Below are 57,671 nucleotides of genomic sequence, written 5' to 3' on the forward strand. Positions count from 1 at the left end.
GCGACAACGTCGGCGCACAAATACCATGCCATCGCGCTGGAGTTTGCCCGGCGCGGATTTGCCGCGCTGATCGTGCTGCGACGCGGCTATGGCACTTCGCCCGGCGACCGGGTCGACAGCCTTGGCCCCTGCGCCCGTGCCGCCTATCTGCCGGCCACCGCGGTTGCCGTCGCCGACCTGCGCGCCGCGATCGATGCGATGGCGCGACGGAGCGACGTCACGACGGCCGGCATGATCGCGGTCGGCCATTCCGCGGGCGGGCTTGCCACGGTGGCGCTGACCGCGCAGGCACCGCCCGGGCTCGTCGGCGCGATCAACTTTGCCGGCGGCCGCGGCTCGTCCAGCGACAATTTCGTCTGCAATGCGGATGACCTCGTGCAGGCCTTCGCGACCTTCGGCAAGACCTCGCGCGTGCCGATGCTGTGGGTCTATGCCGCAAATGACCTGTTCTTCGCGCCAGTGCTGGCGCATCGCTTCTACGACGCGTTCCGCGGCGGCGGCGGCAATGCCAAGTTCGTCGATGCGCCCGCCTATGGCGATGACGGCCACTATCTCTATTCCGCCGTGACGCGCCCGCTGTGGACGCCGCTGGTCGACGCATTCTTGCGCGAGCGCGGGCTGGGCAGCCGCGAGACGTTGAGCCCGCCGGATCCGCTGCCGGCGCCCGGGCAGGTCTCAGGTTCGGGCAAGGACGAGTTTTCGCGCTATCTCGCCAGCATCAATCCGCACAAGGCGTTCGCGGTCGCATCCAAAGGCGCCTTCGGCTGGCGCTCCGGCCGCGCCACGACCGACGACGCGCAGCGCGATGCGCTCGCGGCCTGCGGCAAATGGGCGACCGATTGCAGCCTCTATGCCGTCGACGACCGGCTCGCGGGCGGCCAGGCGGCATCCGCGCGCTGACGCTTCTAAAGCGCGATGAGATCGGATCAATCGTCATCGCGCTTTGGATTCTTGTTTGAGCATGATCTCCGCGCAAACGCGTTCCGCAATTGTCGCGAGGGAAAACCGCTTGGCACTTTGCGCTAACGCGGCCCTTCGGGTCCGGATCATGCTCTAGCGTCCACCGACGAGTGCACCGAGCCGTGCCAGGAATTCGGCGGCCTGGGCGCATAGCGTCGTGTTGGCCATGCCATGGGTGACGGCGTCGTGAAGCAGATCGGCCATCTCGGCAGCATCGCTCCTGCGGCTCGCCTGCATCAGCGCGACGTCGAGCAGGAAGGGTGCGAGCGCGGCCTGCTCGTCCGCCTGCAGGCGCTCGAACACCTCTTCCCAATGCGCGCCGGTCTTCGGAATGCGCGCGTAGAGATCTGCCGCGCGCGTATCCGGATAGCACGGGCCGGCGATCGCGAATGGCGAGGCCATGCCGGTCTTGAGCGCAACCGCGCACAGCATGCCCATGACATAGGCCGTGTGATAGGACGTCGCGAGCGCGCATCTGGTCTTGTCGTGACCGCTCAGGCGCAAAAGCTGGCTCGCCGCCGACCGTCCCGCCGGCAGGAAGCCGACCTTGTCCTCGAGCGAGGCCACGACGCGGAAGCCGAACGCGGCGGCAGGACTCCAGGCCGACGAGAGCAGCGGCCAGGCCATCAGCGCTTCGGCCGCAAGATCGTAATCCTCGACCACCAGCGCGCGGGCAAGCACGGCCGCCGACTCATCGAGGAATTCTTCACGCGGCCGCGGCAGTCTGGGCTGCCAGTTGCCGAAATCGGTAAAATACATCACCGCATGGGTATGCGCGTAGGCGTCCTCGCGCGTGCAGTTGAGCAGATCGATTGCGTTGCCGAGCGCGGTCTTGCGCGCGACCTGCGCGAAGTCGGGTCCGGGTGGATCGTCGAGCCACAGCGACAACAACCAGCCGATCTCGAGCTCGCGATAGGGCACCACCTCGTGGCCCGGCCGCGCGGACGCCGACCAGCTTTGCGCGAGCAGCGTGTCGAAGGCGTCGTCGGGATGACCGAACGTGCTCAGGATGATGTGCGGGGTCGCGAGCTGAAGACAGACCGATGGATAGCGCGCAACGTCCCAGTGCATTTGCTGCGAGCGGGCGTGGGGCAAGAGTTCGGCGAGCAGCGCGTCGATTGCGTGGCGAATGCCGGGATGCGAGGCATGCCGGCCTGCGATGTGGAGCAGCATGGCCGTTTCCGCGAGCGGCTTCTCTGCGGCGAAATTGCCCTCCGGCAGATCCGAGCCGTCAAAGCCGTCCTCGCCGAGGAACTGGACCGTGCGCGCGGCGATCCGTATCGCCAGCCGCAAACGTCGTCGCAGGTCCGGTCGAAAGTCCAGATCCTGAGCGAGGTCGACGTCGCGCCTGTGATCCAGCGCGACCTTGCTTTCCTGTGGGTGCTGCATGTCCGCCTCCCGGTGGGTGATCGCGGAGCTGACGCGCCGCGGTGGACTCCAAAGCTGCGCTAGGCGATCAGGCCTGCGTCAGCGGCGGGTGACTTCGTTGCGGAGAACGGCCGGATCGATCTCTTCGGTCACCTCCGCCTGGGGCGGAATGCAGTAGCGGATGACGCGGTGACCGATGACGAAGCCGAATTCGCCGTCGCGGCCGCTGGCAGGGCTCGCGCCGTTCTCGGCGACGAACTTTCCGAACGCGACGAAGTCGAACGCTCGCGATGCCAGGAATTTGCGGACGATATCTTCCTTGTCTGCAGCGTGGCTCAATGTTGCCTCCATGGGCTGGTGGATCGACGCCGCGGCAAAGCCTGCTGCCATCGACGCTGCAAACGATGGCCCGATCTGCCGGCCCGGGGTGTGAGCCACCTTACATTTCAAGAACTGTTGAGGACAACCGCGCCGCCGGTTCCATGGCTCGCTTGCGTGCACAAGCAAGCGCTCAACGGCACGGCGCCGGCTCTGGCCACAAAACGGATGGGCTAGCGTTGCAGCCGCCTGGTCCGCCTAGAGTCGCTCGCTAATCGCGAGTTTGTAGCCGACGCCGGTGACGGTTGCGATCACCGGCGTTCCGCTGCCGATCAGCTTGCGGCGCAGCCGCGCCACCAGCGCATCGACCGTACGCACGTCGACGTCGGTCTGACGGTTGCTGACGACCTCGATGAGATAGTCGCGGCTGAGCGCCCGGCCGTCGGCGCCGACGAGGGCGGCGAGCAGATCGAACTCGGCGCGGGTCAGCGCGACCGGCTTGCTGTCGCCGTCCATCAGCTCGCGGCGCATCAGATCGATGATCCAATCACCAAAAGCAATCGAGTTGTGGTTACGCGCCGCCTTGCGATCGATCGAACGCCGCCGCAGCACGCTGCGCGCCCGCGCAAGCAGGTCGCGCAGGTTGATCGGCTTGGTCACGTAATGATCGCCGGCGATCTCGAGCCCGAGGATGCGGTCGACGTCGGTGTCGCGGCGCGTGACGAAGATGATACCGGCATTGCTGAGCGCCTGGATCTCCTTGGCAAGCTCAAAACCGTCGCCGTCGGGCAGCTGGACGTCGAGCAAGACGAGATCGGTACGGACGCGTAGCGCCTGGCGGCATTCCGCGCAGGAGCCGGCGCCGACCACATCGAAATTGCTCTCGCTGAAATAGCCAACCAGCATGGCGCGGGTCACCGGATCGTCCTCGACGACGACGATGCGGTCCGGGCGACGCGCGTCTTGCGATCGCAAGTCCTGGGATACGGAGCCGGCCATGGCGTCAGCCTTTCCCTGAACGTTCGACGTCATCGAAATGGTGAACGCAGCCAGCCGCGCAAATGCGCTCGCAACGCAATGCGTCGCGATGTGAACCCTCGTTCACAATGCATTCGAAAGCCCCAGCGAACATGGCGCGATAGTACGCGCCTCGGCGCGCGCAAACAATATCAGCGGTGAGAGAACACCGCACGAATGCCTAGCACGTGCGAAGCCGCGCGGCCGCTGAAGCCTCGGCCTGCTACATGGTCCCAACCCGGATCCGGAACGACAGCGTCTCCTCCGCGCCGGGCGCGATATGCATCACGCCCGGCTTCTCATCGAACGCACCATCGAAGTCCACAGGGCTCGCAGTGCCGCGCCACGGCTCGATGCAGAGAAACGGCGCGCCCGTTGGCTTGGACCAGACGCCGAGCTCGCGGAAGCCGCTCCAGGACATCTCCACCCAAGATGCCCGAGATGCTCCCTGCCCGGCAGCGTAGCGGACCGAGGTGCTGTTCGGGCGGTCGAAGATCACCGCGTCTGCGGCGAACAGGGATTCGGACAGGCCGAGCACCTTGTCGCGGACCGGGCTCGGCTCCGTCGCGTCACGCAGCAGTCCACCTTCGAGCCGGCGGATGGGATACGGCTCGTCCTGCGCGAAGGTGAGCGCATAGCTCTCCTTCGACATATCGGGCGCGAGCGGCCAGTTGAACGCGGGATGGCCGCCGAGCGAGGCCGGCAAGGTGTCCTCGCCGGTATTGGTGATCGTGAAGGCGAGGTCGAGACCGGCTTCATCAAGCGTGCAGGTCGCAGTCAGGCGGAACGCGAAGGGATAGAGCGCGCGCGTCGCCGCGTCGTCAGTGAGCTCGAGCACGCAACGCGATGCCGATCGCTCGAGCCAGGTGAACCGCCGGTCGCGCGCAAAGCCATGCTGGGTCAGCCGATAGGTCTTGCCGCCATGGTGCAGCTCGTCGTTCTTGAGCCGGCCGACGATCGGAAACAGCAGCGGCGCATGGCGCGGCCATTCCGGCCCCGCCTGCCAGATGAACTCGACGCCCGTCTCGTGCTTCAGCGAGCACAGCTCGGCGCCTTGCGCCTTGATGGTCGCCGTCAGCGCGCCGCTTCGGATTGTGTGAGTATTGTCGGTCATGGCCATTCATCCCAGAGAAGCTCTGGCCTTGAGACTAGCGCGAACTTGCGTGCCAGCGCCATGACAGGGCGCAACCGCGCGCACAGACTGTCTGCGCAAGATTGATCGATGCGACCTGGACAAGCCAGACCTGGTACACCGCTGGCTGCAGGTGTCGCAGCAAGCTCCTTCAGGACGATGCAACGGGCTTGGACTCCACGTGATCGCGACCGGGTACCCGGGCGCCAGCAAGCTCGTCGGCCTTTGAGCTGCGCAACAAGAACAAGGCCCTCCAATCGCGCTGACGGCCAAACTCGATATAGCGATAGCTAAGAGCACATGGCGGAACCTGGAGATTGTAACAACAAGATCGGCGCTCTCGGCATTTCGTGGTTTTGCTACTTAACGACGCCAGCCAGGTTGGAGTGTCTGTCGATCGACAGCGCCGGCACATCAGCCACGATTTCAAGACGAGCGCAGCCCAACACAGACACGGCAAACAACGTGCCTTCAAATAGTCAATTACAGGAAATAGACGACAGCAGGCTGGCTTTGGGGCAGAATCGTGAGAGCGCGTTTAGCTGATGGTAGGGCTCCTTATCATATTTGTTCTGCTCGCGATTGGCTTTGCTGCCGGCTACGGCACGCGCGAGCTGATCTCCCGCAAACGACACACCGAATACCTGAAATTCCAACCCTACATTTCGCCTATGCTCAAACCCAAGCGGTCGCCGGATGAAAGCACGAGCGCGCGACATGCTGCGCCTGAACCGCCAATGTCAACAAGGCGGCGGACGAACCACGACATCACGCGCTCGTTTCAGGACATTTCCATTCGCGAGCCGAAGCCGGCGAAACCCGCAAGGCCTTCCGCCGTAAACTTGCACCTGGTCCAAACTCCTCGGCCTGAGCCGGATGCTGGATCTTTGCAGGTTCCAAACCTCGAAGAGAGCCTCCAGGAGCTGGTCGCACTCCTCCAGCACCATCGCAGGCAGGAGAGCTAGGTGCGAGCTTTCAATGGTTTTGCCCATCCGGCTCGGGTCGGGGAAGCTGAAGTTGTCGAAGCTTTAGCACGAGAGGAACCGGAACATCCATGAGAATGCCCGGCTTACGCGCCTCGGCGTGCGAAAGGATCGGCCAGTGAGACGCCATTCCCTGGTAACAGGGAATTCTGCAGGGAAATGGCCTCTGAACATCGCCGAGGGCGCCTGCGAAAATGCAAAAAAACGCCTGCAAATCCCGGCTCTTGCGGCCAACCAATGCGCGAAGCCATATCAGGGAAACTTTCGGATGTGATCAGGGAATCAGTGCGCCCTGAACAGGGAATCCGGTAAACGTCCAATTCTTCGCACCTTGTATCGCGAGCGCGCATGGCATCCCTGCAGATTGGCGCGCGCTCCGCATTGCCCCAAGTTGAACGTTTACGTTAATTTCGAACTCGAATAGACGCTGATAGAGCCTCGATCATAGCATCGCCGGGTTGGGCGGTGATGATCGATATCGCGGTCGCAACTTCAATGTTCGACGCGAGCCGCCGGGCTTTCTGGCAACCGCATGATGGGGGCCCAATCTATTTTGAAGATTGGTACCATGTGAATTTTGAACAAAGATCTTTCAGTGCTTTTGGCGTCTGCTTCGTTTGGTGGAGCGATCGCCCCTGTCCGCCACCTCGTGAGATGCAAATCGACGTCGGCGTCCTATCGAGCTAACGCCTGGACGCAGCGGCATGGTCACGTCACGCGGGGCACGTCTATTCAGCCCCCCCGAAAGCCAAGGCTCATCGTTCCTTGAGCGGCTTGTTGCGATTGGTGCGGACGATCCCGGAAAGATATTGTTGCCGACGTCGGACGACGCTGCCTGGGTGTATACAGAGAATACCGAGCTTCTGGCTCGGTATTTTTGCTTCCTCGTGGCTCGGAGCGGCGGGTAGAGCGGCCATCTCAATAGCAACAACGACGGATACCGAGAAGTTCCATCGATGGTTGCGCTTCAAGATTGGCAAGAGCGCCCGGCGCCTCAGCGGCATTCGACGCTGCGGCCCGCCGGTCAAGAACGAGTTTGTGAAGCATCTATTCAGTCCCGCGGCAGAACTAAAGTTACGTGCGGTTTGTAGCAACCCCTCCACCAGAATGTTGAGACAGTAATAAGAGGGATACCTTGTGCAGGCACGAGCCGGGTCTTAAGCTTCGATTGCTGCCATTGAAAACAAGAGGAGACGAAAATGCGCGCTTTCGCTGCCTCGTTCTTCGCATTGGCTTCGCTAGTCCAGGCTCATGCCCAAGGCACAACCGAGACACCCAGAAGGTCAGATGCGGGCCTCAACAATGTCTGCATGTACACGATACGTGGGTATCCGCGGGAGGTGCCGGCAGGCGTGAATATCTGTTGGCGAGTCGCATATCCGTATTTGTCGGAGTATGCGCTATTGCACTGTGACCCGAAAAACAACTTCCAGGAGATCACTACGGTGAGGCATGGCGATCCCCGATGTGAGCGATACGAGGATCGGCAATAGCCCGGGCCATCTGCGTGTCGACGTAAACGAAGACTGTCACCGGACAACCCTATAAGCCTTTGCTTTCTTGCGACGTGATCCTGAACGGGCAGTGGCTTCCTGCGGTTCAAAGCTCGCATGATGCCGATCCAGGCGAACATCGTTGGGCCGCCTCGCTCCGCCATCAGGATCAACGCTTCCATCGCAACTTGCCATTCGGGGGCGTCGTGCACGTTCTTCGGCAGGGCGGCGATGTGCTCGCCGGCATCGCGCAGCGTCATGAGCTCGCCGCCAGGCACTTTGATCGGTTCGTCAAATGGGCGGCCCAGCCCCGATCTGTCATTCGTTGCGTTTAGCGTTAGGGGGCTTTGTTGTCTACAGTATGGAGCCGGACATAGGTCCCGCTTTCGTGCAGCTCGAGCCATCCGCCCTCGACCGCGTGCTTGATCCGTGCGCCGAACTCCGGGCCGCTGCCCTTCAGCGTGTAGAGGAAGAGCGCATTGATTCTCTCGATGTGGATCCGGCCGTCCTGAACGGCTTCGATGCCGGTGGCGAGCTCGATGAGCTTGTGCGTTGCGGTTTCCGGGTTGGCGAAGGGACGATCGGCGGTGAGCTTCATGAACCAGCCCTAGCGCGGTTCGTTCTCGGGAAGATGCTCATCATGATCGACCCACTGCCGCCCCTCAGAATCGCACTACACTTGCTGCAAGCTTTGGCAGATGACCCGCGGCTACAGTTGTTCCGCTCCCGATCCGTGGATGTTCGCCATTTGGAACGCTTGCTACCCCAACAGGAGGATGTGTGTTCGGGTATGTTCCACTTGACGTATGCCTAAACGCGCCCGCGCGACCTTTCGGATTTGCGCTCGCGGGGCAGTCGGAGCTGCTCTAACCCTTGCTCTATTACGCGCAAGTCCTCCTCAACCTGCTTCAGAGCCGGACGCGGATTGATGCCGGGCGCGGCTTGTAGGCCTCCGAGCAACTGGCGCCGAAGTTCACGCATGTCCTCCAATGCTCGGCGGTTCTTCAAACGTACATAAGCGGAAACGATCAATTCAATGGTGTTCGGTGGCATGGGTGCTCCGTAAATACGCATCCTGAAAAAGGCGCTGTCGAGCTGGAAATACAGGTCCCGGCAGCGCGGTATTTTCTAACTAGGCACTGAAATCCCAGTTGATTTCGACTAGGCAATGGTCATACCACAGGTTTGTGACAGGCCCGTCCTCGCGGGCAATGAAGAGGCCCCAGCTCAGGGCGAAAGCTGGGGCCATCATCAACGCAGACATGTACCTGACTGTCAGGATCAGGCACCGAACCGGCAACCTGCTTCCGAAGCCTTCGTTCCAAAATGCGAAGGCGCTGTGTGCGGTTGAACCTTCGCGTGGTTCATTCAGCATCGGGATTATGCATCATCCCATCCGGGGCTGGAACGCTGCCGTCCGCGATAGATTTAAGCGGGCGGCGTTTTTGCTTTTGTCTCGAAGGGAGCGGCCCCGGCGCTCGGGGCTGGCAGAAACGCCGGAGCCGTCCACACGCCCGCCGCCGCAGCGCTGGACCGAAATCATTATATCGGCAAGGGTAAGCAGGGACGAGACAGCGCCAATGTCGCAATCCGCTTCCGCGCATTTAAGCCGCAGGGCGCTTTTACCGCAACCGGTTGCAGGCGAGCGAGAACTGACACGTTCCGTTCTCTTACAACCGACAAAGCACAGTCAGGTTGTGTGGCTGAGAACCAAAGAAGATCGAAGCGAGGGAGGTCCTCAAAGTTTTGGCCCCAGCTCGAGGCGACTCAGAGCTGAGGCCAATTTTCCCGGGCCGACCGTAACATCAGCCCAGGCAGACAACATGCCTCACGGGCGCCGCGTATGCGATTGGGCAATCGGTCTACCTCGAATTTGCCGCATTAGCGTTGATCCTCAATCCAAGCCTGCGGGCCAGTTGGATGAGCTGACGAATGGCGTCCGAGCGCGAGCCACCCTGACTTTTTCGCAACGGCTTGATGGCCTTGATCCGCGAGGCGGGCATTCGTAGCATCACCTGTTCGCTCGCAACAACCATCAGCGCTATCCTCCAAAATGGCCCGCCGGCGCGAAGCACTCAGGCGAGTGGATCTCCTGGCGGGTCCGCGCCCGGATCATCAAATCCGGCGTGGGACATATCACGCCAGGTATTCGTCGACCGCGCACCAGACCCCGCTTTTACGATGAACGGTTTACGTTAATTTCGAACTCGAATAGACGTTGATAAAGGTTGGATCATAGCATCGCCGGGTTGGAGCGGCGCTGATCGATACTGCGGCCGCAACTTCAATGTTCGACGCGAGCCGCCGGGCGTTCTGGCAACCGCATGTTGGGGGCCCAATCTATTTTGAAGATTGGTACAATGTGTATTTTGAACAATGATCTTTCTGTGCTTTTAGCGTCTGCTTCGTTTGGTGGAACGATCGCCGCTGTCCGCCATCTCGCGAGATGCAATATCGACGTCGGCGTCGTATCGAGCCAACGCCTGGACGCAGCGGCATGGTCACGTCATGCGACACACGTCTATTCCGCACCACCGGAAAGCCAAGGCTCATCGTTTCTTGAACGGCTTGTTGCGATTGGTGCGGCCGATCCCGGTAAAATTTTGCTACCGACGTCGGACGAAACTGCCTGGATGTATACGGAAAACACCGAGCTTCTGGCTCGGTATTTTTGTATGTATCAACCGTCCATTGCGACCTTGCAGCGCATTCTTGAAAAGAAGCTTCTTGCGGATGCTGCAATCAACGCCGGCCTCACTGTGTTGCCGAGCTGGGGCCCACGAACCATCGATGATGTCGCGAAGTTAGCGCCAAACCTACCTTATCCGATTCTTATAAAGCCGCGAACGCATGTTCACCGCCTAAGGAGCGACAAGGGGATAGTGGCCTATTCGAGCAATGAGCTCTTGAACAAATACCAGCTGTTTGTTGATCGCGAGCGGGCGGCTGACAAGCCGCTTTTGACTGATGCCCGCTTGCCTATTCTGCAACAATTTGTCCGAGTAGGACGCGAGGGTGTGCATTCGGTGACGGGCTTCATCGATCGGACGGGAGAGCTGTTTGTTAGCCGTAGCGCAACCAAAGTGTTGCAGCGATCCCAACCCATGGGGGTTGGGCTTTGTTTTGAATCGCTGCCGGCAGCCCCGGCACTTTCAGAGGCAGTTCGCCGCCTTTGTCGCGAACTAGAATATTTTGGCATTTTCGAAGTTGAATTTGTTTTGTTTGATGGGCGTTGGGCGGTTATCGACTTTAACCCGCGCCTGTTCAATCAGATCGGCATGGATATCCGCCGAGGTATGCCGCTTCCTTTCCTTGCGTGCCTTGACGCTGTTGGCGACACCACATTCTTGCGCGAAGCGGTGGCGAAGGCGCAGGCTCAGGATAATGAGCGAGTTGTCTTTTGCGATAGCTTTGCCCTGCGGGCGTTCCTTTTTGCTCAGGCTCTCACAAGGCGAATGTCGCCCAAGGATCGCGCATATTGGCGTGCCTGGCTTAGGAAGCACGCGGACGATGCGGTCGATTACGCTGCAGACGGCAACGATTCAATTCCTGGCATCATCCATTCGCTCTCGCAGCTACATCTGGGCGTCAAAGCTTTGCCGCGATTCATGCGCCTGTCGGCGCTCGACGCCGCTTGGACGCCACGGGCAGTCATACAGGAATTGTCATGAGCCGGGTCGCCGTCGCGATCGTCGGAGCCGGTCCGTATGGACTTTCCCTCGCCGCCCATCTTTCGGCGCGTAAGGTCGAAAATCGCATTTTCGGGCAGCCGATGCGATTCTGGTCTGATATTGCCGAGGCCGGCGGCGAGCGCTATCTCAAATCCTTCTGTTTTGGAACCAATCTCTCTACGCCGGCACCGGGCTATTCCTTCGCTGATTATAACGAGCCGCGCGGTCTTGAGACTTTCGAGCCGTGCTCGATCGCGAATTTCACGGAATACGGGCGTTGGTTCCAGCAACACAATGTGCCTTGGGCCGAGCCCGTCGAGGTTGAGCATATCGATCGGCAGGGGAGCGGTTTTGCTATCCTTCTGTCTGATGGAGAACGACTCGTCGCAGACCGGGTCGTCATTGCGACGGGCTTGTCGGGCTTTGCGCATGTCCCGCCAGTGCTGGCATCCTTGCCACCGGATCTTGCGGTCCATACGTCCAGGGTGACCAGCTTCGCTGCATTCAGAGGGCGCGATGTCGCGGTGATTGGGGCGGGTCAGTCAGCTCTCGAGGCGGCTGCCTTACTGTGTGAAGCCGGCGCTCGGCCGCTGCTTCTCGTACGGGAGAGCGCGGTTCGCTGGCATGGTCGCTCCTCACGCGAACCTGGTCTCTGGGAGCGCGTGCGCTGGCCCATCTCGGGGCTCGGCAGCGGGCTAAAAGCCAAGGCGCTGACCCAATTTCCGGGCGCGCTGCATCGAGTGCCCGTCAACTGGCGAACGCGGTTCGTCAACAGCCACCTGCCAGCGGAGGGGGCATGGTGGCTCCGCGACCGCGTTGAAACTCGGTTGCCGATCCATCTCGGAGTAACTGTCGTCAAGGCGCGCGAAGTGTCCGGGCGCGTGGCGCTGGAGCTGCGGCTTGCAAATGAAGCAGGTGAACGTCGGCTGATGGTTGACCATGTCATCGCCGGCAGCGGTTATGAAATCGATGTTGGACGTCTGATGTTCATCTCTCAGGATCTGCGAACTGCGATCAAACGCCTTGGGCGCGCGCCGCAACTGAACGCCAACTTCGAAGCGTCGGTACCGGGACTTCACTTCGTCGGTCCCTCCTCTGCGATGAGCTTTGGGCCGCTCTTTCGCTTCGTGATCGGCGCCGAATACAGCGCGCGAATGGTTTCGCGCCGCCTGTCAGCGCGGGCCAGCCTTCTTGCTGCCCAACAATCGACGTACTGGCGCCCGGCGCGCGCGTCCCGCCCCGAGTGATCGTCAACGGCCGCATCGGAGAGGTTGCTGCTTTGTGGGCGGATGGGTCTGCTCATGCGGCCATCAAAGCGGCAGCCTCACGCACTCCGCAACTATTGTTTCCTCGCGGCTCGGAACGGCGGCCAACTCCTGCGCGTCGTAAAAATCGATGAATCAGACAAGCACGAAACCCACCGAGCGCGGGGCCTCGGTGCCGAAGATCGCAACCGGCATACCGTTCGAAGACCAGGAAGACCTATCACCCCGAGAGAGGGGACAAATAGTCCTGGTGCAGGCACGTTGGTCTCGCGCCGCCATCAAACAGCACCGTGATCCCGGTGGTACGAAGGCTGACTTCGACGACCGTACCGGTCTTGTTCGCCAGATCGGGGCACCGAACGGCACCAAACTCGCTTATCTTAAAGCGGGTGCCGACCACAAAGCTGTCGGTCCGAGCAATCATTTCATCAATCCGAATTAATGCATATCCGTGGTTCGTAATAGAGACAGAATAGACTCAAATCCGGCAATTTGCAACTAGCGGGTCAATTGAGTCGACAGCACCCGCTTTCCGCGTACGAAATCACCGCACCCTGACTTGCCTTTGAGTTGCGGTGACAACGCTTGGCGGCTGTCGCTACGCCACCTCTGGGGCGCCAATCTCATCATCATTGACGATCCCCACAAGGCGGAAGTTCGGTGCGTCGCCCGCGATGAGCTTTGGGCCGCTCTTTCGCTTTGTGATCGGCGCCGAATACAGCGCGCGGGTGGTTTCCCGCCGCCTGTCGGCGCGAACCGGCCTTCTTGCTGGCCAACAATGGGCTTACTGGCGCCCGGCGCATGCATCCCGCCATAATCGTGCAGAACAAGTACTACCTCTTGCAAAGGTCTCCTCCAAGGATCGACGGTATTTTATCGCGGGGCCTACCTTGCGGCGGTGAACCTGATTTGGCCCGATCGGGGCCGCGCAGTACCAGCAGGCCCCCTCCCGGCCGGCGAGCAACAGGCCAAATTTGCCGGCGGGCGCGTCTGGTTGCCGCGCCCTGCGTTTACCTCGCAGACCTTGAGACGAAGCTGCTAACCTTCCCGCAAGGGCGCCACGACGATCCAGTCGACATCATCACCCATGCGCTTGCGTATGACGACAATGGCTACGACTATACGATGAGTTGACTGTGATTCACAACTGGGCGGCATGAGGAGGAGCTTTGCTGCATCACGGCGGCACTTTAACCTTGCAAACTTGTAACGACGCGAACACCAAGCCGCCGCGAGCTCGGCCAAATGCTGGCGAAATGTGACGGCTTACAAGCAGCAGACCCTCGGCTCCACAGAAACCACTCCGATGTTATGTCAAGCCGCGATTGTTTGCCTGATCGTACTCAGCATTGGCATTCTCGTCGCCCATGCGGTCGATGCTCTGAGGACGTAGCGAGCCTGCCGGCTAGTAGAGCCTCGAGCCCGCTACCCCAACGCCAGATTGACACCAAATTGTCCCTCGACCGACAACGGTTGCAGCGAGATCGTACGATGGGATCCGCGATGACATCGACGACGGGCCCACGCTGTCGGATCCTCTGGTCAAGTTCGTCGACGTTGTGCCAGCCCCTGCGGTGTTGTGGGGCCGGCGGGGTTCCTGAAACGCCTTGAGTGGTACCGCGAAATGCTCGCCGACACTCTGGCGGCAGGCGTGCCAACCTGGGAACCGCAGCGGCACCTCTATGGACTGGTGAAGGATTTCATCGACCGGTCGGGCAAAGGCTTGCGGCCCGCGCTATGCATCGCGACGGCGCGCGCGCTTGGTGGCCGCGCCGAAGACGCGTTCCCCCTGGCGGCTGGGTTGGAAGTGCTGCACAACGCCTTTCTCGTCCATGACGACATTGAAGACGGCAGCGATTCACGACGGGTTCTGCTCACGCACGCCCTCGGCCAGGCGAATTCCACTGACCTGCGTGGATTAGCAACTTTCTGGCGCGGCCCCGCGAGCGACGTCTGCCGCGCGAAGTGCTGAGGCTGCATCAGATCATCGCGGACGGCGGGAGCATCCAGTGGGCGCAGCGCGCGGCAGCCGAATTTGCAGAGGCTGCGACGCGTGAGTTCCACAACTCGGCATTCGCCAGTGTGCCGGCCAGCCCCGACCTCGAATGGCTGCGCGCTTGCATAGACTTCCTGATCCAGCGCGACGCGTAATCGGGTTCAGGTTGGAATGCCTTGGGACATCGCAGCCAATTGCTTTTGGATCCCTTGATTGTAGTCCCGTCGGGAAAGCTGTGTCTGCGTGTCGGGCGTTACCTAAGCCGTTATCCTCGCGAACACGAGTACGCCGGGCGCTTTGATCCAGTATTGGAAGGTACCCTGCGGACGCGCTGTTCTTGTCCAAACTTACACGTCGCCACTCGCAGCGGGCTAATCGCCGCGAGGTAGTATGTCGTGACGACCGTATACGGCGCATCCATGCCAAGCGGGAAGCCTATCCGGGCGAGCTGTTGCGTCCATGGTGCTCTTGCAACGGACAAGGCCGGCCCCGCGATGGCACCCACCCGATCGAGCTTGCAATCGACGCTCGGATCAACGGCGGAATGCCGGATTTCGCACCCCACATTCCGGACATAACACAGTGCGTCCGGCGACCTCAGCGCCGCAGCTTCGGCAATAACTTTGTTATCAATTTGCCCTCTCAAACGTATGCCTCCGGTGGCGACCGGTGGCGGCCGCCTTGTTCGGTTCGACGAGCCACCTGTGGATGTAACCTTAAGTCTAGGTTCGCCTCGTCGAGGTGGCGTGATGCCAAGGAGGAATTCGCAACTGCGAGTCCAGCACAGTCCTGAAGCATAAATGTACGAGTTCGCCGCCGGGTTTGAGACGCAAGCGACTAATGATATTAAAGCGCCCTTCGAATCAACGGAGAGTGCGAGTGGCAAAGAAAACGAAGACCGTTAAGCCAGCCAGAAAGCCCTATACGGCGGCGGACATTAAGTTACTGAAGGCGCATTCGAAAGCACGTACGCCAGTGTCGAAACTATCGAAGCTGATGAAGCGTAGTGAAGGTTCGCTGCGCCAGAAGGCATTATCGCTCGGGATCGGACTGGGGCATCAACGGTAGAGGCGTCACTGATTGCAGGGCGGCGATAGGCCGAGCTTCCGCAACAGTGGATCGAGTTCTCGCGGTGATTTCGGGAATCGCGAGCTATTCTTCAATCGACCTATAGCATCGGCCGAGCAAGAGCCGCGCTCCCCTGCGGCTCCCGTCAACGAAGGGATGCTTAGCAATAGTCCACATCTCAAACGCCAAACGTACCACCGGCTCTTAGAAAATTGGCCCCAACGCCGAAGAGGATTTTTGCGACACAATCCTCTGAAATGCGGAAGTCGTTGCAGTCTTGGCAATCTTCGGCTCAGGGACCAGAAGACGACAGACAACAACGTGAGCGTACCAAGTCCGGCCGCACGAGGTGACGTCCTAATTCCTAACGGCGAAGCTTTTTCGGCTTGAGCCATGCCGTCGGCGCCCTCACCTGGGCGTGGACATCGCGTAGGCCGTTGGGCGATGCCGATGCAACCGGCGTCTCACCTGTGGCCTGTTCGCCGCCGACCTCGCGGCGCGGCCAGGTAAAATCGTCCGCGCGACCGGCCGGCGCCGTCAAAGGCTCACCTTTGACCAAGACCCGCGCTGCAAGGGGATCGACCGGTGCAGGGCGCGACCCGGGCCCGCCGAGCAGTTGATCTGATGCAATGGAGGCGGCGACCAGTGGCACGATCGGTCCCGCCAGCGGCCGCGGCGCCGGCTGGCCGGGCACGGCATTCGCGTCCGGTGTTGCCGGCTCGCTCGGCAGCGCGATCGATACCGAAGGCCCCGCCAGGAGACGCGTGATCTCGCGCTCGACATAATGCGCGAGCTTGCGCGCGCCGGCCTTGGTGAAATAGACGCCGTCAGAGGTGCGGAGCTGGCGGATCTGGCCTTCGAAGTCCGGGCCCTTCTGCAGGAAGAGGCCGGCCTCGTCGACAAAGCCGTCCCAGACGTCGACATAGGTGATGCCGGCCTTGGCGGCCCGTTCCCGGTACAGCGCATCCAGGAACAACATGTCCGAGGTGCCCTTCTGGCCGCGGATCGCGGGCAGCCCGACCCACAGCACCGGCACGCCCTTGCTCTTCAGCACGCCGATCAGCTCCTCGATTTTCTTGTTGTAGAGCTCGATCCAACGTTGGTCGCGGAATTCATAGAGGCCGTTCGCCGAACGCGCGCTCTTCTCGGGCGCTGAGGCCGGTGGCGCGTCATGGTCGGCGTCGTCCGGCGACGCTTCAGTATCGACGGACTTGTCGTCTGCCTTGGCCGCGCCAGCGTTGCCGAGTTTGGTGTCACGCTTGGCGCCAGCGTCTTTCTTGTCGCCTTTCTTCTCAGCCTTCTTGTCGTCCTTCTCGGTGACGGGCTCGCGGATCGCGACGCGGTCGTTGAGGCCGAGCATAACGACGATCGCGTCTGCCTTCTCGGTGGCAAGAATCCCCTTGGCGGCCGCAGCCCAGTCAGCCGGCTCCCCCTTGGGCTGGTATTTGATGAGGCCTGAGACCGTCTTGTGCTTGCGGATCACGCCCATGTCGGGCTGCTCGGAGTAGGCGTCCTCAAGCCCATAGGCGAGCCAGTCGGCCATGGCGTCGCCGAGCACCAGCACATTGCGCTCCGGTACAGTGTCGCGCTTTGCCGGCGACGGTGCTCTGGAAAAATCCTCGCGCACGATCGGTGGGGTTTGCCGTCTATCCCAACGAGGCGCGCGCTGCTGGAACGGATCATACGCGTCGTTACCAAACCAGCCGCCACCGAACCAGCCGCCACCGCGTTGCGGCTGCGGCCGCTGCTCAAATCCGCCGAAATTGAAAAATTGTGCCGAGGTGGGTTCGCCAATGCTGAGCAACAGCCCCGCGGCGATTGCCAGCGCAATCCACCGGCCGGTTCCGGTAAACATGCCCCTTTTTGGCTTTTCGGACACGTTCTTTGACCGCAAAACACGGATAACCTGCCCAACATCAGTATAGCGCCAAGGCTGCAAAAACGAGTCTCAGATCACCGTGAAGTGCGTTACGCCCGTGCGGGCCAAACGAAGTAACAGTTCACGTCAGCAAAGGGCGACATCGCAGGGCGTCTTCGGAGTTCCGTTTAGCCCTCAGAACCAGATATGGGCCCGCGCGTTCCCGTTGGGGCCGATTGCGATGGAGAAAGTCCGGGGCGGAACGACGTCGGGAAAGGCCGGCTCGGCCATTCAACTGGCACCCTACGTCAAATTGTACTATCTGCTTCTTGATTTTGACTGGTTCACCGTCAGCCAAGGAGGCAAGCATATGATGCCAATTAGCTCACGCTCCGACCGGTTCAAACAGGGTAAAGCGCTTCGCCTCGAAACGCCGCGCGAAACGCACGCGGATTTAAAGGGGAATTTGTCGCGCAACGCCGTCGCGATCCTTGCCGAAAGCGACCAGGATCGAGTGCCGGAGCTGGTCCCGGAGCGCTATTCGCGGATGTCCGCTGATCCGTTTGCGTTCCTGCGCGGAGCCGCCGCAGTCATGGCAGCGGACCTTGCCGGCCAACCGGCCGCCGGGATTCCGGTGCAGGCCGGCGGCGACAGCCATCTGATGAACTTCGGCGCCTTCGTGACCCCTGAAAACAACATTCTCTTCGACGTCAACGATTTTGATGAAACGCTACCTGGCGTGGATTTCACCGTCGACGTGAAGCGGCTCGCCGCCAGCGTCGCGATTGCAGCACTGGGTTCGGGGGCACCTAAAAAGGAGGCCCGGGCCTATGCGGCAGCGACCGTCACAGCCTACCGGTTGCATATGGCGACGCTGGCCAAGCTGTCTCCCCTGGAGATATGGCACAGTCGAATCGACCTTGAAAAAGAGATCGATCGGATCGCCCACGGCAGCTTGAGACGCAGGCTGGCCGGCGTTGTCGCCAAGGCGCGCGGCGAAGGTCTGTCGAAGGACGACAACTTCCCGCATCTTGTCGGCGAGGACGACATGCGGATCGTGGATAAACCACCAACGATCTTTCACCTGAATCCCAAGGCCGACGCCCGGCACAGGCTGAGCTTTCAAAGAGTGTTCGCCGCATACCGGGAAGGCGTTGAGCAAGATCGATTGCGATTACTCGACCGCTTCACGATGAAGGACCTCGTCTTCAAGGCGGTCGGCGTCGGCTCCGTCGGCACGTTCTGCTGCGTCGGACTTTTTCTGACCGGAGATAACGAACCGCTTTTCCTGCAACTCAAGCAGGCGCAGCACTCCGTGCTGGAGCGGCTCGGCAGCAAGATGAGGTATAAAGGGCATCAAGGGCGTCGCGTCGTTGAAGGGCAACGGATGATGCAAGCCGCCAGCGATATCTTTCTCGGCCATACCCAGGACGATACCACGGGGCGGCAGTTCTATCTTCGAACGTTGAAGAATCGCAGACTGGGCGGCATAAGCGAAATCAGCGAGGAGGACGCGCTTTCCAGTTACGCTCAAATGTGTGGCCGGACACTATCACGTGCACATGCGCGATCCGGCGACCCAGCCGCCATCGCGGGCTACATGGGTAAGAGCGAAGTATTCGACGACGCGATTGCATCGTTCGCCATGCTTTATGCCAGCCAGACCATCCGGGACCATGCCGCTCTTGTGGCGGCGGGGACGGCGGCGAAATCGGCGAAGGCGGTCTCAGTCGGGTCCGCCAAGGCAGCGTAGATCGACCGCGCACTTGAGTGCGGAGTGCTCGTCAGCATCCTTCAGCCGCCGCTGCTTTCTGCAAGAGTTGCGGGTCCTTCGGTTGACCGTCCGAGATGGGACGCCAAGGCCTCCCGATGTCGAGCAGCCACCTTGTTGGAGGCACCAAATGACCCGAGCACGTTGGACGGGAAAGAGCAATATGACAATCTACATTTCGCAGGGGCGTTACACTGCGGCGGCGATCCGCGCAATGACCGCGAAGCCGGAAGACCGTTCCGAAACAATTGCCGAGATGCTCGCCGCCGCCGGCGGTCGTCGAATCGGTTGGCACCTCACATTGGGACGTACGATTGGCTGATAGTAGCCCCCCGACGGGCGTACCCTGGTTTCGTATCAATCGACGGAGTTGCCGAGGTGCCACCAATCGACAGGACGCGGTCACCAGCGAACCCGCGCCATCGACGGTCAGGCTGCCGGGGCTGCCCGGCAGGCAACGGCAGCGGCAACATCAGCGTGACGTCGGATCCTGGCGAACCTGGTCCGCCCGATACTGTAACCGGCCCTTAAGTATCAGAAGTTACAATGCTTGGCGGGGGGCTTATTCCGTGTCCGAGGAGTAGATTATGACACGTGGACGTCCCCCGGGATCAAGGTCTGTGCATCCGGACCTTCGCCCTTTCATCTGGAATTCGGTCCGCGATTGGTGTGAACGCGAAGAAGCGCGCACCGGAAAATCCCCACCCGTCAAAGCGGCTTGTGACGCGCTGGCAAGCTTAGGCATTCGATCCGCTGTTGGCGGCAACCGAGAGGCCTTGGCGGATGCGAATGCGAAGCGAGCAAAGCGGTGGCCTCGCTACGAAATCGATCCTGTGAGCTTGCAGCTCCGCCCCTCCGCGGCCGGACCGATCTTCATAAGCCATTCTATAACGAATGGGGACAGCTTGCGGGCCCGGTATTACGAGGCGGATCAAATCGCCAAGTCTGACCCGCGGGTGCGGGCCGCGTGGATCAAAATGTGGCAGCAAATGCAAGAGGCCGAGGCGCGCCAGGCCGCAGCAAAGCCGGGTAATATTGTTGCGAATTAACTGTACAGGTCTGCAGAGCGATCTGAGGGTAATTGAGATGCTTCGACCAATCAGCCGGAGCATTTCAATTGACCACCAAGAAGCAAAACGCGGCCGCCATGCCCCCCTGCAGCTTGATAATGCACTGGGCCATATCGCCGTCACCTACCGCGCGCCCAGCGAGTTGGTTATCCAGCCGAACAGCCCGAGGCTGCACACGCCGCACCAGATCCGGCAAATCGCGCGCAGTATCCGCACCTTCGGCTTCGTCATTCCGATCATCATTGACGAAACCCACCGCGTCCTGGCCGGTGCCGGCCGTCTGCAGGCCGCATGTGATCTTGACTATGCCGAGGTGCCGACGATTCAAGTCAAGCACCTGAGCGAGGATCAAAAAACGGCTTTTGTAATCGCTGACAACCAGCTTGCGGCCATCTCAAAGTGGAATGATCCAGTTCTCGCCGCGCAGCTGAAGGCGCTGTCAGTCGCCAAGATCGACTTCGATATCGAGGTCACCGGGTTCGAGGCAGCTGAAATCGATTTGCGCATTGAACAGTCAATCGATCTCGACATGAACGGGTCCGATCCGGTTGACGCCTTGCCCGCTATCCCGGCCGGCGCACCCGTGACTCAAACCGGCGACCTCTGGATTCTGGGGCGCCACCGCCTGCTCTGCGGCAACGCTCTGGAGCCCGTCGCCTACGCCACGCTGATGAACGGAGAGCCCGCTGACCTGGTGTTTGCCGATCCGCCGTACAACGTGCCAATCGATGGTCACGCCACCGGAAAGGGGGCGGCCCGGCACCGCGAATTTGCCATGGCCGCCGGCGAGATGTCCGCAGAGGAATTTGAGACGTTTCTGCAGCAGGTCTGCACCCTTCTTGTCCGCCACTCCGTCGATGGGTCGATCCACTACATCTGCATCGACTGGCGACATGCGGCCGAGCTCCTCGCGGCAGCAAGGGGCTCCTACACCGAATACAAAAATCTGTGCGTTTGGGCCAAGACGAATGCGGGGATGGGCAGCCTCTACCGCAGCCAGTATGAACTGGTGGCCGTTTTCAAGAACGGAACTGCGCCACACTGCAACAACGTGCAGCTCGGACGATTTGGCCGGCATCGCAGCAACCTCTGGACTTATCCGGGTGCCATACGCTTGGCCATGGGAACGAAGAAGGCAAGTTGCTGGCACTCCATCCGACGGTAAAGCCCGTCAGGCTCGTTGCGGACGCAATGCTTGACTGCTCAAAGCGGGGTGATCTCATCCTCGACCCGTTTTTGGGCAGCGGCACCACGTTGCTAGCGGCCGAACGGGTTGGCCGTCGCTGCTATGGAATCGAGATCGACCCCGAGTACGTCGATGTCATTATTCGTCGCTGGCAAAGCCTGACCGGTGAGTGCGCAGTCCACGCATCCTGCAGCCGTCCATTCAACGTTTGTGAAGCAGATCGGCATGCCGGAGCCCGCTAGCGTCTCTGATCCATCGCTCCGCCGCTCTGTTGCAACAACAGCGTCAACGCTCATCGTGGAAGTGAAACAGTATGTCTAAATCTAAACAACCAACAAAGGTGGGCTACGGCAGTCCGCCAGTAGCGACACGCTTTCAAAAGGGCCAGTCCGGCAATCCTCGAGGACGTTCCAAGGCTTCGGTGGCCCTCGCTCGTCTGGTAGAAAAATCCGCACAGGAACGCATTTTCGTCCAGGAGAACGGCACCCGCAAGCGGATCTCCAAAAGCGAAGCCGCGGTCAAGCAGCTGTTCAACCTCGCGATGTCCGGCGACCAGCGAGCCATCAAGCTGATGGCGGATCTTATGAACCGCCACAGCGCGCCGCCGGTTGCGGCCACCCCCAAATTTACTCTCACCGAGGTCGACCGTGAGGTCTTGACCGGAATGGTCGCTCGCGCTCGCCAGCAACAGAACGGAGACCACGATGATGCTCAGTGATGCGGATCTCTATCGTGAAGCGCTACGCTTGGATTTCGTTGCCTTCATCCACCGCTGTTTCGGCGAGCTGAACCCCACAACGTCTTTCGACTACAACTGGCATATCGAAGTCATGGCCGCGGCGTTAGAGGATTGCCGCCTTGGTCGCTGTCGGCGGCTGATCATCAATTTTCCGCCGCGTTCGCTCAAAACGCTCACCGCTTCGATTGCTTTTCCCGCATGGTTGTTGGGACACAATCCCTCGACGAAGATCATCACTGCCAGTTATGGCGCCGATCTCGCGGAAAAGAATGCGCGTGATACCCGGCAAATCATCAACAGCCAATTCTTCCGAGAACTGTTTCCCGGCTGTCGTCTCTCGGATCGCCAGGCAGCGCAGGAATTCGAGACAACGGCAGGCGGCCTGCGTTATGCGACATCGGTGGGAGGTCCCTTCACCGGCCGCGGGGCTGACATCATCATATTAGATGATGCGCTGAAGCCGGATCAGGCGCTGTCCGAGCGCGAACGGATGAATGTCAACAGCTGGTTTAGCAACACGGTTCGCTCCCGACTCGACGACCAGCGGAACGGCGTCATCATTTTGATCATGCAGCGCCTGCACATGGATGATCTGGTCGGTCATGTCCTGCAACGCGACCAATGGAGAGTGCTGCGCTTTCCCGCCATTGCGGAGGAGCCTGAACGGCACGTTGTCGACACCGTTCATGGACGTCGAACCTTCAAGCGCGCAGCCGGTGAAGCCCTCCACCCGGCACGTCAGCCGCTCCATATCCTTAATGAACTCAAAGCCTCGATGACGGATTACGACTTCGCCGGCCAGTACCAACAAGCACCGGTGCCGTTGGGCGGCGGCATGATCAAGGACGAATGGTTTGTTCGCTTTGATCTTTTCGATCCGCCCTCATTCGATCGGATCGTTCAGAGCTGGGACACCGCCAGCACGCCCACGACACTGGGCGACTACTCGGTCTGCACGACCTAGGGCATCGTGCAGAACAAGTACTACCTTTTGCATGTGTTCCGAGAACGACTCGGGTATCCGGAACTGAAACAGGCCACTGTCGAGCGGGCGCGGCGCTTTCAACCAGATGCTATCCTGATCGAGGATAAATCGTCCGGGACTGCTCTTATTCAGGATCTCAGAGCCCAGGGACTCCACAACGTGGAGGCTTATAGACCCAAGGGAGACAAGATCATGCGGATGCATTCGCAGACCGCAACGATCAAGAACGGCGCTGTGTTTGTTCCGGCAGACGCCTCTTGGGTGGCGGACTATCTTCATGAACTGACATCGTTCTATTTTGGCAAGCATGATGATCAAGTCGATTCAACGTCTCAATTCCTAGACTGGGCGAAAGTCATAGAACCGCACTTCCTCATGTACATGCGCCGGCAGAGCGAGCGGATGACGCATCCGCTGCGTCCCACCCAGAAGCTCAAGAGAGCCGCAAACTGCGATGTAAGCACGATCTATTTCATGAATGGCGAGTCGATAAACGTTCCCGCTGACGGCCTCATCGACGTTCGCCACGAAGATGCCGGGCCGCTGATCCAGGTAGGTTGGATGCCCGTCGAATAGGTGCATCGACAAGCGGCCGGCGGGCCACAGGTTAAGATCGTCAAGGTCTACCGAAGGTATTTCATCGCGGGTCGTACCTTGCGGCGGGTGAACCTGATTTGGCCCGACAGGCGCCGCGCAGTACCAGCAGGCCCCCTCCCGGCCGGCGGGCAACAGGCCAAATTTGCCGGCGGGCGCGTCTGGTTGCCGCGCCTTCGCTTTTCTGGCGGACCTTGACCTTGAGACGAAGCTGCCGCCCTTCCCGCAAAGGCGTCACGACGATCAAGTCGACAGCATCACCCGGCGCTTGCTCACAAGATCAGTTACTACGACAGCCTGAAGTGGGTGAATTGAATCCTTGGTTGGTACCTGGACCGCGAGGGGTATGAAAATGCCCCGCCGCGCTGACTATTTCCGGGCGCAATGCTACTGACCATAGAAATTCCGGAACGAAGCCAATTTGCTCCCTGCGTCAGCCCCGGGTGTGGTTAAGGATCGCAGGGTGCGCTTCTGCCTGGCCAAAGCGACGCGCTCATAGCGCTCAAGACCCCTGAGATCCGTCCCGTCAGCCTGGACCGAGCCTTGGAGAAGCGCGGCCAAGATCCGCTGGCGGATCGCGCGGATGCGCAACAGCTGCAGCTTACAACGCGCAACGTCCATCACCTTGTCCGATACACCCTGCTGCTGAAGACCGGAGCTGATCGCGCGACTCAGGCGCGCGATCTCCGCGTCATCGCTCTGGCTGCGGGACCGCGCAAGCCCATGCCGGACGGTATTGCGACTGGACCTTGCTTTTCCGCTGAGCGTTTTCGGGCCGGTGCTGCGCGTGGCGTTGCTGCGATTGGCTTCGATTTGTCGGTGTGATGCCATCTCCGCGCGTCCTCGGTTGCGCCCATCCAAACACCCGAAAAGCTCCCTCCAAGCACCGGAAATATCAAGGTTTTCGGCGCCAAAAGAACAACAATCTTGCTGCAGAAAGGACTGGCATTTCCACGCGAAAGGAGCGTTACTGATTAGGCCGGGCTTGGACCAATAGCCCCGGTATCTCACCCCGCGGGAGCGGGGGTTTTGGCGGTGCGGCGGCAAGCCGCGAGTGCCAAACCCAAAGGAGATACCGGTAGATACGATTTCGGCCAATGGCGCCGAGGCGCCTCATCCCATCGTCAAATTCAACCCCCACGACCGCCGGGCCTTTATCGGCGGCTCGGACGCACGCATCATCATGGGCGATGATCAGGACGATCTTATTCGCCTGTGGCGTGAAAAGCGCGGCGAGATCGCGCCGCAGGATTTTGCCCACAACCTGATCGTTCAACTCGGCACCGTCACGGAGGAGCTCAACCGGAGCTGGTATCAGGGCGCCACGGGTCAAGCGATCAAAGACATCCAGAAGCGCGTTCGGCATCCCGTGCATGGCTGGATGGCCGCAACCCTCGACGGCGTCGTCCAAGAGACCGGGGCGGTGTTCGAAGCCAAGTTCATGCTGCCCTGGGGTTTTACCGAAGAGGCCGCCGCCGAAAAACACATGGCGCAGCTGCAGCACAACATGTGGGTGATTGCCGCCCGCTCAGCGGTGCTCTCGGTGATCACCGGCGGCGGCAAATGGGTCGAGATCACGGTGCACGCCGATCCGCTGTACCAACACCTCTTGCTGACCGCGGAAAAGAAGTTCTGGCGCTGCGTGCAGAGCGGCGAGCCGCCGCTCCTGTTTGGGATCGAGCCGCCGCGTCCGCGCCTCGCCGCCGTCAAGGTCGTCGACATGACTGCGTCCAATCTGTGGGCCGAGTGCGCGGCAACCTACCTGCGCACCCGGGAAGCCTATGGCGACCATGAGCAGGCCAAGGCCGAGCTCAAGAAACTGCTACCCGACGATGCCAAGGAGGCCTTTGGCCACGGCATTCGCGCCAAGCGCTCCAAAGCCGGCGCGGTCAGCTTTGATCCGGTTGAGATGGAGCGCGTCCATGCACCAGGCCAGTGAGCACATCGGTGCGATCGCGGCGGCGCTGGCCCGCGCGCAGGCCGAATTGACCAACCCGGAGAAGACCCTGACCGCTCAGATCCGCTCGCCGTTCCTGCGCGATGACGATCGAACCTTCCGCTACGCCTCGCTGGCGAGCGGCCTCGACATCGTGCGCAAGACCCTGAGCCAGCAGGAGATCGCCACCATCCAGACCACCCGGATCGAGGCGGCCACCGGACAGATCCACCTCACCACCCTGCTCGCGCACTCCTCGGGCGAGTGGATTTCTTCGGACTGGCCGGTCTGCGCCACCCGAGACGTCGAGGCGCCGCACCGGATGGGGGCGGCGCTGACCTATGCGCGGCGTTATGCCCTGTTCGCCCTGGTCGGGATCGCCGGCGAGGACGATCTGGACGCCCCGGATGCGCAGGCAGCCGTGCCGGAGGCCGGCGCGCAAGGACCTCTCGGCGCCAAAGCCAAGCCCGCCAAGGGCGTTCTCAACCGCGCGCCGGTGCTGGGGCTGCCGCAGTCCGCTGAGCTGCGCGAGCAGCTCTTGAGCCAACTCGCAACCCTGTCCGCCGGCAACGATTTGCTCACCTGGGCCAAGGCCAGCATTCCGCTTAAGAACACCCTGCTGGAGGTCGACGCTCGGATGGTCGAGGCCGCCTATCGGACCAAGCTCGAGACTGCCTCAGGTCGCGCAGCCGGCAAGGTCGAACCTTTGCCCGTCTCAGATCGCGAGCAAACCCCAGCATCGGTCCAAGCCGCCGACACGGGCGCCGAGGCAGCGCTGCAGCCCGCGCTCCCAGCGCCGCCCGGGTTCGCCTATCCCAAGGAGCCGCCCCGCAAGCGCAGCAAGGCGCACCTGTCGTTCGTCCGCGACCAACCTTGCCTGGTCTGCCGGCAAACCCCGTGCGATGCCCACCATCTGAAATTCGCCCAACCCCGGACGCTTGGCCGCAAGGTCAGCGACGAATTCACGGTCCCCTTGTGCCGCGCCCATCACCAGGAGCTGCACCGGCACGGCAACGAACGGGCCTGGTGGGCGAACCTGCAGATCGCGCCGTTGCCGGCGGCGCAGGAGCTGTGGGCGGCGAGCCCCGTCCACGGCCCGGCCAACGCCGCCTTCAGGTCCGCAGCCCTCCCCGCAAACCTTGGCTCGGAGGCCTCACCACGATGAACGGTCCCATCCAAGCGGCGCACCAACTGACCGCCGCCGCGCAGCCGGTCGAGTTTGAAGTGTTGGCACCGCCACCCCTGCTGCTGCCGGGCGAACAGCTTGACCACTACCAGGCGCTGCGGCAGGCGATCTTCGCAGACCTTGCGCCGCAATCCGCCATCGAGTGGCTGCTCGCCATCGACGTCGCCGAACTGTCCTGGGAGATCCAACGCTACCGCGTGTTGCGCCACAAGCTCCTTGAGATCTATCGCCACAAAGCGATTGAGGCAGCGCTACGGCGCATCGATATGGTCGGGATCGATTCCGACTTCGAACGCGAAGCCGAGTACTACACGCTGCAAAATGCCCTGAGCTGGCAGATTGATCCGGTGGCGACGACTGAAATCGACGCCCGCCTTGCAGCCTATGGCTTCGATCAACACGCCATCACCACTGAAGTCTACGTGCAGGCGCGCGAGGTCTTGGTCCTGCTCGAAGGCTTGCTCAATACAGCACAAACCAAGCGCTTGTTGCTCCTTCGCGAGATCAGGAACCAGCGCTTCGCTGCACCAATGCGTCAGGGGCGATGAGATCAGATTGAGGTCCCTAGCCCAACCGCGATCCGAACCGACAACGTCTCCTCTGTACCCGGCGCGATATGCATCGCGCCGGGTTTGCTCGCAAATTCGCCGTCGAAGCCTTGGGAGCTCGCATAACCGCGCCAGGGCTCGATGCAGGGGAACGGCGCCCCGGCAGGTTTTGACCAGACGCCAAGCTCGCGGAAGCCCGCCCATGACACCTCCACCCAAGGGCCCCTGCGCCGCCGCGTAGCGAACGGATGGGCTCGTGAGCTGATCGAAGATGATCGCGTCATCGACGAACAGGGCTTCAGCGAGCGGGAGCACGCGGTTGTTGACCGGGGTTGGCGCCGAGGCGCGTAACAACCCAGCCTCCAGCCGCCTGATCGAATCGCACAATGACGGCTCCGTCGCGCCTTTCTTGCGAAACACCGCGTGCGAGTTACAACGCATGGTCTTGATCAGCATCGAGCTAGCCATTAGGACCGACATAGCAAACAGCTTTCATGGGGCGGCGGCATGGATGATCTTCCCAGAATTATCGAGACCAGGCGGGCCAGCGTTTCACCTTGGATGGAGGTGATTACCCGGGACGTCCAGCTATCGTCCAACGCAGCCGTCGAAACCTACTACGCGATTGGTCAGCCGGACTATCTCGTGGCACTCGCCGTCACGCCGGATTCGCGCATCTTGCTAGTTCGTCAGTATCGTCCGGCAATCGAGCGGTTTTCACTGGAACTACCCGCTGGACTATGCGAGCCGAACGAGGATCCATTCACCGCAATCGCCAGAGAGCTGTTGGAGGAAACTGGCTATTTGACAAGTAGCGTCGAGCTTATTGGCAGGACAGCTACCTGCGCTAGCCGGATCACAAACTCGATGTATTCGTTTTTCATACGAACGAGTGAGCGCCGGCCCGACTTCGTCGAGGAGCCCGGCGTTTCCGTAAGTTCGGCGTTACCAGAGGAGCTTCGCCAATTGCTTCTGGCCGGAGAATTTTGCGAGCAGACGCATGTGGGTGTGCTGGCTCTGGCTGCAGCCAGAGGATTGATCAGTCTCTGACCGATGCGGATCTAGAATTTCGACAGACGCCACGGGCGAGCGATCGGCACGGCTATTGCGCGGCGACCGGACGGCTCGACAGATAGTCCTCATAGGCGCGCCTTACGCCCTCGGCCAGCGGGGTCCGCGCGCTCCAGCCGAGCTCCGTCAACCGGCTGACGTCGAGCAGCTTGAGCGGCGTGCCGTCGGGGCGCGAAGTGTCGAAGGTGATGGCGCCGCGATACCCGACGATGTCGGCGACGACGCGGGCGAACTCGGCGATCGCAATGTCTTGGCCCGTGCCGATATTGATCAGCTCCGCGGCCGAATAGGTCTTCATGAGGTGGACGCAAGCATCCGCCATGTCGTCGACATAGAGGAACTCGCGCCGCGGCGCGCCGGTGCCCCAGACGGCGACGCTCGCCGCACCCGAGAGCTTCGCCTCGTGAAAGCGGCGGATCAGGGCGGCGACGACGTGGCTGTATTCGGGATGATAGTTGTCGCCGGGGCCGTAGAGATTGGTCGGCATCACACTGATGAAATCGCTGCCATACTGGCTGCGATAGGTCTCCGCCATCTTGATGCCGGCGATCTTGGCGATCGCATAGGGCTCGTTGGTCGGCTCGAGCGGTCCGGTCAGCACTAAATCCTCGCGCAAGGGCTGCGGCGCCAGTTTTGGATAGATGCAGGACGAGCCCAGGAACATCAGCTTCTCCACGCCGTTCAGATGCGCGGCGTGAATGACGTTCGCGGCGATCACGATGTTGTCGTAGATGAACTCGGCGCGCAGCGTATCATTGGCGACGATGCCGCCGACCTTGGCGGCGGCAAGAAAGACGACTTGTGGCTGATTATGGACGAACCAGTTGAACACGGCGGCCTGATTGCAGAGGTCGACTTCACTGCGACTGGCCGTGAGCAGCCTGACGTCCTCTTGCGCAAGCCGGCGCAAAAGCGCGCTGCCCACCATGCCGCGATGTCCGGCGACGTAGACGCTCTTGCCCTTCAGCTCAAACGCTACGCTTGCCATCGGTGGCTTCCCGTTTGGCTTCGGCCAGATCGTTCGCCACCATCTCCTGCACGAGCTGCGCGAAACTGCGCTTCGGCTTCCAGCCGAGCTGCGCGCGCGCCTTGCTCGCATCGCCGACGAGGAGATCGACCTCGGTGGGACGGAAATAAGTGGGATCAATCTTCACCACCGTCTTGCCGCTCTTCACATCGACGCCGGTCTCGTCGACGCCCTTGCCGCGCCATTCGATCCGGCGGCCAACCTCGGCAAAGGCGAGCTCGACCATCTCGCGAACCGAGCGGGTCTCGCCGGTTGCCAACACGAAATCGTCGGGCTTGTCGGCCTGAAGGATCAGGTGCATGCCCTCGATATAATCCCTGGCATGGCCCCAGTCGCGCTTGGCCTCGAGATTGCCGAGATAGAGCACCTCTTCCAGGCCGACCTCGATGCGGGCGACACCGCGGGTGATCTTGCGGGTGACAAAGGTCTCGCCGCGGATTGGACTCTCGTGATTGAACAGGATGCCATTACTTGCAAACATCCCGTAGGCCTCGCGGTAGTTCACCGTGATCCAATAGCCGTAGAGCTTGGCGACACCGTAAGGCGAGCGCGGATAGAACGGGGTCGTCTCCTTCTGCGGAATCTCCTGCACCAGGCCATAGAGCTCCGAGGTCGAGGCCTGGTAGAAGCGCGTCTCCTTCTCCATGCCGAGGATGCGGATGGCCTCCAGGAGACGCAGCACGCCGATCGCGTCGGCGTTCGCCGTGTATTCCGGGCTCTCGAAACTGACGCCCACGTGGCTCTGGGCGGCCAGATTGTAGATCTCGGTCGGCCTGATCTGCTGCACCAGGCGGATCAGGTTGGTCGAGTCAGTCATGTCGCCGTAATGCATCAGGAACGGCACGTCGCCGAGATGCGGATCCTGATAGAGATGATCGACGCGCGCGGTGTTGAAGGAGGACGAGCGCCGCTTGATGCCGTGCACGACATAACCGAGCGACAGCAGATATTCGGCGAGATAGGCGCCGTCCTGGCCGGTCACGCCGGTGATCAGAGCGATGCGTTCAGTCATGCGAAACCTTGTTCCCAATCAATCGGCAGGAGCTTCGTGGCCCGGCGGGCTTATGCTGACGCCCGAGAAAGCCGTCCCGCGACCGGTCTTTCATGGCCGCATCGGTCGACCAGGTCAACCCCGGGATTGATAGGCGTGCGCCTTTGCAGTGAAAGCCCTTTGAGCCCGCAAAGGCGATACGAAAGGAACTTGGCGCCCAACAGGGCCGCAAGTCGCGACCGGCGCCGCAACTCTAGCGGCACGCGCAGGCGGCCGACTTATGCAGACAGACCTTACTCGGGATGGCTGACGGCGCTGACGAGCAGCGGGGGGCTTGACCGGGACACCGTGATCTCAACCGTCGAGGAGCCTTCGTCATGCCGGTTCTTGCCCACCACCGTGAGGATGAACTTGTCCGTACCCGAAAAGTCCGGCTTTGCGAAATAGCGGAACCCGGGGCCCACCAGAACGATCTCACCGCTCTTCGGCTTCTCCGTCACCTCAACCTTGTAGATTTGCATCGTCGACCAGCGCAGCCCTTGGATGCAATCGGCCCCCGGCGCGATCGTCATCGACCATTCCATGGTGTCGCCAGCAAGCCTGTACGGCTTGATATCGCGCAGGCAGTTCGGCGTTGCGCTCACGGCCGACGCTGTGGCCAAGACCCCCAGCATGAATGCAATCGACGCGCAGGCAGACATTCGTGACATGGTTGGCCCCCTCTAGTGATCAACGCAACATGGGGGAGTGCGCTGAAGCTTTGGTAAGGGCGACGACAGATCGGGAATATTGGTAAATGTCGGACTAACATACCGGCGCCCGTTTGACTGTGCTCCAAGCAGATCATAACCAAGCTGTACCGACCTCTCGCCGGCGGCGGAGATCTACATGGTGCGCGGCAAAGTTCGACCTGATGAGCGCCTTGGCACTTCGGTTACGATCGGCATATCCTCAACTCAGGGGTCAACACCCCGGCGCGCCGTGAATGTTTGCAGGGCAACTGATTTGGCAAACTTGAAATGAAGATAGCCTCTGCGTGTTTCGTTCTCATGATCACGGCGGGAGCTGTTATGGGCGCTGCGGAGGAACGGTTTCCCGAACTCGCCGTAGACGAAGTGCGCACCGGCAGGGCGAGCGCAAGCCGAGGACTTTCGGGTGCCCTCCTATGTCGCAGCCTGGCTTCGCTCGCTTTTGCGGCCACCCAGATGCGCGATGGCGGCGCACCAGATCTTCAGACGCTTGGCTGCACCCTGCTTCCCGCAGGGACCGCGCTCACCCTCGAGCAGGATGGCCGCTCTTGGGTCGTTCGCAGTCAGACACTTTTGGGCGTCCCTGTGAGAGGCGTCACCGAGCCGGAGATGATCGAGATAGACAAGGCATCTCCTTAGAGACACATTCGCGAGGCTTTGGAACGACTCGAGAGCATCGCCCCAGAGAAGATTTGCGGTCAAAACAAGCACCAGTTCGATCCGAGCATGCAAAGAGCCACGAGCGCGGGCAAAGATTGTGCAGGTTGGATTAGATTTGGAGTTGAAGATTCCGAGAACCGGTCTAGCCTGACAGTAGGATTGATTTGCTAGGCGCGTTAGAACTCCACAATGCAATTGAGGTCGACGCTTGATCGGGTGGCGCTGAGGTTGGGTACATTCGCTCTCCGCCTGACCTACGGCAGACCAAGCGACACGATGGCTTACCGCAATCCTGTTCGAACGTGGCGGAGGTATCTGCGCCTTCTAAAGTTGGCGCGCATACCAAAACGGACCTGAACCGTCACAAAGGTAACCTGCTAGATTGCGGCCAGGATCTCGCTAATCAATCGTCCAACTTCCCCTGGAGAATCCCCGAGCCGTACCACAACAAGGTTTCTCGATGGAATGATGGCGATGCTCTGATCGAGCCACCCCGTCGCAAAGAACGCGTCTCGCGGCATTGCGCCAGGCTCGCGGCGACTTGCGTCGATGCGGTTACCACGATTCGTCCAGAAGCCGGCCCCGTAGTTGGTGTTCAGCGTGGGTCTCGCAGAAAAATCCACCCAATCATCGGGCAGTATTTGTTCGCCGCCAATTTTGCCGTTGTTGAGGTAAAGGAGCCCGAAGCGCGCCCAGTCTCGTGCGCTAGCCAACATGTTGGAAGCGCCCTGAAATGTTCCGGCCCCATCAAACTCCATCGTGACGTGACGCATTCCCAGTGGATTGAACAATTCGCGCCATGCGAAGGCTAGAGCCTGCTCCGGTCCGCCGAGGTTGTCGCGAATAATGCGCGCCAACAGTTGCGTCGTGCCACTCGAATAGTGCCATCGCGAGCCTGGCGTCGCGATGAGTGGCGCGCTTGCTGCAAAGCTAGCCATATCATTATGCAGATACATCTGGCTTGATTGGTCGAAGCCGAGCCACGTTTCGTCCAACGCTAGGCCCGTTGTCATACGCAGGAGATGCTCGATCTTGATCTCGTGCCGCGGGTCGGTTGATGAATGCCATTCCGGAATCGGCGCGGCAATCGAGGGACTGAGCCGACCCTGCCGGGTCATGATGCCGATCAGAGCGGTCATCACAGACTTGGTCATGGAGAAGCCGAGCAGTTGCGTGTCAATGCCAACGTCCGTTGCGTAGCGCTCCGCTATCACGCGGCCGTTATGCACCACGACCACAGCCTTGGTCCTGCGTTTGGGCGCTGTCGCTGGCTCTTCGAAGACATGATCTAGCGCTGCTTTCAATGCCGGCTGCTCGGGATTCACAACGGTTTCCCCCGCGATCTCCGGCAGCAATGGTGGCATCTCCGCTGCAATCAGCGTCCGTAAATCGCTTCGCGGAATTTGATATGGCTGCGTCTCATTTGTCATCACACAGCCGAAGCCCTGGTGCAAGACTGCCCGTCCGAAGATACGACCGAACATTGATACTGCGACCGAGTTTGGCGCTTGTTCGAGTTGGTACTGCATCACAGGACGCCACAGGAGAAACGCGGATTGGTCCGTGATCTCTGCAAACGCGACTTCCGGACTGAATCCCGAGACGAACGTCTTGACACAAACATTGTGGGCGACGACAGCCGCCACGATGTGCGCCGCCCGATCCGGCCGCAAGATAGCGGTTGCCGCAACAAGAACAGCCAACACAAGAGCCATAAGAAGAGTCAGGAGCTTCCGGGCCACGCAGGTCTCCAGAATTAAAAAAGGCTCTATTGGTCGGGCTCACGAGGGTATCCGGTTCTGATGCCTCTTTCCATGCCTGAACGGTTGGACGTTCTGCTTTGAATCAGCGAGCCCGTGGCGGCCGCCAGCGGTTTTTCCAGGGTTGCTCGCATCTGTTTTTTGGACCTCCGTGTCGCAGTCTTGAGAGGACTGGCACGCTTAGTACTTGGCCCAGATTTCTAGCTAGCGCCGAGACAACTTCTGATTCGTGGCCTTAGAGAATTCGCGCGGCTCTGGATCGAGGCGGCAGCTTCTGATCTTTCTGGAACGCGAGAAGATCGACTACGGCCTTGAGTCCGGCGTTTAGCACTACCTTGGCAGATTTTGAGCGGCGCGGGATTCCCAAATCAGCTTTTCTGTGACTCATGGGAGGTCGGCTCATGGAGGGCCGATCAATGGACGTAAACTGGCAGGCTGATCTCGATCGCTGGCTTGCGCCGTTTGTCGCGGCGCTACGGCACAAGACCAGAGCGCGGATGTGTCCAGCCTATATCGCCGGGCTGATTGGTCCAGGAGACCGCAAGAGCATTCAGCCGATGGGGACGCGCGCTGGCGAAGTCAGCTACGATCAGCTGCATCATTTCGTCACCGCCGGAGTTTGGGACATTGCCTCGCTTGAGGCCGCCTTGCTGAAGAAGGCAGATGGCCTGGTTGGTGATGAGGCGGGGTTTCTTGTCATCGATGACACGGCGTTGCCCAAGAAGGGATCTCACTCGGTTGGCGTGGCACCCCAATATGCCTCGTCGCTCGGAAAGACCGCCAACTGCCAGTCGCTGGTCTCGGTAACGTTGGCGTCGCGCGAGGTACCAGTGATGGTGGGCCTGCGGCTATTCCTACCCGAGAGTTGGACAGATGATCGTGAGCGCATGGCGCGGGCCGGTGTTCCGAAGGATAGACAGACTGCACTGACAAAGCCGGAAATCGCGATCGCGGAGATCGACCGCGTCATCGCCTCCGGTGCGCGTTTTGGCTGTGTGCTTGCCGATTCAGGGTACGGCTCCAGCGGGACTTTCCGTCAGGCTTTGAGCGAGCGCGGTCTGTTGTGGGCGGTGGGTCTGTCGCGACGCCAGAACGTTTATCCCGCCGACGTTGCCTTGATCTTCCCCGTCGCGAAGGCCGGAGAGCGCCGCAAATACCACATTCCAGATCAGCCCCCTGTCGCTGCTGAAGCGATGCTGGCCAAAGGGAAATGGCGAAGGGTCAGTTGGCGGCGGGGCACCAAAGGTCGACTGACATGTCTCTTCGCGGCCCGCCGTGTCCGCGTTGCGGATGGCCATAAGCACCGCATGCTCGATAATCGTGTGCAGTGCATGCCGGGCGACGAGGTCTGGCTCGTCGGCGAACGCCGGTCGACTGGCGAGCAAAAATACTATGTGTCGAACCTACCGGCCGATGCGAGCCTCAAGATGCTCGTCGCCACGATCAAAGCCAGATGGGTCTGTGAGCAGGCCCATCAGCAGCTCAAGGAGGAGCTTGGCCTCGACCACTTCGAAGGGAGATCCTGGACGGGGTTACACCGACACGCCTTGATGACCATGATCGCCTACGCCTTCCTCCAATCCCGCCGCCTTAAAGCAGCGGGACGAAAAAAAAGAATCGCGGGACCGCCGCCACAGCCGAGCATGCCGGCCGTCAGGCAAGCCATCCTCGACCTTTTCGCTCAGCCTCCACCCCGGCGATGCCCGCACTGTGAGAAACTCCTGGTCGACCCAAGCAAAACTAAACTGCCAGAGTAGTGTTAGTTCGTGGAAGCAATCCGGATTAAACCAGGCTTCATCACCCTCACCCGTGCCGAAATCAAAACGGTTGCAAGCGAGACCTCCAACTACATTCGCTTGACGTGAAATTTCCGAATACGCATTACTGGTATGGCCATCAGAATCAGAAATTTTCCTTCGGCTAGCGGAATGACCAACGCCTCCTCCTCCAAAAGAGGAGGCAGACGGACGCTTGCGCACGCCCTCCAAGAAGTGTGGCACCTTGGATGAGCGGATTCATGTGTCTGGCGCCTCGCTCACGAAGCGGCTGGTGCTACTCGCTTGGCATCGGCTGTCTGACCGTTTCTTTTTGCGCGGAGATCGGCTAGGAGCTGGAGGCAAGATCAAATTGGCAAATTTTCATGCAAATGTTTTCCTGGCTCGCCGTTGCCATCACATGGGTCGTGGTTCAGATCGTTGCCGCCGGATTGAGCCCGGCGGCAGCCGGCCCCAGCGCCGAGACCGCCAAGAGGTGCGTCCGCTACTCCTACATGCTCTATCCCTACCAGCGCCCCGGATCGGTGCGCATGAGCGGCGATCGCAACAATTATTTCAGGGATTGCATGGCGAAGGACGGTAACGTCCCTGAGCCACCTCCCCCGAAAGAACCGGGGGCAACAACAGACAACGTTGAGCCGCACTTCCTCGCCGGGAGGCTAGTCCTGCTCGCCACGATTATTGAAATGCGCTTCCAGCCGCCAAGGCTTTGAGCTCGGCGCTCCGGACGCAGCCAAAGCAAGCGAACGGTCTTTGCCAACCAGCATGTCCGAGCTCGGGGTGTCGCGCAGACAGATAGAGGTTCTATGATACCTCTCTGGCGGCATAGAACTTGCGTCAAATACTCCCGTTGGGTGGAGAACGAAGAAACGATTTTGCGGAGCGTCGTGTGCTTGGCCTAGTGATCCTGTTCTCCACTGCCGCTCTCTCTTTTGCAGCGGGGTACGCGACGCGGGCAGCGCTTTCGCGGGAGCGTCGCGCCGAGTACCTCAAATACGAACCCTATCTGAGGCCGACCCGAACGAGCGAACCGCCGGCCTTTCTCGTCCGTCCATCCACGGATGCGAGAACTCCACCTCCCCGCACATCCAACTCTGCTGCGAGCTGAGCAACCCCGTGCGCGTTCGAAAACTTGGCCCCGGGATTGCGTGAGCCAAGGCTGCTCCTCGAAGTTTGCTCACCGTCACCATCGGCGAACGGAAACATGCTGATGCAAAATTGTGCCGTCAGATAAACATTTGGAGTTGCAGATCACACGCGTGTGTTTTGCCTCAACCTTACGGGCGGTATCACAACGATTCGGAAGGTGGGGACCGAACCGCGGGCCTGTTAGTGAGGATTCCGCGACAGCCTCACGTTCGTCAACCGATGCTCCCGCCCAGAACACCAAACTCAACGAGCTAGGAGCCTTTCGCCCGACTCAACGTTGAGAAACACAATCTTTGATAGAAAATCGTCAGACGCGCGAATGCACCTCCTTTTCAGAACTCTTGAACGGCTGTCCGTTTCTCTTGGAACGTTAGCGCTCCGTCTAACGTACGGGAGCGGAACACATCAAGCCAACAAGCCCGCAAGCCGTATGCACGCCGGATATGGAACGCAGTTTCGTAACGCGGGAACCGACCGTGCATCACGCGCAGCTCACTAGCACAGCACACGAACACGATGCGGCTATCGCTACTTCCCGCTGTCGTCGACCTTGCCCCCGTTCGCAACGCATTTGTTGAAGAAGGCCTGCTGATCACGGCCACTCCCCTTTGCGCTACCTGCGGCAGGATTGCCGGGCTCTCTCGGGGGAAACTGCTTGGTCATAAGCGCGCTACACTTTCTGGCTACCTCGGCGGTGACGGCCGATGCAGGATCCGCCACCGAGAATACAACGAGAGCGACGAGGCACAGTGCAACGGTTTCGGGTCGCAATCTGATAAGCATAGTCTCACACTGGATTGACTAGTAGGACGCCTATCCTAGTTTCTTTTGGGGCGTTTGGAACGCGGAAATTATTCGTGCCGTAGACGCACCGAAGCGTTCAAGTCGGCATGAACTCGCCAATGGAAAGGTTATCAGGTCTTAGGAGCTGCTCGCGAATTCCGACCGGACTGAACCCGCGATGCATCACCTATGGCGCCGGGGCAACAAGGCTGGTATTCAAGGCTAGCCCTTGAAGAGACAAGACTTTCCGGCCTTTACTGAGGACTTCGGCGGGGATGAGTTCGCGCGATTTGAGCACAACTGGTGAGGACGGAACGGAGCCTGCCTCCGCAGAGGTTCAATTCGCCCTCGTGATTTCGCGTATGCTCGAGACGGTGCAGAACCATCCCGCGCACATGCGCCAGGTCGTCTATGATCTCGCCCGTTACAAGCTCGACGAGCAGTTCACCCACGCCGATGCCCAAGACATTCGGCGATCAAGGCAGGCTCTGGAAACCGCAATCCGCGGGGTCGAGGAATTCTCGCAGCAGCAGGTCAGCATCCCGCCGCCGTCGGTGCCGCAACTGCCGGGCTCGGGCCTGGCGGTTGCTCGCCAACCGCCGATTCGGGAGCTGCCGCCGGCAGCCGCAGGCACGAGCATTGGGATTGAACGCGGCGCCCTTAGAGGTCGTCCCCCCTTCTGGTCCGTCTCAAGGCGAGCGGCCATACTGCTGCTTGTTGCCGGTGCGGGTGTGGTCGCCGCGCTGCAACGGGAGCGGCTCGCTTCGCTTGCAAGCTACTTCTCGCGCGAGGAACGGACAGGCGTCGCCACACCACCTGCACCGGTAGCGCCTGCGACCGCCCAGCCCACCACAGGCACACCGCAGCGATCTCCCCTTCGACCGACAGACTACGGTGTTTATGCCGTGGTCGACGACCAGTCGCTCGCTGAACTGACACTGCTGCCCGGGAGGCCACCGGACGTCAGGGTCGCCATCTCGGCGGCCTTCAAGGCGCCCGATCAGACGGGCCTCCCGAACGGCCATCCGAAATTCATCGTGTTCCGCCGCGATTCCCTGAACAACGGTTTGGAGCGGGCCGAAGTGCGCGTAGTCGCCAAGATAGCCCGCGAATTCTCGGCAGAGGCGACGGGCAAAAAGCTCGGCGACAGCGATGACGCCTGGGTGATCCGCAACTTCTCCTACCCCTTCCGGGTGTCTCCTTTGCCCGACAGTTCGGAGATGTACGAGCTTCACAGCGAGGATCCGGCACTGGAACTGCCGCCCGGCCGCTATGTGCTGATCCTGAAAAATCAGGCCTACTATTTTAGAGTGGACGGAGACATCATCGACCCGAGGCAATGCATCGAGCGGGTGGTCGCCACGAACGGCACCTTTTATTCTGCGTGCAAGAAACCGTGACCTCTTCTCAAGGGAGCAGCGAGGGCCTAAGTCCAGTTGAAGCGCAAACTCCACCGGATGGAGATCATTATGAATATCCCGAAGTGTTTGCTTATCGCGGCATTGGCTTCCACGCTCGCCGCTCCGACCTTGGCTCAAAACACCCAGCAAAGGAATACAACGGTCCGATCTCAGGGCTATACTACCGGTTCACGCGCGCCGGTCGCCACTCAGCCCAGTAACAATCCTTTCCGGAATCCGATTGGGCAGGGTGTTCCGCCGGCCGCTTCGGCTAATCCAAATCTAAACAGCAACCGGACGAACATTGCTCGCTAGTTTGTAGCTAGACTGCCTAGAGGTAGAGGGATCGAGCACTCGCGCTTAAATGGCGTAGCCTTGACGCACATCCGGGCCTGCAATCGGGCGCGCCGTTCCTGTCTTCCACCGGTATGACAATAGCACCGGTATGACAATAGCAATGAATATGCTGTCACCCTTGCGTCGGGGCGCGATCATGGTGCATGAGTGGCAGATAACCCACGATGTCGGCGAACGAATATCGCCATGTGGCGAAGAGCCCAACTCGCAGCGCGTCGGTCACTGAGTCCCAGCTTCATCGCCATCAGGAAGGCCGCCAGGGGTTGCTGCGCGAGGTGACGCCGAAAGGTGGTCCGGAAGTAAAATACGGCTGCAGCATCCGGTGCCACCGAATCTCCGGCAATGCTTAGCCAGAACAGCGCTGGTTCAATTGCTTTCTGCATTGAAACACGGTTCGGGTTCGGGCCATCCCAATAGACTAGACCGCCAATGGTTCATGGCAGTATAGGTAGCGGGCTTCATACTTGATGAGCCTAAGAGTAAAATCCCAATTCTGGTGCCGCCTGAGCTTATCGTTAAATCGAACAGACTGCGCGAGTTTGGTCGGCACCCTCAACGTGGAGGTCTGAAAAGTACAGTACAGTCATGAATTAAGAAATACCGGCTGATATCCTCGCCCTCATGCGGCGGGCGAGAATTGAAGATATTCTTCTTAGTGCCGGCCTCAAGCCTTGCGTTGCCGCACGCAAAGACACTCTCGAATCTCCTCTCCCAAGTTTGCGATAATTGCAGCTTCAGCTTGTCAGGAAGCCAGCGATCGTCCGAGTCGAGGAATGCAATCAACTCACCGCGGGCGGCATCAATTCCAGTATTTCGTGCTGCCCCACCCCCACGATTAGTTTCGTGGCGAATGACGCGGATACGCGGATCAATTGCCGCAATCGCGTCCCGATCGAATGAATCAGTCGAAGCATCATCAACCACGATGATTTCCAGAGGCCGCGGCGCTTGATCAAGCGCGCTGCGGATCGCCCCTTCAATCCTCTCGGTGCAATTATAGATTGGGATAACTACGGAAACCGATGCAGTTTCCTCTGACATGAACCAAAATCTCCTTCTGCAACCGAATGCCAAAAAACCAATGTATTTGTTCGTCGTGATCTCAAAATCTCTTCACGAAAGCTGATCTCGATTTGATCGGCGATCTGACTCGCCAGCCGCTGGTGAAACTTCCTTCCCATACCGCAATCAGACTTCCCCGATCAGCTTGCGGCCAAGGAGCCGAAGGATGAGCTTCCTTGCGCCCACAAGCACCGGGTAAAGCGCCCGCGCGATTTGCGGCCGGGAAAACAAAGCCCGATTGACCTGATTGAAAATTGACCTGTCGCCGGCCAGAATCGTGAGCAGATGCATTGCGTCGGCACCATGGTGGTAGCGCCCGCGCCACCGGACCACCATGCCCTCGTCGAGATCGAGGCTGCGCGAGCGAATCTCGCCAACAATCGGATGCGACGAGCGCGCGTCAATCAGGTGGACGCGTTGGCCGCGGTCGCGCAACTTGTACAGCAGGACATAACGGCTGCAAAACGGGCATTCGCCGTCATAGACCACCCAAATTTCATCGCTCTCACGGCTCAATTCGATAATCCGTTCGATTTCGTACGTCGCGGACAAGCTTACCCTCTGCAAGTCCAAGACATACCGAGTCTACCACGTAGTGGTACGCAACGATATCGTCCATGCTGAGCTTGTTGAACTCGGGGTACATCCATGGATTGGAGAGCATGTGGTGCGGGTAAGCGTAAAAGCTGTTGCTGTCTTTGACCCAGGGATTGTTGCGGAAGAAGCGATCCGTGCGATGAACCAAGTTCTGGACCGCGTCAATCGTGGTCGGCGAGTCCTGGCGCAGAAGGACCTCGGGACCGCAGCTGATTGCGTCATGCCAGCTCGCGAGGTCGCGGTTATTGCCGCCTATTCGGAACCGGAAATGGTTTTCGGGAATGTAGAGGCTCCCAGTCCCGATCATGTAGGAGTAGATGCCGAAATAGGTGGAAGGTGCGAGAATTTCGCGACCGTCCCGAGTCTCGACGAAAAGCCGCTGGCTAGCCAGCTTCGGGCCGTCTAACCATCCGAGATAGTTCGTATAGAAGAAGAATCGACCGCAGACGACGGTCACGACCATCGTCACCTTCATTGCCGCGGTGAACCCGTTGGGCGGCAGTCTGCGCGCGGCCGCGACGATGAACAAATTGACCGCGATCCAGAAAAGGAACAACGCGCCGAGAGTGAAGTAAACGCCGATGTGGAACACATCGAACAGTAGACAGAAGAACGACAGCGCGCGCGTCGAGATCGCAGCTAAGGGCGAGAGCAGCTGTGCGCCCAACACAACGATGTTGAAGACCAGTTGGTTGTGGACGATCGTGTCCCAAACGAATTGAAGAGTAGCCGGCCACGCTGCAAGCGGAGCATCGCCGCGTTCGAGCCCCATCAGAATTGAGGTCTGGGTAGGGTTCTCGAGCAGCCACGTCCACGGCTTCTCACCTCCGGCCTGTAGCTTCGCTACTCCCGACCAGAAATAGCTGCCAAGGTGAGCACCCACAGCGCATGCCCAGATCAGGCCGAAAGCACGTTCGCGAAGATCTTTCACCCCATTCGGACATGTCAACGCCGTACGAAACCAAGGCAGGCGTTCAACTGCCTGGGAGCTGGTCAACACGACCGCACTAAGTACACCTACGACAGTGAAGTTCCCGATATCGAGCATGCCGAGATAATCGGTTTCGCTGACCCAGATGCCTGAGACGACGCTGATACGTTCGCGCCATGCCAGGTAGAAGTAGAATAGAGGAAGCAAGAAGGAAGGGCGCCAGATCGCAGCAACGCCGGCGACCATCGACAGCACTGCGCCGTAACGAAAGAACAGAATTCCGTCGCCAGACCCGAACAAAATGTTTGGAGGGCCGGCGAACGGCCCGAATGAATCAAAGACCAATTGCGCGAAAATGGTCATTCCGATCGCGAAGGCGATAATTCGCAAAGGCGGCGAGAAATCCCGGTAGCGAACGAAGCCGAAGGCGATTGCGGTAGCGAGCGCCACGCAGATTAGCAGGAAAGCGTAAATCTCGGACCACTGCGCCAAATGCGTGACAGCCCGACGCGAGACTGCAGAGAGCACCACAGCCACAGCAAGGACCGTGAGGGGGCCAGCGTGCGCGGAAATGCTAAACTGGGTTCGTTGCCCTGATACGACGCTAGTATCCGTCATTCGTTGCCCCGGAACTGCGCTCCAGGACGGAGAACTTGCTGGATAATAATCATCCGCTGCGGCGGTGCAAGCGACGGAGCTACACCACAAGGCATCTCATGGCCCATTAAAATGCGGCTGCTTAAATACATCTTACAAAATCCAGAAATCGGCCTCAGAGAAGTTGCGATGTGACAGAGAGTCACATTAGAATTCTTTCGAGATAATGCGCGTATGACAGCACACGTAACTGCCCCGCGCAAGCGCCGGGCCATCCGTTTGCGCGAGAACCCCGTCAAAGGAATATGCGACGGAATGCAGGATAGAGCGCCGATGCGACTTGTTGTTGGATCGGAATGTGGCGTTGGAGCGATCTGACCAATGTCGCCTCAAAGGCGCGTTGAGGCAGCGCGTTCGCTAACTTGGCAATTTCAAGAAGGTCACTGCCGATTGACATCTACCTCGAGATAGGAAGCTCCGTCGACGTGCAGGGAGGTCCCGCTGATCTCGATCTTGAAATAATCCGAACTGCCGGCAGAATCCGCGAAATAGCGGAAGGACGGTCCCTCCACGATGAGACGTCCGGCTTTTGGCGGTTCGACGATCGAGACCTTGTCGATCATGAGCGTCGACCAGCGCAGGCCCTGGATGCATTGCTCGCCGGATTTTATCTTGATCGACCAGCGAACGGCGTCGGACCTCAATCTAAACGCCTGAGGATGCAGGATACAGGTGCCTCCGGCAAGCGCCGTAGAACACGCCAAGGCCTGGACCAAGAGCGCGGCGATAATTCCTCGAAGCATTTTACCCCGGTATGAAGCAATCGGTCAAACAAGGGATAGCTTTTACGCTGCTCGCAGCTCCAAAGCTAGGGCTGTGAGGGGCGCCCTAAGCGTGCAGGAGGAAGCCGTGAAGATCGGTTGGGTCGATATGAGATGTGGGCTCGGTATGAGGCGCCCCCTGCTCAAGAGCACGATCGAAGTTCGGAGGGATTTGGTTTGCTGTCGGTAGGCCTTGATCGTGTGCATGCTCGGCCCAGATCAAGGGCAGAGTCGGGGCAGCGACGGCGGTCCCGGCAAAGATGAAGGCATCGCCAGTAACTGTTGCAGCATGAATTGGCGTCGGAGGCGGCATTGAGGCCTTCGCAAAGGAAAAATTGAACTGATCCACCGGCGGGTCGATGACCAGAGTGCCTCCGCTCCCGTCGCCCGACAGATTGAACGTCGAATGGGTGTAGTCTCCGACCAGCTTAATCTGCGCCGTATGGTTCTGCGTGTCCGCGACGGTAAGGATTCCGCCCGATGTGTCGCCAGAATAGGCGACCTTGGTACCCGTCCCGAACGAGATGTCCTTGAGGTCGAGAATGTCCGAGCTGGACGGATCACCGTTGCCGGACAGACCATAGACCTTTCCGGTAAACTGGGAGGCATGGTCGAGCACCAGGGTGCCCGTCGCAGCGGCAAACGTGACCGCGCCTGACACCGCGCCGGTCAACTCGAGCGTCGCGCCTGCCTCGATCGTCACCGCCTGGCTCATATTGCTCAGGCCAAGGACCGCCTTGCTGGAGATATCCAGCACGGTTGATGCCGTGTTGATCACGCCGTCGCCGTTGAGGTCCTGCAGGAAAGTGGTCTCCAAGCCCTTCAACGTGCTGCTGGTCCCGGACACGTGGAGATAGGACGTCTCGTTGCCGTTGTTGTCCGTGGTCCAGATCGAATATTGACCGCTGCCGAGCGACCAGACGACCTGGTAGCCGGTCGCGGTCTTCTCGGCTCCGAGCGGGGCGACATGGCCGGTCGGGTCGACCACCTGGGCGACGCCGGCAAACTTCAGCTCGGCGTTGTAGCCAGCGCTCGCAGTGCCGACATAGAAGTTGTTGCCGATCTGGGCCAGGCCCGCCGAGCCGTTGGTCTCGATCAGCGTCGTGGCGGCTGCCGTCGCTGCGGCTGGCGCCGGCGCGCCGATCACGCCGTCGCCGTTCAGATCCTGCTGGAAGGTCGTTTCCAGGCTCTTCAACGTGCTGCTGGTCCCGGACACGTGGAGATAGGACGTCTCGTTGCCGTTATTGTCCGTGGTCCAGATCGAATACTGGCCGCTGCCGAGCGACCAGACGACCTGGTAGCCGGTCGCGGTCTTCTCGGCCCCGAGCGGGGTAACGCGGCCGGTCGGGTCAACCACCTGGGCGACGCCGCCAAACTTCAGCTCGGCGTTGTAGCCATTGCTCGCGGTGCCGACATAGTAATTGTTGCCGCTCCTGATCAGGCTGGCCGATCCGATCGACTCGATTACCGTTCCGACAACCGGATCGAGCACGGCCGACAGAGTGCTCACGTTGCCGGCCGCGTCCGTCGCGGTCGCCGTGAAAGCATGCGTCCCGTCGGAAAGCGATCCGGTCGTGACGCTCCACCTTCCATTCGATGCCGTCACCGCCGTCCCGAGAAGCGTCGTCCCCTCGTACAGCTTGATCGCGCTGCCGGCCTCCGCCGTCCCCGACACTACCACCTTATTGGACGCGGCGAGCGCATCCGAGACAAGAACCGGCGCGTTGGGCGCAACCGTATCGACGGTGACGTTCAAGGCGCCGGACACCGTGCTGATATTGCCGGCCGCGTCCACCGCCTTGCCCGTGAAGGCATGGGTCCCGTCGGCTAGCGTCCCGGTCGCAAATGACCAGTTACCGTTGGCATCGACCGTGGCGGTGCCGACCTGCGTCGTGCCGTCAAACACCAGCACCTTGCTGCCGGCCTCCGCGGTCCCGCTCAGCGTCGGATGATTGGCACTGGTAACGCCATCACCGACGATATTGCTGTCCGGCGAGAAGCTCGCGATTGAGGGCGCATTTGGTGCAGTTGCGTCGATGGTGATCGTAACAGAAGTTGAAACGCCACTGACATCGCCGGCGCCGTCTGTCGCAATCGCCGTAAATGAATGGTTTCCGTCCGCCAGGGCCGACGTCGAAAAGCTCCAGACGCCGTTACCATCGGCCGTCACGATCCCGATCTGCGCAGTCTGATCGAACACCTTGATCGTCACACCGGCCTGCGCCGTTCCGGTCAGGGTCAGTTGGTTTGCGTTCGCAAGTCCGCTGGCGGCCGACGAGGTCGCGCCAGCAAGAGAAATTGTCGGTGCTGTCAGTCCCGCCGTGGTCATGGATGCGCCAGTGGCGGAGACGAACGCGTAATCGGACGATGACAGCTGTGTCACCCCGGCGATTCGGAAACTGTCGGTTCCACCCGCATAGTGAACGGTCCACTCGTCCCCGACATTCGTCAGATAAGCGCTGGCGCCGTAGCCCTTCAGCACCAGCTTGTCGTGCTCTGCGGCCGGACTCGTAAACACGTGGAAATCGGCGATCGTGTCGTGGCCACTTCCGAGGCCGTAGATGAACGTGTCATTGCCCGCGCCGCCGAACAGCCAATCATCGCCACCAGCACCGTTGAGAATGTCATTCCCGCTGGAGCCAACCATCCGGTTCGCCAGATCGTTGCCGACGCCGGTAAGTCCTCCCGCCATCAAGGTCAGGTTTTCGACATTGGCAGGCAGCGTGTAGGATGACCAGGCTTGAACACCGTCGATGCCGCCGCCCGGATTTTCGATGATCTTCTGGTTTGGATTGCCTATGACGTAAGTATCGTCGCCCGTCCACCCCACCAGCGTGTCATCGGCGTTCACCGCCGTGATCTGGTCGTTCGCGGCAGTGCCGTAGACGGTGTGGCTGCTCGTCGAGCCGCTGATCCAGGATGTGATGGTACCGCCCACAGGCAATGTCGACGGCAGCTGGAAGTCGTCGCTGGTGAAAGCCGAGATCGTCGTGTTGCGAAAAACCAGCGTATCCTGGCTCGTCAGCGCGAGATACACGTCGTCTCCGACCTGTGTCATCGCCGCCTTGATGTCGTTGAAGGACGTGAATGCAAAGCCGTTCAGTTGAACGATATCATGTCCCGCGGCTGATCCCGGCGTGAAGTCGGTGATGATGTCCGAACCATCGCCAGGGTTGATTATGAACGTGTCGGCGCCGCCGCCGCCGGTCAGGATGTCGTTGCCAAGTCCGCCGGTAATGACGTTGGCCGCATCGTTGCCGATGATGATATTGGCCTCGGAATTGCCGGTGCCGTTGATCGCGGCTGACCCAGTCAGGGTCAGATTCTCGACATAGTCCGGCAGCGTGTACGAGACCGACGACATGACCGTATCGACGCCGCCGCCATAGCCTTCGATGACCTTGGCGCCCGGGTCCGTGACAATATAGGTATCGTCACCGAGGCCGCCGGTCATCGTATCGGCTCCGCCCGCGCCACCGAGCAGGTCGTTGCCTGACGTTCCGGTCAAGGTGTCCGCGTCCGCGGTGCCCGCAATGGTCGTCGTCGGAGCGCCGCTGGTAAGAAGCGTGTAGTTCGCGAGCGTATACTCCGGCAACTGATAGGCCTTGATGTAGTCGATGCTCATCTGCGCCGTTGCGCTCGGATCCGCATTGCCGGCCCAGCTTCCGCCCATCGCCAGATTGGCGATCATGTACATCGCGGTGTTCATGTCGGACGGGGTAGCGACCTGTCCGACTTCGACCCCATCGACAAAATACGTCAGCGTGTAGGGCGTCCACTCCACACCAAAGGTGTGATCACCGGCCGCGAGATCGGCGGTGTTCGCCCAATAGCCCTGATTCGACGTGCTCGAAGAAACGAAGCCGTAGTGGGATTGGTCAGGGTCCTTGCCCAGCGCTTCAAGCGCATCGAGTTCTGTGCCAAGACCATGCGTGTTGATCGGCAGCATCCAGAAGGCAGGCCAGGCGCCCTTGGTATCGGGCAACGTGGCCTTCATCTCGAAGTAGCCGTAGGTCTGAACGAAGCTGTTCTCGGTCGTTATCACGCCCGATGTGAATTGATGATTGCCGACATAGGCGGCATCGCTCGATGGAATGGGCGCCGCCGTAATGACGAGATGGCCGTCCTGTATCGAGAACGGATTGAGGCCCAGCGGGCTCGACGCCTTACTTCCAGGCAGGCCGGTAAAGCTCGGGTCAACGTAGACCTCTTGCTCGCCGGAAAGCGTGTAACTTGCTGTTCCGCTCCAGGCGTAGTTTGTTTTCCAGGTCAGATGCGGATCCTGGCCGGCGGAGAGCGAATTGAAATCATCGCCAAAGGTCTGAATCAGTCCCGTTGGCGCGGTAACGATATTGATGTTGGCCGTCGTAAATTTCTGAACCTGCGTATTTTCGAGCGTTATCTTCTCGCCATTGCCGAGCGACAGAACGACATCCGTGCCAACCTGCTGCATCGCCGCCGTGACGTCGGTGAGCGTCTTGAAGGTCGTACCGTTGATCTGGAGAGTGTCCCCACCGGCGCCGGTCTGAAAATCGGTGATGATGTCGTTGCCGTTTCCAGTCCGGATGACAAAGGTGTCGCTGCCAGCTCCGCCGGTGAGGACATCATTGCCCTTGCCGCCATCGATCATGTTGTTGCCGGCGTTGCCGACGATGATGTTGTCGAGATCATTGCCGGTCGCAGGGGCGTTGTAGCTTCCCCCAAGCGTCAGATTCTCGACATTCGGTGCATTGATGAGACTGTAACCGTCGATCATGCCGTCGTAGATGGTATCGATGCCCTGACCGGCGAGTTCGACCACCTTCGTTTCGTGATTGTACATGAAGTACGAGTCGTCGCCGGCGCCGCCGATCAGCGTAACGCCATCGCCCATCGCCTGCAGCGAGTCGTTCTTCGCGCCACCCGTCAGCGTCCCCCCCGCTCCGACCGTGGTCCACGCCGTGTTCGGCGATGCGCTGACCGGCAGCGGATTGTCGAGGACGACGTTTGCCGCCGTGAGAGACGAGAGCGCAACGTTCTGCAACGTGAGCGTCTCGCTCGACGAGAGCGTGACGACAACGTCCGTGCCGGTCTGCTTTGCCGCCGACATGAAGCTTGCAAACGTTGCAAAACCGTAGTTCTGCACGCGCAGCACGTCGCCACTGGTGCCGCCCTGAAAGTCGCTGATGGTGTCAGAGCCATAACCCTTCGAAATTACGAAGAGGTCGCTGCCGGCGCCTCCGGTTAACAAGTCGTTTCCGGTGCCGCCAAACAGGATATCGGCGCCGGAAGTTCCGTTGATCAGTAGCGCGTAGGTCATAATGGTCGCGTGCTCTCGTTGCACGACGACCATCGAAGACAGGCCTCAATGGCGACTTAGCCGTATGCGGACAATTTGAGATAAGGGACGGTTCTCCAGCGACTCCTCTAACGAGGCGCTAAAATCGGCCCTTCACGAAGCATTCACCTTTACGATGCCCCGTACATTTCCGGGGGTCGTTCCTTTCGTCACATCTGATGAACGCTATGATTCCCTGGTTGGCCGGAAAACTTATCGCGCCAGCGACAACAAGCCGTTGCAGCTAACAGCCGCGGCCAGGTTGGAGCGATGTATTCTCTAACCACTCTCGACAGTCACTATCGCTCGATAGCTCAAATGGACGCAACCCGCCATGAGGCGTGCTTCGGGGATCCCGCTTGCCCGCATCCGTCGCCGTGGATTCTGAAACGGCATCATGACCATCAATTCGCATTCAAGCAGGAATAAATGCTGACACAGCGAACAATCCAAACCCGCGCAGCGGCCTTTAGCCCCGGTATCACGTGGAAGTATTCGCCCGCGGCAATGTCGCTGCGCTCAAATACCTTGGCTGTGTGTTCAAGTGCTGACAAGGACAGGAATTCCCACGGATTATTCTTAACCAGGGCGTGTAAACTTGTCAGGTCCGCATGCTCTCCTAAAGCAACGTTCAAGCCAAAATCGATGTGGGTCGCTGTTGGGCCGACAAGCGGAAGCTCAGCAAAGTGCAGCAAGCATGCTGCTGTTTGCTATCGTCAAAGAAACGGAAGGTTTCCTTGGGCGTCCTGACGCGCCATCGTTTGCGTCCTCTTAACGCCATCCAAAAGTGTCTTGTAGCGAAGCGCGGGACGTTCGATCACCTTCCAGGACAAGTAGCCTAGGACCAAGGCTGCTGGAAGGCCCGCTAGGAATATCGTGCTCCACGAAGCGCTAGGTCCAATGGCAGCCCTGATCAATTGCTCAGCTGGCCATCCGTAGAGATACGTTCCAAAGGAGATATCTCCTACTCGCCTCATTACCGGAAGTCGTAGCCGCTGTGATGTCCCGATTGGGAGGAGAATCGGTGCGCCGGCTAAAGGAAAAATCTCCAACATTGCACCGTAGCGGTACGCCACGCCGAGAGCGAGAAGTGCAGCGACCACGCTGGCGCACCGGAGAACCGAGTTCTTCTGTTGGAGTTTGAGCAGGAAGAAGGCTGCACCTGCGAAGAACGCGGGGGCCACGAGTAGGAAGTCACCAATCGTTGCGGAATTCGGGGTCAGGCCGCCAACTGATATCATCACCATGCTGATGCAGATCACCATCATAACCCAAGTGTTGAGCGCACCCGAAAGTCCAATTAAGCCAAGTAGAACGTAGCAGGCTAGTTCATGAAAAATCGTCCAAAGCGAACCGTTGATCATGCCTCCAAGCCAGCCGCTCGGCTCGACAAATAGTGTGACCGAGGGCATGCTTGGCGGCTTGCCGGGCCACCATAGGTTTCCAAGGAAGTACCTGATGCCTTCTGGTGACGTGAAGAAGCCCCAAAAGCCCTTCGAGCTGAATAGCGGGCCGAGAACGAAAGCGCTGAGGGCGAGACAAACGGCAAGACCGGGATAGATCCTGAGAAATCGACGCCAAAAGTAATTGAGCACCGAAGATGAATTGAGCAGGCTCTGCGTTACCAGAAATCCGCTGACGAAAAAGAATATGAAGACGCCATAAATGCCCACAATGTTGTGGGGGCCCAAGAGTCTCACCAGAGGCTCACGGGCCTCGTCACCCTCGGCAATCAAGAAAGCATGCGAGAAAATAACAGAACTAGCAGCGATCAGTCTGACAAAATTGAAGTTTGGATAGTTATCGCGTTCAGCGGTCAACTTAGAAGCCTCAAGGCTCAGAACGATGAATTCCCGGGGCTCAGTTCGGCTGGCCGAAGCACCGCCAGCGACGAGCCTCCGTGGGTTTCTTGGGTGAATTCAGGTCTCGGGACAATTGGCCGGCTCCAAAAGATACGCACCCCAAAACAAGCAGGACGAAGACGGCTTCCAACGCACGTCTCCGTCGACAGCGATCATTCCTGCGAAGTTCGCGCGGCGGTCAAGATGATCCGACAGTCACTTACCGGATCATGATCTTGTGGACTTCAATCTGGCTCCAATACCAAGCTCGATTGGCGGGGAGGTTTGACTACCACGATTCAGCAATGCCTTGTGCTATATTATCTGCTCACTATCCAATCAATATGATCGAAATCGCTCCCATTCGAGGGTACTTCTGACAATTGCATCGATGGTACCGAAGGTCGGAGCCCACCCAAGCTCAGATCTCGCCAAGCTCGAGTCGGCCACAACAGCGACCGGATCTCCGGCGCGCCGTGCGGTCTTGCGGATGTCGAGCTTGGTGCCAGCGATCCGTTCGACGGTTCGCAGCACGTCCATGACCGATGAGCCACGACCATAACCGCAATTTGCCGTGAGACTTGCCCCCCCATTCCGAAGCCGCGCAAGAGCAAGCCGATGAGCAACCGCGAGATCCCTGACGTGGATGTAGTCTCGAATGCAGGTGCCGTCAGGGGTAGGATAGTCCGTACCGAACACCTCAACAAACTGTCTTTTGCCGAGAGCAGCCTCGCTTGCGACCTTGATCAGGTGACTGGCGCCTCGCGTCGCCTGCCCGATACCTCTCTGCGGATCAGCTCCCGCCACGTTGAAGTATCGCAAAATGGCATATCTGAGCGGATGCACCCTGCAAACGTCTTCCAACATCCACTCCGAGATGAGCTTGGATCGTCCGTACGGCGACTGCGGCCGAACTGGATCGCCTTCGCTCACGGGCAACCATCCTTCGGATCCGTAGACCGCCGCGGTCGAGGAAAATACGAAATGCGCCACACGGCCTACGACGGCGGCCTCGATCAGGCTCCGCGTCTTGCTGGTGTTGTTCAGATAGTAGTGAAGCGGGTCCGCGACCGATTCAGGAACGACAATCGAACCGGCGAAGTGGATGATCGCATCGATGTTGTGCTCCGCAATGAGGCGGGACACGAGCATCGCGTCACCGACATCTCCAACAACCAGGCGGGCCTTCGGAGATACAGCGGCTTCAAAGCCGGAGGAGAGGTCGTCGAGCACGACGACCGTTTCACCGGCATCAACCAAGTCCAGTACTGTTTGGCTACCGATGTAGCCTGCCCCGCCAGTCACCAGAATTGGCATATGCGATGCTCCTCCTCCGCGCAGTTCAGTTCAAAGAAGGCGATGTTGTGCGGCCACCGTACGCGCGGCCCAGCCGATGAATCAACCACCGTCCCACTTCGAGTACGGCGATCTTTGCGAACCGCAGGCTTCGCGCGACGGAGCGAAGCGCGGTCTTCCAGCGCCAACCGCTTCTCAGGTCGCTTACGATTTCATCCTTGTAGTATCTGACCCAGACCCGCCGTCCGAGGAGACGCTCATCCTCCAGCAAGGAAGTGTCCGCCGTGCGGGCCCTTTGGCGATCATTGATGCGGAGCACCCATTTCAGCATGACTGATGGATCTGCGGACATATTCTGCCCGTGCCAGCGATAGAGTGCAACGACATCTGGGTGGGAACGGATCGGGTGTTTCGCCGCCATGCGGAAATAGACATCATAGTCCTCACAACGGGGCAACGAGGCGTCGAAAGCCCCGATATCGCACAGCTTCTGCCGATCGTAGATGACGGTGGCATGCATGCCGATGGCGTTACCCATCAGAAAGGTGCGAAAAGCGTCGAGGCCGATATCCGAATAGACATCTCCACCCAACGGCTCGCCTTGAGGTCCCACGCGGCGGTGCGCTCCATAGACGAGACCTGTGCGCGGACTGAGTGCATGGCAGGCCAGGCCCGCCCGCACCGCATTCGGCATCAAGAGATCATCGGCATCCAGGAAAACGATGTAGGATGACGACGATGCCTTTAGTCCGGTGTTGCGCGCCGCTGCGAGTCCGGCATTGCGCTGTGTGACCAGCCTGACGTCAGGATAACCTGCGACAACGGACGCCGGATCGTCCGTTGATCCGTCATCGACGACGATGATTTCGTCAAACGGTACGGTCTGAGCGAGTCCGCTTTCAATCGACGCGGCGAGGAAATGAGCCTGCTGATAAGTATTAATTACGAGTGCGATTGAATTGGTCATGAAACTCGTCCGCGACTGGCAAGGCTGGGTTCACGAACCATCAGCTTCTCAGCCGCAAATCCTCGAAACGTAGAAGAGTATACTCGATTGTGCTTCCAAAGATAAGATCAACGATGCGGCCGCCGATGCCCTTCCGCGAACGTCCTTACATTGGCTCTAGTGCGATCAATTGGATCGTGGTCACTAATCCTCAATTCGAGCATCCGCCTTGTCTCTCTGCGCGTCAGCCACAGATACCTGGAAAGCCGGGACGAGGCCATTTGGCTTCGTCCGGTTACCTTAATGGCGATATGGCCGGGACGGTCCGGAGGCGTTATGGATAATATGCAGAATACCCAACGGGACCCGTCCATGCGGGCTGCCACGATGCCATTGGTCAGCGTTCTCATTCCCGCCTTCAATGCCCAGCAAACGATCGCCGAGTCCCTTCGCTCTGCGCAGCGACAGACCTATGCCGATCTTGAGATCATCGTGGTCGACGACGGATCCACCGACGACACGCCGAAGATCGTATCTCGGTTCGGCGAACAAGACCCCCGGATCGTCCTGATACGTCAAGCGAATGCCGGCGTCGCCGTCGCACGAAACACGGCTCTTGCAAACTCCGAGGGATCGCTGATTGCCCCGCTGGACGCCGATGATCTTTGGCACCCCCAAAAGATCGAACGGCAGGTCGCCAACCTGCATCACGCACCCGACGACGTCGGGCTCGATTATTGCTGGTTCGTCGACATCGACGTGGACTCAGTGGTCACCCGTTGTTACGCGAACCGCCTTGAGGGCGATGTTTACCATCCCCTCATCCTGGACAACTTCATAGGCAATTCCAGTGTTCCTCTCATCAGACGGGCGTTGCTCGAGCAAATCGGCGGTTGGGAGCCCGGCCTGCGTGCAGCCAACGCCCAGGGATGCGAGGACTGGCTGCTCTACCTTCAAATCGCCGAACGCGCGCGCGTCGTGCTCTCCCCGGCCTTTCTGGTCGGCTACCGTCAGTTGCCCCAGGCGATGTCCAGGAATGTGCATCAGATGACGCGGTCGTACGAGATGACGATGAGTTATGCCCGGGCGAGACGACCAGATATCCCACAAGAGCTGTTTGCGAGATCCCGCCGTGATTTCGACCGATATATCTCCGGCATGTGTAAGGACGCGACCCACAGAACGACCACGATTCGACACGTGCTTGCCTCGATCTCGCGTCGCTCACTAAACGGACCGCACAATTTCAGCTTGCTGCGCGAACTCGCCCGCCGGCTTCGCCGGACGCCGCACGCTGCCTCCCATTTGGGCATAGGTGCCGGCGCAGGAGCGCATGGTTACCCCTTCAGTGCGATCGAAGCTGATTTGCGGTGCCCAATTTGTGATCCAGGCGACTAGACCGGCCGCGCCGAGAACTCCTGCGATGCGCTAAGTTTACCAAGCGACGGCCAATTGCTTCCGCAAACCTTATTCTGACCTCTCCATTGGTGTATGCTGCCAGCCTTTCCACCCGCGATTTCGGCATCAATATGAGTTCGGCGATTTCAGGCAACGGCACAGGGCGACCCGATCCCCTCGTTTCGATCATCATGATTTTCCTCAACGCCGAGGCTTTCATGGCAGAGGCCATCGAAAGCGTTATCGCCCAGACCTATCCCAACTGGGAACTCCTGCTCGTCGATGACGGATCAACCGACCCGAGCACAGGGATGGCCAGGGAATTCGCGTGCCGGTATCCCGGGCAAATTCGATACCTCGAACATCCGGGACACGTAAATCGCGGGATGAGCGCGACCAGGAACCTGGGTATAGGCGCAGCCAGCGGTGAATTGATCTCCTTCATCGATTCGGACGATATCTGGGAGCCGAACAAGCTTGTCGATCAGGTGCGGATCATGCGCGAGCATCCTGAGCTCGGCATGGTCTGTGGCGCAGTGCTTTACTGGGGCAGTTGGACGGGAGACCATGATTTCCTGATCCCGACAGGGCACATTTTCGATCGCGCAGTCCCGGAGCCGGAGGCGCTGATCGCGCTCTACCCTCTTGGCAAGGCAGATGCACCATGTCCGTCCGATGTCATGATTCGAGCCGATATCCTGGCGCGCATCGGCGGCTTCGAGGAGCACTTCACGGGCGAGAAGCAAGCCTATGAAGACCAGGGCTGCTTTTCCAAGCTCTACCTCGAAGCCCCCGTATTCTTTTCCAGCAAGGTCTGGCTGAAGTACCGACAGCACCGCGCCTCTTGTCTCACAACGGTGCGCCGCGAGGGGCAGTACGCAAGTGTTCGCCTGTACTATCTGTCGTGGCTCAAGCGCTACTTGAAAGCAAGGGGAGTGGTGGAGCCCCGTATCGATGAAGCCATCAACCGCTCGATGTGGCGCTATGCGCACCCAGTGATCTACCGTTTGCTAAAACTGCCCTACCGCTTGCTTGAGGAGATCCTCTGGCGGATCGGAAAACATCATCTGCTCCACCGGAGAAGGCCCTTCAGGCCAGCCAGTCAACCCGGTCGCGTCTGAGAGCCGCAGGGTTTGTGCGCAGCTACGAGCCGGGCACACGCAGGTTGGCCGAATGGGACAACCGCACGATGCCGTGGTACTCTCTCAAATAAGGCCAATACGCATCGTTGACGGTCGCCGCGACGACCTCGAAGCTGAGGCAAGCCTCGACGGATAGTCTTGGCTCTTCCTCTCCCCAAGCAAAGAGAGAAAATCCCGCGACATAGGTCCCCGGCAACAAGCCGAGCGAACGCACATTGAACACGATTTCGACCGGCTGGGTGATGTCGAATTGGTCGACGCCTTCCGCGAGGCTTTCGAGGGATGAGATCAGTGCTCCCTCCTGATCGAAAATGCCGATCTGGGCGACGCCACGCCTAAACGGCTGGCTGGCGCCGAGCCGAAGAACAAAATCGTAGTCTCCCCCGAATTTGAGATGATCGCATGCGATTTCGGACGACGGTTCGAGAATGCGAAGCTCCCCCCAAAGCTTGTCTGTCCCCGTCCGTTCACCGTGCACGGGTCGCGGGGTCGAGCCCAGCAGATAGGCATCGATGACGGAAGAAGATGCGCCGATCTGCTTCAGATAGCCGCCCTCCAGATAAACCGCCATGTCGCAGAGCTGGCGCACCATGGCCATGTTGTGGCTCACGAACAGCACGGTTCGCCCTTCGCCTGCGGCATCCTTCATCTTGCTCAGCGACTTGCGCTGGAAATCGGCATCCCCGACCGCCAGCACTTCATCCACCAGCAGGATATCGGGCTCGAGATACGCGGCAATCGCGAAGGCCAGACGGACATACATTCCGGAGGAATAGCGCTTGACGGGCGTCTCCATGACGTCGCCGATGTCAGCGAACTGGATGATGCGATCCAGCTTCGATGTAATCTCGGACTTACTCATCCCAAGAATCGCACCGTTGAGATAAATGTTCTCGATCCCATCCAGTTCGGGATGGAAGCCGGCCCCAACTTCAAGCAGACTGCCAACGCGTCCCCTCAGTGTGGCCTCTCCCTCCTCAGGCTCGGTAATCGACGTCAGCACCTTGAGAAGGGTCGTCTTGCCCGAGCCGTTGCGGCCGATAATTCCGCAAACACTCCCGGCGGGAATGGAGAACGTGACATCCTTCAGCGCGTAGAACTCGCTGCTCGCTCGCGTCGGCCGCTGATCGCGTCGGCGAGCGAGAAACAGCTCGACCTCCTCGCGCAGGGAGCTCATGCCAATGGCCCCGCGCCGATATCGCTTCGAGAGGCCTCGAACCTCGATGGCTAGATGGTCCTGCATCTCAGATTGTATCCATGACGGTGCGCTCAACGCGCTGATAGAGCAGAACACCGCACGCCAGGGCAATCGCCGTCGTGAGAAGCGAAGCAAGGAGCTGGCCGGACGTGAGCATGGATTCGCTGAGAAGGCACCAGCGGCTTTCCTCGACGATAGCAGCTAATGGATTGGCAAGGCTCGCCGCCACCCTGTATTGCTCGGGAATGGCGGAGAAGGGATAGAGGACAGGGGTCACGAACATCGAGACCTGGACCAGGAACGACGTCATGAAGCCCAAGTCGCGGTACTTGGCCGTTGACGCTCCAAGAATGAGCCCGGTCGCGAGCGAGAAGGCCGCGAGATGCAACACCACCAACGGAAACGCGACTATGCGCCATGAGAGCCCTTCGGTCTTTCCCATCCACTGAAAGGCGATGAGGAACACAAGGACGACGATGAACTGAATCAGGAGCGTTACTCCAGTCGAAATCAGGGACGACAAGGGAACGACAATGCGGGGGAAGTAAACTTTGCTGAAAAGGTGTTCGTTTTCGATGAAGACCTGGCTAGTGGCGAAGATGACCTGCGAGAAATAGGACCATACGATCAACCCCGAAAGATAGAACAATGGCGCCGGCTGATTTGCGGTCGACACCCCGGCCATGCCGCTGATGGTGGCCGTGAAGACCGCCGTCCAGACAAGAGGCTGAAGGATCAGCCAGCCGGGGCCAAGCAGCGTCTGCTTGTGACGAACCTTGATGTCACGGAGGGTAAACAGAAACAGGAGATCGCGATGTTCCCAGGCGCGCCGCAAGTCAAGGTCGAACCAGCCGCTCCGACGTCTGATGATCGTGATTCGCTTTGCGCTTCCGGTCATAGCGAAGGATCCTCAATCCTCTTTTCGAACTCGTCGTCCTTCCAATCGCCCACGTAGATTCGCGGTAGCGTCAGAGGTTCGGCATTTCGCCTTACAGAACGAGCATCCACCGTGCAGGCAAGATCGAATCCGGCCTCTCTGACCGCTCGCGCGGTCGCGTCGCTGTGATCACCAAACGGGTAAGCAAAGGCCCGAACTGCGGCACCCGCAAGCTCCTCGCAGGCTCGCCGACTTTCAGCGATCTCCTTGAACTGAACGTCCACGCTGTGCGCCGGCAAGGTCGGATGCGTCAGCGTGTGTGCCCCGATCGTAATGAGACCGTCGGAGATATTCCGTACCTCTACAGCCGTCATCGCCCGATGCATCTCCCGAGCTGCGAGATCGCAGGACGACCATTCGCCGATCTCCGACAGAAGCTGCGTCTGAGCATCGTGCGGAAGGATCCGCAAGCGGCCCCATACTTCCCTGAAGATCCGATCGCGCGCTTGGTGATCCGAGAACGGCGGCACCGCCCAGCGGCACTCCTTGCCCGCGATATCCAACGTAAGGCTCTCGGGCAGATGATCGATTTCGAGGAAGACCCGCGCAACGGCGTCCCACCAAAACTCCCTGTCGGTGCCGATGATCCCGGTCGTCACGAACAGCGTCATGGGGCAGTCAAGCCTCTGCAATACCGGTCGCGCGTTCGAATAAACGTCGTGATAGCCGTCGTCGAAGGTAACTGCCGCAAGCGGCTTGTCCGATGGCGCGCGGCGCCGCTC

Annotated in this window: 47 protein-coding genes and 3 pseudogenes (2 of these 50 cut by a window edge); 23 read left to right on the forward strand and 27 right to left on the reverse strand. The window is 59.9% G+C overall.

Translation table 11 applies throughout. The features are described from left to right. Positions 1-900, forward strand: partial view of a S9 family peptidase gene (locus NLN62_RS06415; protein ID WP_254108017.1) — the 3' portion only. Its footprint begins 222 nt before the window's first position; only the last 900 of its 1,122 coding nucleotides appear in the window; its start codon lies beyond the left edge, outside the window; the stop codon is at positions 898-900. 153 nt (positions 901-1,053) lie between these two features. On the opposite strand, the gene NLN62_RS06420 is transcribed toward NLN62_RS06415, so the two are convergent. From NLN62_RS06420 to NLN62_RS06450, 7 genes are all read right to left on the reverse strand, one after another. Beyond that, positions 1,054-2,349 carry a hypothetical protein gene (locus tag NLN62_RS06420; RefSeq protein ID WP_254108018.1) on the reverse strand — a complete coding sequence of 432 codons (1,296 nt, stop codon included), beginning with the start codon at positions 2,347-2,349 and terminating at the stop codon, positions 1,054-1,056. A 78-nt stretch (positions 2,350-2,427) separates the two neighbouring features. Then, on the reverse strand, positions 2,428-2,667 hold the full coding sequence (locus NLN62_RS06425; RefSeq protein WP_254108019.1) for a hypothetical protein: 240 nt from the start codon (positions 2,665-2,667) through the stop codon (positions 2,428-2,430). A gap of 237 nt (positions 2,668-2,904) precedes the next feature. Beyond that, positions 2,905-3,645: a response regulator transcription factor gene (locus NLN62_RS06430; RefSeq protein ID WP_254108020.1), complete on the reverse strand. Its 741-nt coding sequence runs from the start codon at positions 3,643-3,645 to the stop codon at positions 2,905-2,907. Positions 3,646-3,886: 241 nt separating this feature from the next. Next, positions 3,887-4,777, reverse strand: coding sequence for an aldose 1-epimerase family protein (locus NLN62_RS06435; protein ID WP_254108022.1), 891 nt, complete (start codon positions 4,775-4,777; stop codon positions 3,887-3,889). Positions 4,778-7,027: 2,250 nt separating this feature from the next. Further along, positions 7,028-7,531, reverse strand: coding sequence for a hypothetical protein (locus NLN62_RS53305; RefSeq protein ID WP_371932923.1), 504 nt, complete (start codon positions 7,529-7,531; stop codon positions 7,028-7,030). A 77-nt stretch (positions 7,532-7,608) separates the two neighbouring features. After that, entirely contained in the window at positions 7,609-7,869 is a 261-nt protein-coding gene (locus NLN62_RS06445; RefSeq protein ID WP_254108024.1) for a hypothetical protein, read from the reverse strand. A 1,264-nt stretch (positions 7,870-9,133) separates the two neighbouring features. After that, positions 9,134-9,307 (reverse strand): hypothetical protein, encoded by a 174-nt coding sequence (locus tag NLN62_RS06450; protein WP_254108026.1) that lies wholly within the window; start codon positions 9,305-9,307, stop codon positions 9,134-9,136. A gap of 324 nt (positions 9,308-9,631) precedes the next feature. Here NLN62_RS06450 and NLN62_RS06455 point away from each other — a divergent pair, with 324 nt between their 5' ends. The 3 genes from NLN62_RS06455 (at position 9,632) to NLN62_RS06465 (ending at position 12,649) form a co-directional block, all read left to right on the forward strand. After that, positions 9,632-10,942 carry an ATP-grasp domain-containing protein gene (locus tag NLN62_RS06455; protein WP_254108028.1) on the forward strand — a complete coding sequence of 437 codons (1,311 nt, stop codon included), beginning with the start codon at positions 9,632-9,634 and terminating at the stop codon, positions 10,940-10,942. Further along, positions 10,939-12,189 carry an NAD(P)-binding domain-containing protein gene (locus NLN62_RS06460; protein ID WP_254108030.1) on the forward strand — a complete coding sequence of 417 codons (1,251 nt, stop codon included), beginning with the start codon at positions 10,939-10,941 and terminating at the stop codon, positions 12,187-12,189. The genes NLN62_RS06455 and NLN62_RS06460 overlap by 4 nt, the downstream gene beginning before the upstream one ends. A gap of 148 nt (positions 12,190-12,337) precedes the next feature. Next, positions 12,338-12,649, forward strand: a complete 312-nt coding sequence (locus NLN62_RS06465) for a hypothetical protein (RefSeq protein ID WP_254108032.1) — start codon at positions 12,338-12,340, stop codon at positions 12,647-12,649. A 983-nt stretch (positions 12,650-13,632) separates the two neighbouring features. Here NLN62_RS06465 and NLN62_RS53310 read toward each other — a convergent pair. Continuing rightward, positions 13,633-13,701, reverse strand: a pseudogene (locus tag NLN62_RS53310) (DUF992 domain-containing protein); the annotation flags it as partial. Positions 13,702-13,831: 130 nt separating this feature from the next. On the opposite strand from NLN62_RS53310, the gene NLN62_RS06470 reads away from it, so the two are divergent. The 3 genes from NLN62_RS06470 to NLN62_RS06480 all read left to right on the forward strand — a co-directional run bounded on the left by NLN62_RS06470 (position 13,832) and on the right by NLN62_RS06480 (position 15,271). Continuing rightward, complete coding sequence (locus NLN62_RS06470; RefSeq protein WP_254108033.1) at positions 13,832-14,179, forward strand: polyprenyl synthetase family protein; 348 nt, start codon at positions 13,832-13,834, stop codon at positions 14,177-14,179. Continuing rightward, positions 14,173-14,358 (forward strand): hypothetical protein, encoded by a 186-nt coding sequence (locus NLN62_RS06475; protein WP_254108034.1) that lies wholly within the window; start codon positions 14,173-14,175, stop codon positions 14,356-14,358. Before NLN62_RS06470 ends, NLN62_RS06475 begins: the two co-directional genes overlap by 7 nt. Positions 14,359-15,043: 685 nt before the next feature. Next, a complete protein-coding gene (locus tag NLN62_RS06480; RefSeq protein WP_371932924.1) occupies positions 15,044-15,271 on the forward strand; it encodes a hypothetical protein in 228 nt (75 codons plus the stop codon). Between the two features lie 364 nt (positions 15,272-15,635). Here the strand turns inward: NLN62_RS06480 and NLN62_RS06485 are convergent, their stop codons facing one another. Beyond that, complete coding sequence (locus NLN62_RS06485; RefSeq protein WP_254108036.1) at positions 15,636-17,126, reverse strand: SGNH family hydrolase; 1,491 nt, start codon at positions 17,124-17,126, stop codon at positions 15,636-15,638. Positions 17,127-17,370: 244 nt separating this feature from the next. Here NLN62_RS06485 and NLN62_RS06490 point away from each other — a divergent pair, with 244 nt between their 5' ends. The 7 genes from NLN62_RS06490 (at position 17,371) to terL (ending at position 23,456) form a co-directional block, all read left to right on the forward strand. Continuing rightward, entirely contained in the window at positions 17,371-18,882 is a 1,512-nt protein-coding gene (locus NLN62_RS06490) for a DUF2252 domain-containing protein (RefSeq protein WP_254108037.1), read from the forward strand. A gap of 181 nt (positions 18,883-19,063) precedes the next feature. Beyond that, positions 19,064-19,222, forward strand: a complete 159-nt coding sequence (locus NLN62_RS06495; protein ID WP_254108039.1) for a GYD domain-containing protein — start codon at positions 19,064-19,066, stop codon at positions 19,220-19,222. Between the two features lie 764 nt (positions 19,223-19,986). After that, positions 19,987-21,135: a ParB N-terminal domain-containing protein gene (locus NLN62_RS06500; protein ID WP_254108040.1), complete on the forward strand. Its 1,149-nt coding sequence runs from the start codon at positions 19,987-19,989 to the stop codon at positions 21,133-21,135. Then, positions 21,060-21,398 (forward strand): site-specific DNA-methyltransferase, encoded by a 339-nt coding sequence (locus NLN62_RS53315; protein ID WP_371933103.1) that lies wholly within the window; start codon positions 21,060-21,062, stop codon positions 21,396-21,398. Before NLN62_RS06500 ends, NLN62_RS53315 begins: the two co-directional genes overlap by 76 nt. Before the next feature lie 71 nt (positions 21,399-21,469). Then, the gene (locus tag NLN62_RS06505; RefSeq protein ID WP_254108042.1) at positions 21,470-21,874 is read left to right on the forward strand and encodes a DUF5681 domain-containing protein; all 405 of its coding nucleotides are present in this window, start codon (positions 21,470-21,472) and stop codon (positions 21,872-21,874) included. Next, on the forward strand, positions 21,861-22,859 hold the full coding sequence (locus tag NLN62_RS06510; protein WP_254108044.1) for a hypothetical protein: 999 nt from the start codon (positions 21,861-21,863) through the stop codon (positions 22,857-22,859). The genes NLN62_RS06505 and NLN62_RS06510 overlap by 14 nt, the downstream gene beginning before the upstream one ends. 6 nt (positions 22,860-22,865) lie before the next feature. Then, positions 22,866-23,456, forward strand: coding sequence for a phage terminase large subunit (terL, locus tag NLN62_RS06515; protein ID WP_254108046.1), 591 nt, complete (start codon positions 22,866-22,868; stop codon positions 23,454-23,456). 405 nt (positions 23,457-23,861) lie between these two features. Here terL and NLN62_RS06520 read toward each other — a convergent pair whose 3' ends face one another. Beyond that, positions 23,862-24,335, reverse strand: coding sequence for a hypothetical protein (locus NLN62_RS06520; RefSeq protein WP_254108047.1), 474 nt, complete (start codon positions 24,333-24,335; stop codon positions 23,862-23,864). 226 nt (positions 24,336-24,561) lie between these two features. On the opposite strand from NLN62_RS06520, the gene NLN62_RS06525 reads away from it, so the two are divergent. From NLN62_RS06525 to NLN62_RS06535, 3 genes are read left to right on the forward strand one after another with little or no spacing between them, the layout of a single operon-like run. After that, entirely contained in the window at positions 24,562-25,413 is an 852-nt protein-coding gene (locus tag NLN62_RS06525; RefSeq protein ID WP_371933104.1) for a YqaJ viral recombinase family protein, read from the forward strand. Continuing rightward, the gene (locus tag NLN62_RS06530; protein WP_254108048.1) at positions 25,397-26,575 is read left to right on the forward strand and encodes an ERF family protein; all 1,179 of its coding nucleotides are present in this window, start codon (positions 25,397-25,399) and stop codon (positions 26,573-26,575) included. Before NLN62_RS06525 ends, NLN62_RS06530 begins: the two co-directional genes overlap by 17 nt. Continuing rightward, the gene (locus NLN62_RS06535; protein ID WP_254108049.1) at positions 26,572-27,144 is read left to right on the forward strand and encodes a hypothetical protein; all 573 of its coding nucleotides are present in this window, start codon (positions 26,572-26,574) and stop codon (positions 27,142-27,144) included. The genes NLN62_RS06530 and NLN62_RS06535 overlap by 4 nt, the downstream gene beginning before the upstream one ends. A gap of 2 nt (positions 27,145-27,146) precedes the next feature. Here NLN62_RS06535 and NLN62_RS06540 read toward each other — a convergent pair. Then, positions 27,147-27,540: pseudogene (locus NLN62_RS06540) on the reverse strand (aldose 1-epimerase family protein); the annotation flags it as partial. A 111-nt stretch (positions 27,541-27,651) separates the two neighbouring features. Between NLN62_RS06540 and NLN62_RS06545 the strand changes: the two are divergent. After that, positions 27,652-28,194 carry an NUDIX hydrolase gene (locus tag NLN62_RS06545; RefSeq protein WP_305881663.1) on the forward strand — a complete coding sequence of 181 codons (543 nt, stop codon included), beginning with the start codon at positions 27,652-27,654 and terminating at the stop codon, positions 28,192-28,194. Positions 28,195-28,246: 52 nt separating this feature from the next. On the opposite strand, the gene NLN62_RS06550 is transcribed toward NLN62_RS06545, so the two are convergent. From NLN62_RS06550 to NLN62_RS06565, 4 genes are all read right to left on the reverse strand, one after another. Then, positions 28,247-29,203 carry a GDP-L-fucose synthase gene (locus NLN62_RS06550; protein ID WP_254108050.1) on the reverse strand — a complete coding sequence of 319 codons (957 nt, stop codon included), beginning with the start codon at positions 29,201-29,203 and terminating at the stop codon, positions 28,247-28,249. Next, a complete protein-coding gene (gene gmd, locus NLN62_RS06555) occupies positions 29,184-30,254 on the reverse strand; it encodes a GDP-mannose 4,6-dehydratase (protein WP_254108051.1) in 1,071 nt (356 codons plus the stop codon). Before gmd ends, NLN62_RS06550 begins: the two co-directional genes overlap by 20 nt. 272 nt (positions 30,255-30,526) lie before the next feature. Further along, positions 30,527-30,907, reverse strand: a complete 381-nt coding sequence (locus NLN62_RS06560) for a hypothetical protein (RefSeq protein ID WP_254108052.1) — start codon at positions 30,905-30,907, stop codon at positions 30,527-30,529. Between the two features lie 1,112 nt (positions 30,908-32,019). After that, entirely contained in the window at positions 32,020-33,384 is a 1,365-nt protein-coding gene (locus NLN62_RS06565; RefSeq protein WP_254108053.1) for a serine hydrolase, read from the reverse strand. Between the two features lie 404 nt (positions 33,385-33,788). On the opposite strand from NLN62_RS06565, the pseudogene NLN62_RS06570 reads away from it, so the two are divergent. The 3 genes and pseudogenes from NLN62_RS06570 to NLN62_RS06580 all read left to right on the forward strand — a co-directional run bounded on the left by NLN62_RS06570 (position 33,789) and on the right by NLN62_RS06580 (position 38,509). Continuing rightward, positions 33,789-35,116: pseudogene (locus tag NLN62_RS06570) on the forward strand (IS701 family transposase). 426 nt (positions 35,117-35,542) lie between these two features. Next, on the forward strand, positions 35,543-35,890 hold the full coding sequence (locus tag NLN62_RS06575; RefSeq protein ID WP_254108055.1) for a hypothetical protein: 348 nt from the start codon (positions 35,543-35,545) through the stop codon (positions 35,888-35,890). Between the two features lie 1,581 nt (positions 35,891-37,471). After that, complete coding sequence (locus NLN62_RS06580; protein ID WP_254108056.1) at positions 37,472-38,509, forward strand: hypothetical protein; 1,038 nt, start codon at positions 37,472-37,474, stop codon at positions 38,507-38,509. Positions 38,510-39,418: 909 nt separating this feature from the next. Here the strand turns inward: NLN62_RS06580 and NLN62_RS06585 are convergent. The 9 genes from NLN62_RS06585 to NLN62_RS06625 form a co-directional block, all read right to left on the reverse strand. Beyond that, the gene (locus NLN62_RS06585) at positions 39,419-39,907 is read right to left on the reverse strand and encodes a glycosyltransferase family 2 protein (protein ID WP_254108057.1); all 489 of its coding nucleotides are present in this window, start codon (positions 39,905-39,907) and stop codon (positions 39,419-39,421) included. Positions 39,908-40,054: 147 nt separating this feature from the next. After that, entirely contained in the window at positions 40,055-40,480 is a 426-nt protein-coding gene (locus NLN62_RS06590; RefSeq protein ID WP_254108058.1) for a DCC1-like thiol-disulfide oxidoreductase family protein, read from the reverse strand. Then, complete coding sequence (locus tag NLN62_RS06595; protein ID WP_254108059.1) at positions 40,434-41,993, reverse strand: hypothetical protein; 1,560 nt, start codon at positions 41,991-41,993, stop codon at positions 40,434-40,436. The genes NLN62_RS06590 and NLN62_RS06595 overlap by 47 nt, the downstream gene beginning before the upstream one ends. Before the next feature lie 500 nt (positions 41,994-42,493). After that, complete coding sequence (locus NLN62_RS06600) at positions 42,494-42,757, reverse strand: hypothetical protein (protein WP_254108060.1); 264 nt, start codon at positions 42,755-42,757, stop codon at positions 42,494-42,496. 184 nt (positions 42,758-42,941) lie between these two features. Then, a complete protein-coding gene (locus tag NLN62_RS06605) occupies positions 42,942-48,173 on the reverse strand; it encodes an Ig-like domain-containing protein (protein ID WP_254108062.1) in 5,232 nt (1,743 codons plus the stop codon). Between the two features lie 422 nt (positions 48,174-48,595). Beyond that, positions 48,596-48,886, reverse strand: coding sequence for a hypothetical protein (locus NLN62_RS06610; protein WP_254108063.1), 291 nt, complete (start codon positions 48,884-48,886; stop codon positions 48,596-48,598). 21 nt (positions 48,887-48,907) lie between these two features. Continuing rightward, positions 48,908-50,011: an acyltransferase gene (locus NLN62_RS06615; protein ID WP_254108065.1), complete on the reverse strand. Its 1,104-nt coding sequence runs from the start codon at positions 50,009-50,011 to the stop codon at positions 48,908-48,910. Positions 50,012-50,371: 360 nt separating this feature from the next. Beyond that, entirely contained in the window at positions 50,372-51,349 is a 978-nt protein-coding gene (gene galE, locus NLN62_RS06620; protein WP_254108067.1) for a UDP-glucose 4-epimerase GalE, read from the reverse strand. A gap of 25 nt (positions 51,350-51,374) precedes the next feature. Further along, positions 51,375-52,295 (reverse strand): glycosyltransferase, encoded by a 921-nt coding sequence (locus NLN62_RS06625; RefSeq protein ID WP_254108069.1) that lies wholly within the window; start codon positions 52,293-52,295, stop codon positions 51,375-51,377. 351 nt (positions 52,296-52,646) lie between these two features. On the opposite strand from NLN62_RS06625, the gene NLN62_RS06630 reads away from it, so the two are divergent. Together NLN62_RS06630 and NLN62_RS06635 are read left to right on the forward strand one after the other, a co-directional pair. Next, positions 52,647-53,672, forward strand: coding sequence for a glycosyltransferase family A protein (locus NLN62_RS06630; RefSeq protein ID WP_254108071.1), 1,026 nt, complete (start codon positions 52,647-52,649; stop codon positions 53,670-53,672). Positions 53,673-53,761: 89 nt separating this feature from the next. Beyond that, a complete protein-coding gene (locus NLN62_RS06635) occupies positions 53,762-54,793 on the forward strand; it encodes a glycosyltransferase family 2 protein (RefSeq protein WP_254113355.1) in 1,032 nt (343 codons plus the stop codon). 22 nt (positions 54,794-54,815) lie between these two features. On the opposite strand, the gene NLN62_RS06640 is transcribed toward NLN62_RS06635, so the two are convergent. The 3 genes in view from NLN62_RS06640 to NLN62_RS06650 are tightly spaced (at most 59 nt apart) and all read right to left on the reverse strand, a layout consistent with a single transcriptional unit that may run on beyond the window. Next, a complete protein-coding gene (locus NLN62_RS06640) occupies positions 54,816-56,123 on the reverse strand; it encodes an ABC transporter ATP-binding protein (protein ID WP_254108073.1) in 1,308 nt (435 codons plus the stop codon). Next, positions 56,059-56,847, reverse strand: coding sequence for an ABC transporter permease (locus NLN62_RS06645; protein ID WP_254108075.1), 789 nt, complete (start codon positions 56,845-56,847; stop codon positions 56,059-56,061). Before NLN62_RS06645 ends, NLN62_RS06640 begins: the two co-directional genes overlap by 65 nt. A gap of 59 nt (positions 56,848-56,906) precedes the next feature. Next, positions 56,907-57,671 carry the 3' portion of a polysaccharide deacetylase family protein gene (locus tag NLN62_RS06650; protein ID WP_254108077.1) on the reverse strand. 207 nt of this gene lie beyond the right edge of the window, so the window shows 765 of its 972 coding nt (coding positions 208-972); its start codon lies beyond the right edge, outside the window — the gene reads right to left on this strand; it ends in the stop codon at positions 56,907-56,909.

Origin of the sequence: Bradyrhizobium sp. CCGUVB23, assembly GCF_024199885.1 — a bacterium.
Lineage (GTDB): Bacteria > Pseudomonadota > Alphaproteobacteria > Rhizobiales > Xanthobacteraceae > Bradyrhizobium.

Coding starts and splice junctions, on each gene's coding strand:
- NLN62_RS06420 (WP_254108018.1), bottom strand. CDS start 2,349: ATGCAGCACCCACAGGAAAGCAAGGTCGCGCTGGATCACAGGCGCGAC.
- NLN62_RS06430 (WP_254108020.1), bottom strand. CDS start 3,645: ATGGCCGGCTCCGTATCCCAGGACTTGCGATCGCAAGACGCGCGTCGC.
- NLN62_RS06435 (WP_254108022.1), bottom strand. CDS start 4,777: ATGACCGACAATACTCACACAATCCGAAGCGGCGCGCTGACGGCGACC.
- NLN62_RS53305 (WP_371932923.1), bottom strand. CDS start 7,531: ATGACGCTGCGCGATGCCGGCGAGCACATCGCCGCCCTGCCGAAGAAC.
- NLN62_RS06445 (WP_254108024.1), bottom strand. CDS start 7,869: ATGAAGCTCACCGCCGATCGTCCCTTCGCCAACCCGGAAACCGCAACG.
- NLN62_RS06450 (WP_254108026.1), bottom strand. CDS start 9,307: ATGGTTGTTGCGAGCGAACAGGTGATGCTACGAATGCCCGCCTCGCGG.
- NLN62_RS06455 (WP_254108028.1), top strand. CDS start 9,632: ATGTGTATTTTGAACAATGATCTTTCTGTGCTTTTAGCGTCTGCTTCG.
- NLN62_RS06460 (WP_254108030.1), top strand. CDS start 10,939: ATGAGCCGGGTCGCCGTCGCGATCGTCGGAGCCGGTCCGTATGGACTT.
- NLN62_RS06465 (WP_254108032.1), top strand. CDS start 12,338: ATGAATCAGACAAGCACGAAACCCACCGAGCGCGGGGCCTCGGTGCCG.
- NLN62_RS06470 (WP_254108033.1), top strand. CDS start 13,832: ATGCTCGCCGACACTCTGGCGGCAGGCGTGCCAACCTGGGAACCGCAG.
- NLN62_RS06480 (WP_371932924.1), top strand. CDS start 15,044: ATGATATTAAAGCGCCCTTCGAATCAACGGAGAGTGCGAGTGGCAAAG.
- NLN62_RS06485 (WP_254108036.1), bottom strand. CDS start 17,126: ATGTTTACCGGAACCGGCCGGTGGATTGCGCTGGCAATCGCCGCGGGG.
- NLN62_RS06490 (WP_254108037.1), top strand. CDS start 17,371: ATGGAGAAAGTCCGGGGCGGAACGACGTCGGGAAAGGCCGGCTCGGCC.
- NLN62_RS06495 (WP_254108039.1), top strand. CDS start 19,064: ATGACAATCTACATTTCGCAGGGGCGTTACACTGCGGCGGCGATCCGC.
- NLN62_RS06500 (WP_254108040.1), top strand. CDS start 19,987: ATGCTTCGACCAATCAGCCGGAGCATTTCAATTGACCACCAAGAAGCA.
- NLN62_RS06505 (WP_254108042.1), top strand. CDS start 21,470: ATGTCTAAATCTAAACAACCAACAAAGGTGGGCTACGGCAGTCCGCCA.
- NLN62_RS06510 (WP_254108044.1), top strand. CDS start 21,861: ATGATGCTCAGTGATGCGGATCTCTATCGTGAAGCGCTACGCTTGGAT.
- NLN62_RS06530 (WP_254108048.1), top strand. CDS start 25,397: ATGCACCAGGCCAGTGAGCACATCGGTGCGATCGCGGCGGCGCTGGCC.
- NLN62_RS06535 (WP_254108049.1), top strand. CDS start 26,572: ATGAACGGTCCCATCCAAGCGGCGCACCAACTGACCGCCGCCGCGCAG.
- NLN62_RS06545 (WP_305881663.1), top strand. CDS start 27,652: ATGGATGATCTTCCCAGAATTATCGAGACCAGGCGGGCCAGCGTTTCA.
- NLN62_RS06550 (WP_254108050.1), bottom strand. CDS start 29,203: ATGGCAAGCGTAGCGTTTGAGCTGAAGGGCAAGAGCGTCTACGTCGCC.
- gmd (WP_254108051.1), bottom strand. CDS start 30,254: ATGACTGAACGCATCGCTCTGATCACCGGCGTGACCGGCCAGGACGGC.
- NLN62_RS06560 (WP_254108052.1), bottom strand. CDS start 30,907: ATGCTGGGGGTCTTGGCCACAGCGTCGGCCGTGAGCGCAACGCCGAAC.
- NLN62_RS06575 (WP_254108055.1), top strand. CDS start 35,543: ATGCAAATGTTTTCCTGGCTCGCCGTTGCCATCACATGGGTCGTGGTT.
- NLN62_RS06580 (WP_254108056.1), top strand. CDS start 37,472: ATGCTCGAGACGGTGCAGAACCATCCCGCGCACATGCGCCAGGTCGTC.
- NLN62_RS06585 (WP_254108057.1), bottom strand. CDS start 39,907: ATGTCAGAGGAAACTGCATCGGTTTCCGTAGTTATCCCAATCTATAAT.
- NLN62_RS06605 (WP_254108062.1), bottom strand. CDS start 48,173: ATGACCTACGCGCTACTGATCAACGGAACTTCCGGCGCCGATATCCTG.
- galE (WP_254108067.1), bottom strand. CDS start 51,349: ATGCCAATTCTGGTGACTGGCGGGGCAGGCTACATCGGTAGCCAAACA.
- NLN62_RS06625 (WP_254108069.1), bottom strand. CDS start 52,295: ATGACCAATTCAATCGCACTCGTAATTAATACTTATCAGCAGGCTCAT.
- NLN62_RS06630 (WP_254108071.1), top strand. CDS start 52,647: ATGCGGGCTGCCACGATGCCATTGGTCAGCGTTCTCATTCCCGCCTTC.